The sequence below is a fragment of the Rathayibacter sp. VKM Ac-2754 genome, from assembly GCF_009807095.1.
Lineage (GTDB): Bacteria > Actinomycetota > Actinomycetes > Actinomycetales > Microbacteriaceae > Rathayibacter.
Genome location: NZ_WUCC01000006.1, coordinates 1 through 57,671, shown reverse-complemented (window position 1 = coordinate 57,671; position 57,671 = coordinate 1). Strand labels below are relative to the sequence as shown.

Below are 57,671 nucleotides of genomic sequence, written 5' to 3'. Positions count from 1 at the left end.
GTAGAACTCGAGGTCCGCCGTCTGCGCCCCCGCGCGGATCGCCGCAGCGAGTCCGTCCCCGGTCGCGACGGCCGGGTTGGTGGTGTGGCGGTAGAGCCGCCCCGCCCCGCCCGTGGCGAGGACCACGGCGTCCGCGTCGATGCGCTCGACCCGTCCGTCGCGCAGCAGGTCGACTCCGGTGACCGCATCGCCCGGCCGCACGAGGTCGACGAGCGCGGTGTGCTCCCGCACCGTGACACCGGAGGCGGCGCGCACCGCCGCGACGAGGGCAGCCTCGATCGCGGCGCCGGTCGCGTCGCCTCCGGCGTGCAGGACCCGCGGCCGCGAGTGCGCCGCCTCGAGCCCGCGAGCGAGCTCGTCGCCGTCGCGGTCGAAGCCGACGCCCCACTCCCGGAGGGCGGCGACGGCCGCCGGCCCCTCACCGCAGAGCACCTCGACGGCCGAGCGCGAGCAGAGCCCGGCTCCCGCAGCGAGGGTGTCCTGGATGTGCAGAGCGACGGAGTCGGCGGGGGAGGTGACCACCGCGATCCCGCCCTGCGCGTAGCGCGTGTTCGACTCCGCGAGCTCGCCCTTGCTCACAAGCACGACCTCGTGCCGGCGCGAGGCCAGCAGCGCGGTGACGAGTCCGGCGATGCCGCTGCCGACGACGACGACGCGAGACACGTCAGGCCGCCGCGACGGGGCCGGTGGGCGGCACGGCGGCGAGCATCCGCTCGAGGGCGACGCGCGCCTCGGCCTGCACGGAGTCGTCGACGCTGATGCGGTTGAGCACGCGACCCTCGACGAGACCCTCGAGCACCCAGGCGAGGTAGCCCGGGTGGATGCGGTACATCGTCGAGCAGGGGCAGACCACGTCGTCGAGGCAGAAGATCGTGTGCTCGGGGTACTGGGCCGCGAGGCGCTGCACGAGGTTGATCTCGGTGCCGATCGCGAAGGTGGTGCCGGCGGGCGCCGCCTCGATCGCCTTCACGATGTAGTCGGTCGAGCCGTACTCGTCGGCCGCGTCGACGACCGCCATCGGGCACTCCGGGTGCACGATCACGCGGACGCCCGGGTGCTCGAGGCGCGCCTTCTCGATCTGAGCGACCGTGAAGCGCTTGTGCACCGAGCAGAAGCCGTGCCAGAGGATGACCTGCGCGTCGAGCAGGGTCGCGGTGTCGGAGCCGCCCTGCGGCTTCCGCGGATTCCACATCGGCATCCGCTCGAGCGGCACGCCCATCGCCTTCGCCGTGTTGCGGCCGAGGTGCTGGTCGGGGAAGAAGAGGACCCGCTGCCCGCGCGCGAACGCGTCCTCGAGCACCGTGGCGGCGTTCGAGGAGGTGCAGACCACGCCGCCGTTGCGCCCGCAGAACGCCTTCAGAGCGGCGGAGGAGTTCATGTAGGTCACCGGGACGAGCGGCACGCGGCCGTCGGCGTCGGGCTCGGTGCCGTAGAGCTCGGTCAGCTCGGCCCAGGCGTCCTCGACGGAGTCGATGTCGGCCATGTCGGCCATCGAGCAGCCGGCGGCGAGGTTCGGGAGGATGACGGCCTGCTCCGGACGCGACAGGATGTCGGCCGTCTCGGCCATGAAGTGCACGCCGCAGAAGACGATCGCCTCGGCGTCGGGGCGGCCCTTCGCCGCCTTCGCCAGCTGGAACGAGTCGCCCACGAAGTCGGCGTACTGCACGACCTCGTCGCGCTGGTAGAAGTGCCCGAGCACGACGACGCGGTCGCCGAGGGTCTCCTTCGCCGCGAGGATGCGGCGGTGCAGCTCGTCGGCGCTCGCCGCGGTGTACTCGTCGGGCAGACGGCCCTGCACCGGCGCCTCGGCCGGGATCGGGTCGGCCTGGGAGGCGCCGGGGCCGTAGGCGGGGAAGCCGAGGTCGAACGACCAGGGTGCGTCGGCGAGCTCGGGGGCGCAGGTCGCGCCGGGGGCTCCCCGCTCGATGAGCTGGATGGTGCTGTCGACCGATGTCACGGTGTCTCCTCGGATGGTGCGGACTGACGGGGCGCTCAGACGGGGAGCGGACCGTTGTCGACGAGTGCCACTGACCCGTCGTAGCGGTAGAGCCGGGGCGGACGGTGACGGGTGCCCGTCAGGCGCTGCTCGGTCGGTACCACGGTCTTGGAGGCCTCGATCGTGCGGCGGAAGTTCGCCGGATCGAGGGGCTTCTGGAGCACGGCCTCGTGCACCTCGCGCAGCTGGGCGAGCGTGAACGTCTCGCCGAGGAAGGCGTGCGCGATGCGGGAGTACTCCATCTTGTTGCGGAGCCGCCAGAGCGCGTACTCGACGATCACGCCGTGATCGAAGGCGAGCTCGAGGGGCAGGTCGGTGCAGAGCCAGGTGACGTTCTCGCCGACGATCGCCTCGTCCGCCTCCGAGGTGCGCACGAGCGCCCAGTAGACGATCGAGACGACGCGGCGCTCGCCGGGGGAGCGGTCGGTGCCGCCGACGGCGTAGAGCTGCTCGAGGTAGCGGGGGCCGAGGCCGGTGGTCTCGCGGAGGGTGCGGCGGGCCGCCTCCGCCAGGTCCTCGTCGGGGCGCAGGGGTCCGCCGGGCAGAGCCCAGAGCCCCTCGAACGGCTCGCGGATCCGACGCACGACCGGGATCCACACCGTGCTCGCACCCGTCACGGGGTGCGGGCGCAGCGCGAAGATCACGGTCGACACCGCGAGCTGCGGCTGAGCGTCTGTCTCCACGGGGTGTCCCTACTAAAAGTCGTCGTGACCCTAACTGCTGGAATGAGCTTAGTGTCATCCGGACCCGAACACCAAACGCCGTGCGCCCGCGCCGCCGCCCCCGCTAGGCTGACCGCACAACCGAATACCGGGCCGCATACGCGACGCGGGAGAGCCGACTCCGGTCGGCACCGAAGGAGCAAGCCTCCCCGCCAATCTCTCAGGTCTTGTACCGCGTCGAACTGGCCACTCTGGAAAGCGATCCGATCCCGGGATCCGCCGATGGTGAAAGCGCTCAGTCCTCGCGGACGGCGCGAATCTCTCAGGCACCGCGACAGAGGGGGAGTTCCCACGGCACTGCTGTGCCTCGCACCATCGACCTGTGCGGGCGCGTGCGCAGCACTGCGACGAAATGGAGAACTCCCATGTCCCCAGAGAACCCCGAAGAAGCGACCGGCGCCCCTGAGACCGGCGGCATCGCGATCGACTCGCCCGACGCCACCGCGCCGAGCACCGAACCGCGCTACTCGCCCCTCCACGAGGTGCACGTCGCGGCCGGCGCGTCCTTCACCGACTTCGCCGGCTGGCAGATGCCGGTCCGCTACTCCGGCGATCTCGCCGAGCACCACGCCGTCCGCACCGCGGCCGGACTCTTCGACCTCTCGCACATGGGCGAGATCCTGGTCGTGGGCCCGGAGGCGGTGGACGCCCTCGACTACGCCCTCGCGAGCGATCTCTCCGCCGTCGCCGTGGGACGTGCCAAGTACACGCTCCTCCTCGACCGCACGGGAGGCGTGATCGACGACCTCGTCGTGTACCGCACCGGCGAGGACCGCTTCATGGTCGTCGCGAACGCCGCCAACCGCCACGTCGTCGCCGAGCAGCTCCGCGACCGCACCGCGATGTTCGAGTGCGAGCTCTTCGACGAGAGCGACGATGTCGCGCTGATCGCGCTGCAGGGGCCCCGCTCGCTCGAGATCCTGCAGAACGTGCAGGGCCTGGCGATCGAGACCGAGCGCGGAGCGGAGTCGGTGCTCGACACCGACGACGCCGCGCGGCTGCTCGAGGAGCTCCGCTACTACCGGGCCGTCCCCGGCACCTTCGAGGCGCACCCCATCCTGATCGCGCGCACCGGCTACACCGGCGAGGACGGCTTCGAGATCTACGTCGCGCCCGAGACCGCGCCGTCGCTCTGGCAGGCGCTCGCCGAGACGGGAGCGGGCGCAGGCCTTGTCCCCGCCGGCCTCGCCGCGCGCGACACCCTCCGGCTCGAGGCGGGCATGCCGCTCTACGGGCACGAGCTCTCGCGCGAGGTCTTCCCCGCGCAGGCCGGGCTCGGCCGCGTCGTCGCCCTCGGCAAGCCGATCGACTTCGTCGGACGCGCCGCGAGCGAGGAGGGACCCTCCGGCGAGGCCCCCGTGCTCGTCGGCCTGACCGGCGAGGGCCGCCGCGCCGCCCGAGCCGACTACAGCGTGTACGCCTCCGACGAGGCGACCGACCCGATCGGAGTCGTCACGAGCGGCGTGCTCTCGCCCACCCTCGGCGTCCCGATCGCGATGGCCTACGTCGCCCCGACCCAGGCTCAGCCCGGCACGACTCTCTCCGTCGACATCCGCGGCAGCCGCCTCCCGATGACCGTCACCGCCCTCCCCTTCTACTCGAGGAAGAAGATCTGACATGGCCGTTCCGTCCGAACTGCAGTACACCTCCGATCACGAGTGGATCCTCGTCGACGGGGACACCGCGACCGTGGGCATCACCGCCTACGCCGCCGACAAGCTGGGCGACGTCGTCTTCGTCGAGCTGCCTGACTCGGGCTCCCGCGTCGAGGGCGGCAGCGTCGTCGGAGAGATCGAGTCGACGAAGTCCGTCGGCGAGCTCTTCGCGCCCGTCGACGGCGAGGTCCTCGAGACCAACTCGGCCGTCGTCGACAGCCCCGAGCTGGTCAACTCCGACCCGTTCGGCGAGGGCTGGCTGATCAAGGTGCGCTTCGACGCGCTGCCCGACGGCCTCCTCGACGCCGCCGCCTACGACGCACTGGTCGGAGAGTAGATGTCGGCGCTCCGCACCCCGTCCGAGTTCGAGTCCCGCCACATCGGGACCGACGCCGACGCCCAGCGCACCATGCTCGCGGCGCTCGGCTACGACTCCGTCGACGCGCTGGTCACCGCCGCCGTCCCCGAGTCGATCCGGGTCCGCGACCTCGATCCCGTGCTGCCCGCCCCCGCGACCGAGACGGAGGCGCTCGCCGAGCTCCGCGCGCTCGCGTCGCGCAACACGGTGCGCCGCCCCCTGATCGGCCTCGGCTACCACGGCACGCACGTGCCCGCGGTGATCAAGCGCAACGTCCTCGAGAACCCGAGCTGGTACACGGCCTACACGCCCTACCAGCCCGAGATCTCGCAGGGCCGCCTCGAGGCGCTGATCAACTTCCAGACCATGGTCTCCGACCTCACCGGGCTCGACACCGCTGGCGCCTCGATGCTCGACGAGGGCACCGCCGTCGTCGAGGCGATGCTGCTGGCCCGCCGCGCCTCGAAGGCGCGCACCGACGTCTTCGTCGTCGACTCCGACGCCCTGCCGCAGACCCTCGCGCTGCTGCGCGGCCGGGCGGAGGCGGTCGGCATCCGCATCGTCGAGCTCCCGCTCTCCGAGACCCCGGCCGATCAGATCCCGGAGGCGTTCGGCGCACTCGTGCAGTACCCGGGCGCCTCAGGACAGCTGTGGGACCCGTCGGCCGTCCTCGCCGCCGTCAAGGACCACGGCGGTCTCGGGATCGTCGCCGCCGACCTCCTCGCGCTCACCCTCGTCCGCTCGCCGGGCGAGCTCGGCGCCGACGTCGCTGTCGGCACCTCGCAGCGCTTCGGCGTGCCGATGGGCTTCGGCGGACCGCACGCGGGCTACCTCGCCGTCCGCAAGGGACTCGAGCGCCAGCTCCCCGGCCGCCTGGTCGGCGTCAGCCAGGATGCGGCGGGCAACCCCGCCTACCGCCTCTCGCTGCAGGCGCGCGAGCAGCACATCCGCCGCGAGAAGGCGACCTCGAACATCTGCACCGCTCAGGTGCTCCTCGCCGTGATGGCGGCGATGTACGCGGTCTACCACGGCCCCGACGGGCTCGCCCGGATCGCGGAGCGCGTGCACACGCACGCCGCGCTGCTGGCACGCGTGCTGGTCGACGCCGGTCACTCCCTCCGCCACGACGCCTTCTTCGACACCGTCGCGGTCGTCGTGCCGCACGGCGCGGAGGCGGCCGTCGCCCGGGCCCGCGACGCCGGCTTCGACGTGCGCCTGGTCGACGCCGACACCGTCGCCGTCTCGATCGATGAGACCGTCACCGCCCAGGAGGTGATCGCCGTCGCCACCGCGATCGGCGACCTCGACCCCACCGCCGGCTTCCTCGGCGCAGCGGCCCGCCGCATTCCGGAGGCACTCGAGCGCGCGACGCCGTTCCTGGTGCACCCGGTCTTCAACACCCACCGCAGCGAGACCTCGATGATGCGCTACCTCAAGCGACTCGCCGACGCCGACTACGCGCTCGACCGCGGCATGATCCCGCTCGGCTCGTGCACCATGAAGCTCAACGCCGCCAGCGAGATGGAGGCCGTCAGCTGGCCCGAGTTCGCGAACCTGCACCCGTTCGCGCCCGAGTCCGACGTCGAGGGCTCGCTCGCCCTCATCGACCAGCTCGAGCGCTGGCTCGCGCACCTCACCGGCTACGACTCCGTCTCGCTGCAGCCCAACGCGGGATCGCAGGGCGAGCTGGCGGGCCTGCTCGCGATCCGCGGCTACCACCGCGCGAACGGCGACCTCGAGCGCACTGTCTGCCTCATCCCCTCGAGCGCGCACGGCACGAACGCCGCCAGCGCCGTGCTCGCCGGCATGAAGGTCGTCGTCGTCGCCTGCGACGAGCTCGGCAACGTCGACCTCGACGACCTGCGCGCCAAGATCGCCGAGCACGCGGCGGGCCTCGCCGCGCTGATGATCACCTACCCGTCGACGCACGGCGTCTACGAGCACGAGGTCGCCGAGATCTGCCGCCTCGTCCACGAGGCCGGCGGCCAGGTCTACGTCGACGGCGCGAATCTCAACGCCCTGCTCGGCTTCGCCCGCTTCGGCGACTTCGGCGGAGACGTCTCGCACCTCAACCTGCACAAGACGTTCTGCATCCCCCACGGCGGAGGCGGCCCCGGAGTCGGCCCCGTCGCCGCCAAGGCGCACCTGGCGCCGTTCCTGCCCGGGCACCCGCTCGCGCAGCGCCTCGAGCACGCCGTCGGCCAGGAGGGCGGGACCGTCGTTCACGGCGGCGCTCCCGTCTCGGCCGCCCCCTACGGCAGCCCCGGCATCCTCCCGATCTCGTGGGCGTACGCCCGCATGATGGGGGAGGAGGGTCTGCGCGCCGCCACCGGCGCGGCCGTCCTGTCGGCGAACTACGTGGCCGCGCGCCTCCGCGAGCACTACCCGGTGCTCTACACGGGCGACAACGGTCTCGTGGCGCACGAGTGCATCCTCGACATCCGCCCGCTCACCGCGGCCACCGGAGTCACCGTGGACGACGTCGCGAAGCGCCTCGTCGACTACGGCTTCCACGCGCCGACCATGAGCTTCCCCGTCGCCGGGACGCTGATGGTCGAGCCGACCGAGAGCGAGGACCTCGCCGAGATCGACCGCTTCATCGATGCGATGATCGGCATCAAGGCCGAGGCCGACCGCGTGGGCGCGGGGGAGTGGCCGGTCGACGACAACCCGCTCCGCGGCGCCCCGCACACCGCCGAGTGCCTCGTCGCCGAGGAGTGGACGCACCCGTACTCGCGCGAGGAGGCGGTCTACCCCGTCCGCTCCCTCGTCCGCGGCAAGTACTGGCCGCCCGTCCGCCGCGTCGACCAGGCCTACGGCGACCGCAACCTCGTCTGCGCCTGCCCTCCCATCGAGGCCTTCGCCTGATCCGAGGGCTCTGGCCCCGCACAACCAAGGCTGGACGGCCGATTTCGGGAGATTCTCGCGGATTCGGACCATCCAGCCTTCGTTGTGAGGCGGTTCGGCGCTCCTCCCGACGGGCCGGCGCTCGTCAGCTCTCCACCGTCTCCGGATCCTCCGTCCACAGCAGGTCCCAGCGGGGCATCCTCGCCGGATGGACCGCATCCTTCTCGCCCTCGCCGCTCGCGGCGGGGTCGCCTCCGCCCGTCAGCTCGCCTCCGCCGGGTGCACGCGGCACTTCCTGGAGCTGGCCGTGCGGGACGGCCTCGTGCTCCGCCTCCGCCGAGGCTGGTTCGCTCTGCCGTCCGTCTCGATCGACGAGCGACGGGCCGTCGCGGCGGGCGGAGTGCTCACCTGCGCCTCGGCGCTCGCCTCCCGGAAGGTGTGGGTCCTCGCAGAGCGGGAGCTGCACGTCGCCGTCGCGCCGAACGCCGTGCGATCGCCCGCGCGAGGTGTCCGCCTGCACTGGAGCGAGTGGCCGGGCTGCGGTCGGGAGTCGTCCTCGCGCGACGGGATCCGCGCGAGCATCCTGCATGCGGTCGAGTGCCTCCCCGAGGAGGAGGCCGTGATGGCTCTGGACTCGGTGGTCGACAAGGGCCTCCTGCCCTACGACGACCTGATCGGACTGAGCTCTCTCGCCTCCGCTGGGCGGCGGCGAGTCTTCGACTTGGTCGTGAGGGGCTGCCAGTCCGGCCTCGAGACGAGGATCCGTCTGGCGGGAATGCGTCTCCGGGCACGGGTTCGCGCACAGGTTCCGGTGGAGGGGGTCGGCTCGGTCGACAACGTGATCGGCGACTGCCTCGCGGTGGAGACGGACGGCCGGGCCTTCCACACCGGTTCGGTCCAGCTGGAGGAGGACTACCGCCGCACGCTCGCGTTGCAGGCGCGCGGCTTCGTCGTCGTCCGCCTGTCCTCCCGTCAAGTCCTGCACGAGTGGCCGGCCACCGAGGCGACCCTCGCCAGACTCGTCCGCCGCCGCGTGCACCTCTGGACTCCGGGTCAGCGGCAACGTCTGCACAACGAAGGCTGGGAGCCCGGAACCCTCAAGTATTCCGCGGGATCGGCGAACCAGCCTTAGTTGTGCGGCGCTCGCTCCGCCGACAGCTCACATCAGGGAGTCGGCGTCGGAGTCGCGGCCGGCGCCGCGAACAGCTCCGGCCACAGAGCGACCGCCAGCGGGTACCCGACGAACGACACGATGTCGATGATCGAGTGCGCGATCACGAGCGGCAGCGTCCGCCCGAAGCGCTGGTAGAACAGCCCGAACACGACGCCCATCACCACGTTGCCGATGAACGGCCCGATGCCCTGGTAGAGGTGGTAGCTGCCGCGCAGCAGCGCGCTCGCGAACAGGATCCGCCACCGGCCCCAGCCGAGGTCCTCCAGGCGCGCGAAGAGGTAGCCGACGACGATCACCTCCTCCTGGATCCCGGCGCGGATCGCCGACAGCACCAGCACGGGGACCGTCCACCAGAAGGTGTCGAGCGGCGAGGCGACGACCGCGACCGTGATCCCGAGCGCCCGGCCGAGGGCGTACAGCCCGATGCCCGGGGCGCCGATCGCGATCGCGAGGATCACGCCGGTCCCGAGGTCGAAGCCCGGGCGCCGCAGATCCAGACCGAGGCGGCCGAGCGGTCGCCCGACGCTCTGCCAGAGCAGGAAGGCGCACAGGGCGACCGGCACCAGGTCGAAGAACAGCGCGAGCAGCTGGTAGATCAGGTCGAACGTCGGGCGGTCGCTGAGCGAGCCGTTGATAGTCGTCGCCTGGTCGCCGAGCGCGACCGACCGGGTCAGCTTGTTGGTGATCGAGACGACGGAGTAGACGGCCGACGCGCCGAGCGAGAGCCCCAGGACCAGGAGGATCTCCACCCTGATCCGGCGCCGCGACGCGGTGTTCGCTGGAAGATCGTTGGACACCGTCCGAATCCTTTCGCAACTTCGATGACGTGCGTGAACATGCTCGTGCACGCAGGATTCGTGCGGCTCGACGCAAGGATTCCACCTCCCGGTTACCGCTGTGTAACGGTTCCCACATGCTTTTGCAGAGATAGCGAGTCAATACATAGTCTCGTCCAAGGCATTCGCGCGGTGGCCACCAGTCTCCCGTGCGCCGACGCCGTCGCCACGCGCACGGCCCTCTTCGCGTCAGGGAAACCACTTCTCGCGCGCCCTCACACCATCGGAGGAATAGTGAAAATCAGACGATTCGGCCTCGGGGCTCTGGCGCTCGTCGCCGCGAGCACCCTGGTCCTCGCCGGCTGCAGCAGCTCGGACGACAACGGCGGGGGTGACGCGGGAGGCGACTCCAGCGCGATCATCACCACCAACGGATCCGAGCCGCAGAACCCGCTCATCCCGACCAACACCAACGAGGTCGGCGGCGGGAAGATCCTCGACGAGATCTTCGCCGGACTCGTCTACTACGACGCCGAGGGTGCGCCGCAGAACGACGTGGCCGAGTCCATCGAGTCGGACGACGCGCAGAACTACACCATCACCATCAAGCCCGACCTCACCTTCACGAACGGCGACCCGGTCACGGCGAACTCGTTCGTCGACGCCTGGAACTACGGCGCGAAGCTCTCGAACGAGCAGCTGAACAGCTACTTCTTCGAGGACATCGAGGGCTTCAGCTACGACGAGGACAGCGAGCTCACCGGTCTGAAGGTCGTCGACGACACCACCTTCACCGTCGCGCTCAAGGAGCCGAAGTCGGACTTCCCGCTCCGCCTCGGCTACTCGGCCTACTACCCGCTGCCCGCCGCCGCGTTCGAGGACATGGACGCCTTCGGTCAGAACCCGATCGGCAACGGCCCGTACATGCTCGCGAGCGATGACGCGTGGCAGCACAACGTGCAGATCGACCTCGTCGTGAACCCCGACTACGCCGGTGGCCGCACGCCCGTCAACGGCGGACTCACCATCACGTTCTACGCGACGCAGGACGCGGCCTACTCCGACCTCCAGGGCGGCAACCTCGACGTGCTCGACGCCATCCCGGACTCGGCCTACGGCACCTACGAGAGCGACCTGGGCGACCGTGCGGTCAACCAGCCCGCCGCCGTCTTCCAGTCCTTCACCATCCCGGAGCGCCTCGCGCACTTCGGTGGCGAGGAGGGCCAGCTGCGCCGTCAGGCCATCTCGATGTCGATCGACCGCGCTCAGATCACCGACGTCATCTTCGAGGGCACCCGCACCCCCGCCTCCGACTTCACCTCCCCGGTGATCGACGGCTGGAGCGACTCCCTCGAGGGCGCCGAGGTGCTCGAGTTCAACGCCGACGAGGCGAAGGACCTGTGGGCCCAGGCCGACGCCATCAGCCCCTGGGAGGGCACCTTCAAGATCGCGTACAACGCCGACGGCGGCCACCAGGGCTGGGTCGACGCCGTGTCCAACTCGATCAAGAACACGCTCGGGATCGACGCGGAGGGCGAGGCCTACCCGACCTTCGCCGAGGCGCGCACCAAGATCACCGACCGCTCGATCGAGACCGCGTTCCGCACCGGATGGCAGGCCGACTACCCGGGTCTGTACAACTTCCTGGGCCCGCTGTACGCGACCAACGCCTCCTCGAACGACGGAGACTACTCGAGCGCCGAGTTCGACCAGCTGCTCGGCGAGGGCGCTGTCGACACCGACCTCGACTCGGCGAACGAGAAGTTCCAGCAGGCGCAGGAGGTCCTCCTGAAGGACCTCCCGGCGATCCCGCTGTGGTACTCCAACGTGACCGGCGGATACGGCGAGACCGTGTCGAACGTGCAGTTCGGCTGGAACTCGGTGCCGCTCTACTACGAGATCACCAAGAACTAAGCTGCTAGAACTGGGGCGCTTCGCCCGCGTGGCCGACCACCGTCGGCCCGCGGGCGGAGCGCCCTGTTTCGGTCCGAATCGAATGAGGTCTCCCACCATGCGACACCGGAATCGGCGGGGCTGAGATGCTCGCCTACATCGTCCGACGCATCCTGCAAGCCGTCCCCGTGCTGATCGGCACGACGTTCCTCATCTACTTCATGGTCTTCGCCATGCCGGGGAACCCCCTGCTCTCGCTGTTCGGCGACAAGACGCCGAACCCCGCGCTCCTCGCACGGCTCGAGGAGCAGTACCACCTGAACGACCCCTTCATCGTGCAGTACCTCTACTACCTCGGCGGCGTCGTCCGCGGTGACTTCGGCATCTCGTTCTCGGGGCAGTCGGTCAACGACATCCTGGCCCGCACGTTCCCGGTCACCCTCACGCTCGCCATGATGGCGATCATCATCGAGATCGTCATCGCTCTCACCGTGGGTCTCATCAGCGGCCTCCGGAAGGGCTCGTTCTTCGACGCGAGCGCCCTGGTGGTCAGCCTCCTCCTGGTCTCCGTGCCGATCTTCGTGCTGTGCTTCATCGCGCAGACCTTCTTCGCGGTCCAGCTCGGCTGGTTCCCACCGACGGTGGGCGGCCAGGCGACCTTCGAGCGGCTGCTGCTGCCCGCGATCGTGCTGGCGCTGTTCGTGGTCGCGTCCGCGATCCGCCTCACCCGCGGCTCGGTCATCGAGACGGCCGGCTCCGACTTCGTCCGCACCGCCTACGGCAAGGGGCTCTCGCGCCGTCGCGTCGTCCCGGTCCACATCCTGCGCAACTCGCTGATCCCCGTCACGACCCAGTTCGGCGCCGACTTCGGCCTGCTGATCGTGGGTGCGACGGTGACGGAGGGCATCTTCAACGTTCCCGGAGTCGGGAACACGCTCTACCAGGCGATCATCCGAGGAGAGCGGCCGACCGTCGTCTCCTTCGTCACGGTGATGGTGCTGTTCTACCTCGTGGTGAACATCCTCGTCGACCTGCTCTACGCCGTACTCGACCCGAGGATCCGCTATGCCAAATGAGACGCCCGGCGCCGCGCGCCGCATCGATCACTTCGTCGCTCCTCTCGAAGAGACCCCGATCGCCTCGATCGACGCCGTCTCGCTCGACGAGAAGCCCAGCAACCTCTGGACCGACGCCTGGCAGGACCTCCGCAAGCGCCCGATGTTCTGGATCTCGGGGGTGCTGATCGTCGTGATCATCGCGGTGGCCCTGCTGCCGAACCTGTTCACCTCGGCCGACCCGCGCGCCTGCGACCTCGGCCGCAGCCTCGACGGACCCGGCAACGGCAGCGTGCTCGGCTTCACGAAGCAGGGCTGCGACATCTACGCGCGGATCATCTTCGGGACCTCGACGTCGCTGTCCGTCGGCCTCATCGTCATCGCGATCACGACGATCACGGGAGTCATCGGAGGCGCCCTCGCCGGCTTCTTCGGCGGCTGGGTCGACACCGTGATCATGCGTGCCGGCGACATCTTCTTCTCGATCCCCTACATCCTCGCCGCGGTCGTCATCATGTCGGTCTTCTCGGCGTACCGGAACGTGTTCGTGATCGCCCTGGCGATCGGCGCGTTCGCGTGGCCCACCACGGCGCGCGTGCTCCGCTCCGAGGTGCTCCGGGTCAAGCAGTCCGACTTCGTCGGCGCTGCGACGGCGACGGGCCTCTCGCGGATGGCGATCCTGTTCCGTCACGTGATGCCCAACTCCATCGCCCCCGTGATCGTCGTCACGACGATCTCGCTCGGCGCGGCCATCACGGCGGAGGCGACCCTGTCGTTCCTCGGCGTCGGCCTCCCCGGTGCGGTGATGTCGTGGGGCAACGACATCAGCCAGGCGCAGCGCGACCTGCGGACCGACCCGCAGACGCTGATCTACCCGTCCGCCGCGCTGACCATCACAGTGCTGAGCTTCATCCTCATGGGTGAGGCCCTGCGCGACGCGCTCGACCCGAAGGCGAGGGCCCTCCGATGACGACGACGAACACCCCCACCCCGACCGGCCCGCTCCTCGAGGTCCGCGACCTCGAGGTCGGCTTCCAGACCGGCAGCGGTCTCGTGCAGGCCCTGCGCGGTGTCAGCCTCACGATCGAGCACGGCCAGACCGTCGCCATCGTGGGCGAGTCCGGCTCGGGCAAGTCGACGACCGCCGCGGCGATCATCGGCCTGCTGCCCGGCAGCGGCAAGGTCACCGGCGGCTCCGTGCTGTTCGACGGCAAGGATCTCGCCAAGGCGACGCGCACCGAGCTCGAGGACCTCCGCGGTCGTCGGATCGGGTACGTCCCGCAGGACCCGATGTCGAACCTGAACCCGGTCTGGTCGATCGGCTTCCAGGTCGAGGAGACGATCAAGGCCAACGGCCTCGCCACCGGTCGCAAGGAGATCCGCGCGAAGGCGATCGAGGTGCTGCAGAACGCCGGCCTGGCCGACGCCGAGAAGCGCCTCAAGCAGTTCCCGCACCAGTTCTCCGGAGGCATGCGCCAGCGCGTGCTCATCGGCATCGGCCTGGCCGCCGCGCCGCAGCTGCTCATCGCCGACGAGCCCACCTCGGCGCTCGACGTCACGGTGCAGCGCCGGATCCTCGACCACCTCGAGACCCTGACCAAGACCGACGGCACGGCGCTGCTCTTCATCACGCACGACCTCGGCCTCGCCGCCGAGCGCGCCGAGAAGCTCATCGTCATGTACAAGGGCCGCATCGTCGAGTCGGGCGCCTCGGTCGAGGTGCTGCAGAACCCGCAGCACCCCTACACGCAGCGCCTGATCGCGGCGGCGCCGAGCCTCGCCTCGCGCCGCATCCAGTCGACCGCGGGTGCGGCGACGGAGGCGGTGCCCGGCGAGTCCGCCGACGTCCGAGAGGTCGACCTGGTCCGCGCCGCGGGCGTGCACACCGGCGCTCCCGTGGCCGCGTCGAAGCCGATGATCGAGGTCGAGAACCTCACCAAGGTCTTCAAGATCCGCCGAGGCGGACTGAAGGCCGAGGACTTCACGGCCGTCGACGAGGTGTCGTTCTCGATCCCCAAGGGCACCACCACGGCGCTCGTGGGGGAGTCGGGCTCGGGCAAGTCGACCATCGCGCGCCTCGTGCTCGGCCTCGAGACCGCGACGAGCGGAGCGATCTCGATCGACGGACGCCGCACCGAGAAGCTGCGCGGCAAGGAGATGCTGGCCCTCCGGCGCTCGATGCAGCCGGTCTTCCAGGACCCGTACGGCTCCCTCGACCCGCTGTACAACATCGGCAACACCATCTCGGAGCCGCTGAAGGTGCACGGCGTGGGAGACCGCACCTCGCAGCGCGAGCGCGTGTTCGAGCTGCTCGACCAGGTGTCGCTGCCGCGCGTCATCGCCGGCCGCTACCCGAACGAGCTCTCGGGCGGACAGCGCCAGCGCGTCGCCATCGCGCGGGCGCTCGCGCTCAAGCCCGAGATCGTCGTGCTCGACGAGGCGGTCTCGGCGCTGGACGTCCTCGTCCAGGCGCAGATCCTCCGCCTCCTGGCCGATCTGCAGGCCGAGCTCGGTCTGACCTACCTGTTCATCACGCACGACCTCGCCGTGGTCCGCGTGATCGCGGACGACGTCTGCGTGATGCAGTCGGGGAGGATCGTCGAGCACGCGTCGACCGACACCGTGTTCGACTCGCCGCAGAAGGAGTACACCCGCGAGCTGCTCGCCGCCATCCCGGGCGCCGGGATCGAGTTCGCGGTCTGATCCGCCCGATCGAGGGCCCCGTCCCGTGCCGTCCACCCCGTGTTCATCGGGGCGGGCGGCCGGGATCGGGGCCCTCCGTCGTGCCGCCGCGCGCCTGCGCTACGATTGAGGGTCCCCCTTTATGCACGAGAACACGAGACGAGTCCGTTAATGGCAAGTGCCACCCGCTCCGACCTGCGCAACGTCGCGATCGTCGCCCACGTCGACCATGGCAAGACCACGCTGGTCGACGCCATGCTCAAGCAGACGAACTCCTTCGACGCGCACGCCCACGTGGACGAGCGCGCGATGGACTCGAACGAGCTCGAGCGCGAGAAGGGCATCACGATCCTCGCGAAGAACACCGCTGTCTCGTACAGCGGCAAGCACGCGACCGACGGCCCCATCACGATCAACGTGATCGACACCCCCGGCCACGCCGACTTCGGTGGAGAGGTCGAGCGCGGCCTGTCCATGGTCGACGGCGTCTGCCTCCTCGTCGACGCCTCGGAGGGCCCCCTCCCGCAGACCCGCTTCGTGCTCCGCAAGGCGCTCGAGGCGAAGCTGCCCGTCATCCTGCTCGTCAACAAGACCGACCGCCCCGATGCGCGCATCGACGAGGTCGTCGCCGAGAGCCAGGACCTCCTGCTCGGCCTCGCCTCCGACATGGCGGACGACGTCCCCGACCTCGACCTCGACGCGATCCTCGACGTCCCCGTCGTCTACGCCTCGGGCAAGGCCGGCCGCGCCTCCTCGAACAAGCCCGAGAACGGCACCCTGCCCGATGCCGAGGATCTCGAGCCGCTCTTCGAGGCGATCCTCAAGCACATCCCCGCGCCGACCTACGAGGACGACGCGCCCCTCCAGGCGCACGTCACCAACCTCGACGCGTCGCCGTTCCTCGGCCGTCTCGCCCTCCTCCGCGTCTTCAACGGCACGATCAAGAAGGGCCAGACCGTCGCCTGGGTGCACCACGACGGCTCGCACACCAACGCGCGCATCACCGAGCTGCTGATCACGAAGGCGCTCGACCGCTACCCGGCCGAGTCCGCCGGCCCCGGCGACATCGTCGCGATCGCGGGCTTCCCCGAGATCACGATCGGCGAGACCATCGCCGACCCCGAGGACATCCGCCCCCTGCCGGCCATCACGGTCGACGACCCGGCGATCTCGATGACGATCGGCACCAACACCTCGCCGCTCGTCGGCAAGGTCAAGGGCCACAAGCTCACCGCGCGCATGGTCAAGGACCGCCTCGATCGCGAGCTGATCGGAAACGTGTCGCTCAAGGTCCTCGACATCGGCCGCCCCGACTCGTGGGAGGTCCAGGGCCGTGGCGAGCTCGCGCTGGCGATCCTGGTCGAGCAGATGCGCCGCGAGGGCTTCGAGCTCACGGTCGGCAAGCCCCAGGTGGTCACCCGCCAGGTCGACGGCAAGGTGCACGAGCCCTTCGAGCACCTCACCATCGACGCTCCGGAGGAGTACCTCGGCGCGATCACGCAGCTCCTCGCCGCCCGCAAGGGACGCATGGAGAACATGGCGAACCACGGCACCGGCTGGGTGCGCATGGAGTTCATCGTCCCGTCGCGCGGCCTGATCGGCTTCCGCACCGAGTTTCTCACCACCACCCGCGGCACCGGCATCGCGAACGCGATCCTGCACGGCTACGAGCCGTGGGCGGGCGCCATCGTCACCCGCAACAACGGCTCGATCGTCGCCGACCGCACCGGCGTCGTGACTCCGTTCGCCATCATCGCGCTCCAGGAGCGGATGACCTTCTTCGTGAACCCCACCGAGGAGGTCTACGAGGGCATGGTCATCGGCGAGAACTCGCGCAACGACGACATGGACGTGAACATCACCAAGGAGAAGAAGCTGACCAACATGCGTCAGTCCACCTCCGACACCTTCGAGTCGATGACGCCGTCGCGTCAGCTGACCCTTGAGGAGTGCCTCGAGTTCGCCCGCGAGGACGAGTGCGTCGAGGTCACCCCCGAGATCGTGCGCATCCGCAAGGTCGAGCTCGACGCGAACGCTCGCGCCCGCGCGACGAGCCGCCTCAAGAAGCAGAACTGATCCCCGCGGAAGGCCGGCCGGACTCCCTCCGGCCGGCCTTCCGCATGTCCGCGGTCAGCCGTGCGGCGACGGCATCCCTCGTCACCCTCCCGTCGGTCGACGCCCGCTGCCCCCCATGTGGGTCCAGCCCGCAGCCCCCGAACGGCGCCTCCCCATGCTGGTCGAGTAGCCCCGTAGGGGCGTATCGAGACCCACCAGCGTCAGCAGGTCAGGCCTCAGCCCTTGTCTTCTGACGGACGTGGATCTCGATACGCCCGCTGCGCGGGCTACTCGATCAGCGAGAAGGGGGGCGACACCTCCCGCCGGAGCCGGCCCTCCGCTCCGCTCACCCCGCCGGAATCGGCCCGCCGCTCCGCTCACCCCGCCGGAGCCGGTGTCGGCGTCCCCGTCTCCGTCGCCCCCGACGACTCCGCCTCGAGCGTCGAGCTGATGAACGACACGAACGCGTCGGCGTCGTCCGGCGCTCCCGTGTACTGCTGCCCGTCGACGAGCACGGTCGGAGTCGAGACCAGCTTCTCGAGCGACGAGTTCGCCAGGGGCTGCGTGGTCGCCCGCTCGGTCGCCGCGGCGACCCACGGCCGGAACTCACCGCTCGTGATGCAGGCGAGCACGTCCTCGTCGGTGACGCCCGCATCGGTGACCAGCGTCCGGATCGCGTCGTCGTCGAGCCCGGTAGTCCCCTCCGCGGGCTGCTGGGCGAACAGCGCCTTGTGCACCGCCAGGAACCGGTCGGGGTCCTCGTCCGCGACGCACGCCGCGGCGTTGGCCGCCCGGCTCGAGTACTGCGACCCCGCCGACGAGGAGTCGAGGATCGCGATCGGATGGATCTCGAGGGTGATCGCGCCCTGCGTCAGCCACGACTCCAGATTCGCCGTGTTGGTCGACTCGAACTGCCCGCAGTAGGGGCAGAGGTAGTCGACGTAGAGGTCGACGGTCACCACGCCGCCGGCGCGCACGGTGTCCTCGTCGGTCGCGACCGGCTCCGCGCCGGCCTCGATCGGCGCCGTCGTGACGGCGGTGACGGTCGAGTCGGAGCCCGACAGCACGATGCCGTCGCTGAGCATGTTCGCCGGACCGATGCTCGCCACTGCCTGCTGCGACCACACGTTCCAGGCGACGAGGGCGACGACCGCGAGCACTCCGAGCGCCGCACCGCTCTGCCCGAGGATGCGGTTGCGCCGTCGGCGTCGCCGCTCGGCCTCGCGCCGCTCCCTCGCCTCCTCGCGCGCCAGCTCCTGCCGCTCGCGCTTGGTCAGCCCGCTCTTCGCACCGTGTCCAGACATCGGCCCGACGCTAGGCAGCCGATCTCTGCGGAGGATAAGAGCGACCGGCACAGCGGCTGGGACCGCATGCGCGTCTCCTCAGGCCGATCGGGCGTCAGGCGAAGAGCCCCGACCCGACGAAGTCGCTCTCGTCGCGCGCCCCGGGCGGGACCGCGAACACCGCAGACCCGACGTGCTTGATGTACTCGTTGAGCGCGTCGTTCGCGAGGTTCTGCTGCACCGTGACGAACTGCTGCGGCGACCGCTGGAACGAGAGGAAGAACAGCCCCGCATTGAGCCGCCCGAGCTCGTCGTTCCCGTCGACGAAGTTGTAACCGCGCCGCAGCAGCCGCACCCCGCCGTTCACGGTCGGGTGCGCGAGCCGCACGTGCGACTCCTTGTCGATGAGCGGAGTCCCGGTCGCACCGGCGGTGTCGAAGTCGGGTTCGGTGAACTCGTCACCGCCCGACAGCGGGGCGCCCGATCCCTTGCTCCGGCCGATCACGCGCTCCTGCTCGCCGAGCTGGCTGCGGTCCCAGGTCTCGATGATCATCCGGACCTTGCGCGCGACCAGGAAGCTGCCGCCGACCAGCCAGTCGGGGCCGTCGGATCCCTGCACCCAGACGTGCTCCTCGACGGCGTCCGCCTCCTCGGACTTCACGTTCGCGGTGCCGTCCTTGAACCCGAAGAGGTTGCGAGGGGTCGCCTGCGCGGTCGAGGTCGACGAGGTGCGTCCGAAGCCGAGCTGCGACCAGCGGATCGACGCGCGGCCGAAGGCGATGCGGCTGAGGTTGCGGATCGCGTGCACGGCGACCTGCGGATCGTCGGCGCAGGCCTGGATGCAGAGGTCGCCTCCGCTGCCCGCAGGCAGCAGCGCGTCGCCGCGGAAGCGGGGGAGCGCCTCGAGCTCCGGCGGTCGGCGATCGGCGAGGCCGAAGCGGTCGGTGCCGTCGGCGTCCGTGAAGAGGGTCGGCCCGAAGCCGAACGTCACGGTGAGCGACGCGGCGTCCAGGCCGAGTGCCTCGCCCGTGTCCTGGGGAGGAGCCGTGTCGGGGCCGCCGACCGCGCCCTCCTCGCTCATCTCGAGGCCCCGGGTGAGGCGGGAGGCCGCGAGCGTCCAATCCTGGAGCAGCTCGATCAGATCCTCGCGCGTGGTCCCGGAGGCGACGTCGAAGGCGGCGAAGTGCAGGCGGTCCTGCGCGGCGGTGGTGATGCCGGCCTGGTTCGCGCCGAAGAACGGCACCGTGTTCGCGGCACCGGAGTCGCTCGCGCTGGCGGCCGAGGTCACCGCGAACGTGCCGCCGACCCCCGCGGCGATGCCGGCGGTCCCGGCCGAGACGAGGCCGAGCAGCCCGCGCCGCGAGAGGCGGCGGGGCTGCTCGGCCGGGGCGGTCGACTCGACGTCGGCCGCGGTCTGGTCCTCGCCCACTACTCCGCGGGCTCCTCGACGCCGAGCACGGTGTGGGTGAGCTGCGAGAGCGGCTCCGAGAGGGCGTTCACCTGGTCCGAGAGCTCCTTCTTCTGGTCGGCCGTCAGGGTCGAGTAGGCGACGAAGCCGGAGTCGATCGAGCCGTACTGCGCGAGCATCGCGTCGAGCTCGGTGAAGCGCTCGGAGATCTGCGCGGTGAGGTCGGCGCCGTCGTCGCCTGTCGCGGTGGCGATGGGCTCGACGTTGCCGAAGGCGACCTCGGCGCCCTGCACGTTGGCGGCGAAGTCCATCAGGTCGGTGCTCGACCACCAGTCCTCCTCGCCGGTGATCTTGCCGGCGGCGACCTCGTCCAGCAGCCCGATGGCTCCGTTCGAGATGTCGCCGACCGAGACGGTGAAGTCGGAGGCGTACACGAGGTCGTAGAGGCTCTGCACGTCGTCGACGAGGCCCTGCCCGAACTCGGCGCGCTGCTCGGGCGTCGACGGTGCCCAGTCGAGGTAGGCGCTGGTGCCGTCCGAGTTGAGCGCGTCCGGCGCCGGCACCCAGAGGTCCTTCTCGATGCGGTGGAAGCCGGTCCAGTCCAGGCCCTCGGCGACGGCGTCGACCTCGCGGTAGTCGATCTTCGGGTCGAGGTCGCCGAACGCCTCGGCGGTCGGCTCGATGCGCTCGTAGAACACGCGCGTCGAGGCGAAGAGGCTGCGCGCGGTCTCGTCGTCGCCGGCGACGTAGGCGTCGGTGAAGGCCTTGATGGCGGGGAGGAGCTCGCCGGCCTGCGACTTCACGTAGGCGATGTAGTTGGTGACGGCGGCCTCGGTGGCGGCCTTCTCATCGGCCGACTGCTCGGTCGCCTCGCCGGTCACGGTGAAAGCGGTGAGTCCGATCGGGGCGCCGACCTGCTGGAACTTGCAGGCCGTGTAGTAGGTGCCCGGCTCGAGCTGCGCGACGTACGAGACGCTCTGGCCCGGAGTGACGTTCTCCTTCTCGCCGACGATGCGCAGCTTGTCCTCGGCGAGGATCTCGAACTCGTTGACGTCCGTTCCCGTGTTCTCGAGCGCGAACGTGACGGCCCCGGCCTCGGCCGTGGCCGTCGACACCTCGCACGCGTCGTCGCTGATGGCGACGTCGAGCGCGGCGGAGGAGGAGGCGGTCGCGTTCGGCACGCAGCCGGTGAGGATCAGCGCGAGCGCGCCGGCGCCGGCGAGGCCGGTGAGGACGCGGGGGAGCGGGGGTCGAGTGCGCGAGGGCATTGTTCTCCTGGTGTCGAGGGAGGTCGGTCCGGCGATGCCGGAGCGGGAAGAGTCAGACCGAGGCGGTCGTGGGTGCCGCGGTCGGGGCCGCACTGCCCCGACGGGGCCTGCGGAGGCGGACCTGGCGGACGAAGAGCACCCCGACGACGACGAGGTAGAGCAGCCACGCGGCGAACTGCAGCGCGGTCGGCTCGGGCGTGTAGTTGAAGAGGCCGCCGAGGACGGCCGTGATCGGCGCCGGGAGGATCGAGCCGAGGCTGAACAGCGGCGCGCTCCCGCCGGGCAGAAGCGACGCCTCCTGCAGATCGCCGACGCCGTACGACAGCACGCCGGCCGCGACCAGGATCAGGAATCCGCCTGTCCAGGTGAAGAACCGGCCGAGGTCGATGCGGACGAAGCCGCGGAAGATCAGGTACGCGATGACCACCGCGCTGAGGATCCCGAGGAACGCGCCGATCGTGCCGACCCACGCGTCCGATCCGGAGTCGGCGCTGCTCGCGGAGACGCTCGCCCACACGAAGAGCGCCGTCTCGATGCCCTCGCGGCCGACGCTGATGAAGCCGAGCACCACGATCCCGATCGCCGAGCCCGCCACCGCGCCGTCGAGCTTCGACTCGAGCTCGCCCTTCAGGCTCCGGGCGTTGGCACCCATCCAGAAGATCATCCAGGTGACCAGGCCGACGGCGAGGATCGAGAGACCGCCGCCGAGCAGCTCCTGCGCCTGGAAGGACAGGCCGTACGGGCCCCAGGTGAGGATCGCGCCCGTGGTGAGCGAGAGCACGATCGCGGCCGCGATCCCGACCCACAGCCGGGGCAGGACGTCTCTGCGGCCGAGCTTGGTGAGGTACGCCACGAGGATGCCGACGACGAGGCCGGCTTCGAGGCCTTCGCGAAGGCCGATGAGGTAGTTTGCGAGCACGCGTGTTCTCTTGGTCGTGGGCGGGGAGGACGGGGCGGCACCCGCCCCGGGCCGCTTTCCTTCGGTAAGCCTTGCCTTACCGAGGTCGACTGTAGCTCGACGCCCGCGCGCCTGTCCAGAAGTGGCGCGGGCCGGAGGAACACGCCGGACGAGAGGCGGAGAGTGGACGCGACCATTGCCGGCGTGACCGAGAGGGTCGTGGCGGTCCACGCCCACCCCGACGACGAGAGCATCACCATGGGCGGCACTCTGGCGCGGCTCGTGGCCCAGGGCGCGGCCGTCACCGTCGTCACCGCGACGCGGGGCGAGCGCGGCGAGGTGATCCCCGACGACCTCGCGTCCCTCGAGGGCTCCGACCAGCTCGCCTCCCACCGCACCAGTGAGCTCGTCGTCGCCCTCACCGCACTCGGAGTCGCCGATCACCGCTTCCTCGGCGACGCGGGGGCTCGCGCGCCCGGGCTCGCTCCGCGGGTCTACCGCGACTCCGGCATGCAGTGGGGCCCCGGGCGCGTGCCCGTCCCACTCGAGCCGGCCGATCCCGCCTCCCTCACCAGCGCCGACGAGGAGGAGGAGATCGCCGATCTCGTCGCGGTCCTCGTGCAGACCGGTGCCTCGACCGTGCTCTCCTATGACGACGGAGGCGGCTACGGCCACCCCGACCACATCCGCATCGCGAGCGTCGCCCGGCGGGCGGCCGAGCACCTCGGCCTGCGCTTCCTCGCGGTCCTCCCGGTCGACGCCGAGCCGCTCCCCGGCGATGTCGTGATCGAGCTGAGCTCCGACGACCACGACCGCAAGCGCGCCGCCCTGCAGGCGCACGCGACGCAGCTCGTCGTCGAGGGGGACGACGCCCGGCTCTCCAGCGGGCCGCCCTTCCCGATCGGCCGCATCGAGCGCTTCCGCCCGGCGGCGCGACCGGCCGCCGTCGAGCCGGATGTCGAGGAGCGCCCCGACCTGCGCTCGCGCATACTCTCGGGTGTCGCTGCGGTCGCGGTCGGAGCCGTGGTGGGCACCATCACCACGGTCGCGCACCAGAGCACCGTGACCATCGGCGACGCCGTCCTCCCGCTCGGTCTCGCCGCCTCGCTCGCCGCGGTGCTCCTCCTCCTCCTGGGTCTGCGCCTCGTGATGGTCGACCGCCTCGTGGCCTTCTGCACTGCGATGGGGCTCCTCGGAGTCATCGGCCTGCTCGCCCTGCGCAGCGCCGGCGGCTCGGTGCTGGTACCGGCCAACGGCCTGGGGATCGCCTGGACGTTCCTGCCCGCGCTGATCGCCCTCGTGGTGATCGCGTGGCCACGCCTGCGCCCCCCTCGGCGCAGCGACGCCGCGGCCCCGCCGCTCCCCGTACGATAGAGACCTCTGTTCGAAGGGACGTCCACGACCGTGACCTACGTGATCGCACTTCCGTGCGTCGATGTCAAAGACCGCGCCTGCATCGACGAATGCCCGGTCGACTGCATCTACGAAGGCGAGCGCTCGCTCTACATCCACCCCGACGAGTGCGTCGACTGCGGTGCCTGCGAGCCGGTCTGCCCCGTGGAGGCCATCTACTACGAGGACGACCTGCCCGAGGAGTGGTCCGACTACTACAAGGCCAACGTCGAGTTCTTCGACGAGATCGGCTCGCCCGGCGGTGCCGCGAAGGTCGGAGTGATCGCGAAGGACCACCCGGTCGTCGCCGTCCTGCCTCCCCAGAGCCACTGAGCGGTCCCTCCGTGGCACTCGGAGCCCTGCCCGACTACCCGTGGGACCTCATGGGTCCCTACGCCCGCACCGCGGCCGCGCACCCGGGCGGGATCGTCGATCTCTCGATCGGATCGCCCGTCGACCCGACTCCGGGCGCGATCCGCGAGGCGCTCGCCCGCGCGACCGACGCGCACTCCTACCCGACGACCGTCGGCACCCCCGCTCTGCGGGAGGCGATCACGGCCTGGTACGCCCGTCGTCGCGGGGTGACCGGACTCGGTCTCGACGAGGTGCTGCCCACCATCGGCTCGAAGGAGCTCGTGGCCTGGCTGCCGTTCCTCCTCGGGCTCGGCGAGGGCGACGTCGTGGTGCACCCCCGGGCGGCCTACCCGACCTACGCGATGGGCGCGGCGATCGCGGGGGCCGAGGTCCTCGCCTCCGACGATCCCGACGAGTGGCCCGAGGCGACGCGCCTGGTCTGGCTGAACTCGCCCGGCAACCCCGATGGAGCGGTGCTCGACGTGCAGGCGCTGCAGCGCGCCGTCGCTCGGGCCCGCGAGCTCGGAGCCGTGATCGCGGGAGACGAGTGCTACGCCGAGCTCGGCTGGGACGGCCGCTGGGCCGCAGAGCCGATCCCGAGCGTCCTCGACCCCCGCGTCGTGGGCGAGAGCCGCGACGGCGTCCTCGGCGTGTACTCGCTGAGCAAGCAGTCGAACCTCGCCGGCTACCGCGCCGCCTTCGTCGCCGGAGACGCGGCCCTCATCGCGCGCCTGGTCACGGTCCGCAAGCACGCCGGCATGATCGTGCCCGCCCCGCTCCAGGAGGCGATGATCGTCGCCCTCGCCGACGACGAGCACGTCGCCGAGCAGAAGGAGCGCTACCGAGCCCGCCGCGACCTGCTGCGCCCCGCTCTCGAGGCCGCCGGCTTCCGGATCGACCGCAGCGAGGCGGGCCTCTACCTGTGGGCGACCGAGGGGCGACCGGCCTGGGAGTCGATCGAGCGGCTGGCCCGCATCGGGGTCCTCGCGGGCCCCGGCGTCTTCTACGGCGACCACTTCACCGAGCACGTGCGGCTCTCGCTGACCGCCACCGACGAGCGGATCTCGGCCGCCGCCGACCGCCTCGCCGCCGGACTCTGACGCGCCTCCGCAGCCGATCCTGGAGGGATCCCACAGAGCGAGGCCGGCAGCGCTGGGGGGTGCAACAGTGCCCCCGCTTTGCCCATAGGCTGTATGTGGTTCGGTCGATGTCGCCTCACAACGGCGCAGGCTGCGCCACCATCCAGACCCGGCGCCGCCCGCTCCGTGCGAGCGTGCGCAGGGGTGCGACGTGACGACCTGGGAGGCGTTGTGACCGAATCCGGTACGCAGAGCGACGGACCCGCGACGGTGGAGACGCCCGAGCCCGCCACGGAGAGCGCGCCGGCAGCGGCCGAGGCCCAGCCCGAGAAGGTCACGCTGACCTTCGGCGATCGGACGGCGGAGTTCCCCGTCCTCCGCAGCGTCGACGGCTCCTCGAGCATCGACTTCTCGACGCTGTCGAAGCAGACCGGCTTCATGTCGCTCGACTACGGCTTCGTGAACACCGCGGCGACCAAGTCGCACATCACCTACATCGACGGCGACCAGGGCATCCTCCGCTACCGCGGCTACCCGATCGAAGAGGTCGCCACGAACGCGACCTACCTCGAGGTGGCCTGGCTCCTGATCTACGGCGAGCTGCCCACCGCCGACGAGCTCGCGGGCTTCGACGAGCGCATCCGCCGTCACACGCTCCTGCACGAAGACCTGAAGCGCTTCTTCGACGCCCTCCCGCACAACGCGCACCCCATGTCGGTGCTCTCGGCGGGCGTCTCGGCCCTCTCGACCTACTACGAGGAGACGTCGAACCCGAAGGATCCGGAGGCGGTCGAGCTGACCACCATCCGCCTCCTCGCGAAGCTGCCCGTGATGGCGGCCTACGCGCACAAGAAGGCGATCGGCCAGGCCTTCCTCTACCCCGACAACTCGCTGAGCTTCGTCGACAACTTCCTGCGGCTCAACTTCGGCACCATGGCCGAGCCGTACGAGATCGACCCCGTGCTCTCGAAGGCGCTCGACCGCCTCCTCATCCTCCACGAGGACCACGAGCAGAACGCGTCGACGTCGACCGTCCGCCTCGTTGGCTCCACCGAGGCCAACCTCTACGCCTCCGTCTCGGCCGGCATCAACGCACTGTTCGGGCCGCTGCACGGCGGAGCGAACGAAGCCGTGCTGACCATGCTCGGCCGCATCCGCGAATCGGGCGAGAGCGTCTCCACCTTCGTCGAGCGGGTGAAGAACAAGGAGGAGGGCGTGCGCCTGATGGGCTTCGGCCACCGGGTGTACAAGAACTACGACCCGCGCGCGAAGCTCGTCAAGGAGAGCGCGGGCGAGGTGCTGCAGGCGCTCGGAGTGAAGGATCCGCTCCTCGACATCGCGATGGAGCTCGAGGCCCTCGCGCTCGAGGACGACTACTTCAAGGAGCGTCGCCTCTACCCGAACGTCGACTTCTACACCGGCGTCATCTACAAGGCGATGGGCTTCCCGACGCGGATGTTCACCGTGCTGTTCGCCATCGGCAGGCTCCCCGGCTGGATCGCGCACTGGCGCGAGATGAACCTCGACCCGCAGACCAAGATCGGCCGCCCCCAGCAGCTCTACATGGGCGCCCCCGAGCGCCACTGGCCCGAGGGCCGCTGAGGCGCCTGCGGCTCCCGCTCTCGGGCCTACCCTTCGCTGGGCGGGCCCCGCGGCTCCCGCTCTCTGGCCCACCCCTCGCTGGGTGGGCCTCGCGGAGAGCCGGCCCGACGCTGGCGGGCCATTCCTTGCTGATCGAGTAGCCCGCGCAGCGGGCGTATCGAGATCCACGTCCGTCAGAAGGATGGGCCAGGGGCCTCGTCCGCTGACGCTGGTGGGTCTCGATACGCCCCTCCGGGGCTACTCGACCAGCATGGACTGCGCCCCTTCCATACTGATCGAGTAGCCCGCGCAGCGGGCGTATCGAGATCCACGTCCGTCAGAAGGATGGGGCAGGGGCCTCGTCCGCTGACGCTGGTGGGTCTCGATACGCCCCTCCGGGGCTACTCGACCAGCATGGATTACGCCCCTTCCATGCTGATCGAGTAGCCCGCGCAGCGGGCGTATCGAGATCCACGTCCGTCAGAAGGATGGGGCAGAGGCCTCGTCTGCTGACGATGGTGGGTCTCGATACGCCCCTCCGGGGCTACTCGACCAGCATGGACTGCGCCCCTGCGGGGCTGTGGGCTCGACCAGCGTGCTCGCGGGGGCTGAGCGAGCGTGCCGCCGGCCGTCAGGCGTGCAGCGCCGCGTTCAGCTCGATGCCGGCGCCGGTGCGGGCCAGCACCTCGACGGCGCCGCTGAGCGAGTTGCGGCGGAAGAGCAGGTTCGGCACGCCCGAGAGCTCCACGGCCTTGACCGTCTGCGGTCGCCCGTCGGGTCGCGGCGCTCCGCCCACGATGACGACCTTCGTGCCCGCCGTCACGTAGAGCCCGGCCTCCACGACGGAGTCGTCGCCGATCGAGATCCCGATCCCGGAGTTGGCGCCGAGCAGAGCCCGTGCCCCGATCGACACGCGCTGCACGCCTCCGCCCGAGAGCGTGCCCATGATCGAGGCGCCGCCGCCGATGTCGGAGCCGTCTCCCACGACGACGCCCTGCGAGATCCGCCCCTCGACCATCGAGCTGCCGAGCGTTCCGGCGTTGAAGTTCACGAAGCCCTCGTGCATCACCGTGGTCCCCGGAGCGAGGTGGGCGCCGAGACGCACGCGCGACGTGTCCGCGATGCGCACCTTCGCCGGAGTCACGTAGTCGGTCAGGCGCGGGAACTTGTCGATCCCGGCCGCCTGGATCCCGTGGCGGCGCAGCGACGGGCGGAGCCGGGTGAACGACTCCGGTGCCACGGGCCCGGCGTTCGTCCACACCACGTTCGGGAGGTGTGCGAAGACGCCGTCGAGGTTGATCGTGTTCGGCCGCACGAGCAGGTGCGAGAGCAGGTGCAGGCGCAGGTACGCGTCGGAGGTCGAGGCCGGCGGCGCCTGGGTGTCGATCTGCAGGGTGACCACGTCGATGCGGACCTCCCGGCGGGGGTCCTCCTCCGCGAGCGCCTCGAACTCGGCCGGCACGATCCACGGGTCTCGGCCGGCGGGGATGACGCCCAGGCGCGGCTCGGGGAACCAGGTGTCGAGGACGGTGCCGTCCGAGGCGATCGTGGCGAGCCCGTAGCCCCAGGCCGAGGCGGGCACGGCGGAGGCGGGCGCGGCGGAGTCTGCGGAGTGCTCGGGGGTCATGCGCCCAGGGTAGCGCGGGCGCCGCGGCCGGTACCCTGGGCTCCATGCCCGCTCCGACCCCCGTCGTCCCCGCTGTCGCGGCGCTGGATCTCCGCTCCGATCCGATCGCGCTGACCCGGGCGCTCTGCGACATCCCGTCGGTCTCGGGCGACGAGTCGGCCCTGGCCGATGCCGTCGAGAGGGCCCTCGCGCCGTTCGACCACCTCGAGGTGATCCGAGACGGCGACACGATCGTCGCCCGGACCGCCCTCGGTCGTGCCCAGCGCGTCGTGATCGCGGGGCACCTCGACACGGTCCCGATCAACGACAACCTCCCCGTGCGCGACGAGACGATCGACGGGGTCGAGCACCTCGTCGGGCGCGGCACCGTCGACATGAAGGCCGGAGTCGCGGTGCAGCTCGTGCTCGCCGCCGAGCTCGTTGATCCGGTCGTCGACATCACCTGGATGTGGTACGACAACGAGGAGGTCGCCTCCGATCTCAACGGGCTCGGCCGTCTAGCGCGTAGTCGCCCCGAACTCTTCGCCGCCGATTTCGCCGTCCTCGGCGAGCCGACCGCCGCCGAGGTCGAGGGCGGCTGCAACGGCACCCTCCGAATCGACGTCACCACCCGCGGTCGCCGGGCGCACTCGGCGCGCAGCTGGGTCGGCGAGAACGCGATCCACGCCGCCGCCCCGATCCTCGACCGACTCGCCGCCTACGAGCCGCGCAGCGTCGAGGTCGACGGGCTGGTCTACCGCGAGGGCGTCAACGCCGTCCGCATCTCGGGCGGAGTCGCGGGCAACGTCATCCCCGACCTCTGCACCGTGCACGTCAACTACCGCTTCGCACCGGATCGCAGCGGCGGAGAGGCGGTCGCGCACCTCCGCGAGCTCTTCGACGGCTTCGAGGTCGAGGTCGCCGATCTCGCCGAGGGTGCACGGCCCGGCCTGGACGCCCCGCTCGCCGCGGCCTTCATCGCCGCCGTGGGCGCCGAGGCGAAGCCGAAGTACGGCTGGACCGACGTCGCCCGCTTCTCGGCGCTGGGCGTCCCCGCCGTCAACTACGGTCCCGGCGATCCGCTCCTCGCCCACGCCGACGACGAGCGCGTGGCCGTCCACGAGATCACCGACTGCGCAGCCGGCCTCCGCCGCTGGCTCGGGGGCACGGCATGAGCGCCGTGACGGCACAGCCCTCCGTGCGGAGGAGGGCTCGGCTGCGACTCGTCCCGTGGTGGGTGCGGGTCCTCGCCGTCTTCCTCCTGACGCGCGTGGTCACGACGGTGATCCTGCTGCAGTTCGCCGCGAACCAGGCGCAGAACTCCTGGACCGGCCCGTCCCCCTCCTACGTCGGCTTCGCCTCGATGTGGGACGGCCGCTGGTACGAGATCATCGCGACGGCCGGCTACCCGTCGGTGCTGCCGGTGACGGACACGGGCGAGATCGGCGAGAACGCGTGGGCGTTCATGCCGCTGTACCCGGCCGTGGTGCGACTCCTGATGGCGGTCACCGGCCTCGGCTGGGCCACGGCCGCCGTCGCGGTCTCGGTGGTCTGCGGAGCGGTCACCTGCCTCGTCCTCTACCGCCTCTTCCGGCACTCGCTCAGCGAGGCGCAGTCGCTGATCGCGGTGCTGCTCTTCTGCGTCGCGCCGACCTCGCCGATGATGCAGCTCGCCTACGCCGAGTCGGCCGCGATGATGCTGACGGCGATCACGCTGCTCCTGCTCGTGCGGCGGCAGTACGCCTGGGTGTTCCCGGTCGTGCTCCTGCTCGGACTGACGCGTCCGAGCGGTCTCGCCTTCGCCGCGGCGATGGGCCTCTACGTCGTCGTGCGCTACGTCCGGCGAGCGCGCGAGCCGTTCCCGCGCAGCGACTGGCTGCCCGCGGTCGCGCTCACCGGCTGGGGCCTCGTCGTCGGCTTCTCCTGGCCCGCCGCCGCCTGGGCGGTGACCGGATCGCCGACCGCCTACACCGACACCGAGCTGGCGTGGCGGTCGGCCTACATCGGCTACCAGGAGCTGTTCCCCTTCACCTCGTGGTTCCAGAGCGGGGCGTGGTGGGGCGACTGGTGGTTCGGCGCTCCGCTGGTCGGCATCGCGATCGTGGTGCTGCTGGTCGCGGTCTTCGTGGGCATCCTCGCCGCCCCGTGGACCAGGCGGCTCGACCTCTTCAGCCGGGCCTGGGTCGCGGGCTACGGCGTCTACCTGTTCGCCTTCTTCTTCCCGCAGTCGAGCACCTTCCGGCTGCTGGGGCCGATGTTCCCGCTGGTCGGCGCTCTCGCCGTGCCGCGGTCGCCGCTGTTCCGCTGCACCCTCGTGGCACTCGGGATCGTCGGTCAGATCGTCTGGATCTCGATCTGCTGGGCCGTCGACGGCTACGACTGGACTCCGCCGTGATCGGCAACCCCTGAGCGCCCTCCCAGGGGCGGATTTCGTGAGGGACGCGGATGCACGATAATAGAGGGATACGTCACGAAAGGGGAACTCTATGGCGGCCATGAAGCCGAGGACCGGAGACGGACCGATGGAGGCTGTTAAGGAGGGGCGACTCATCGTCGTGCGCGTTCCGCTCGAAGGAGGCGGACGCCTCGTCGTCTCAGTCAACGATGCAGAGGCGAAAGAACTCCACGACGCTCTCGCGTCGGTGGTGGCTCCCGCCTGACCTGCTCCATCGAGAACGCCCGTCGCACCCCGTGCGGCGGGCGTTCCCTCGTTGACGGGACAGTTCGAGCGGCTCAGGCGCGGCGCTTGTTGGCCTGCAGCAGTCCGTCGCCGATGGGGGAGAGCACGCTGACGACGGCGGGCGAGGCGCAGACCTCGGCGACGAGCGTGCGGAAGGCCGACGCGATCTCGTCGCGCTGGGCCGGGTTCGAGACGCGGCCGCGCCAGAGGGCGTGCGGCACCAGGACGGTCCCACCCGGACGCACCAGCCGCAGGGCGTGCTCGACGTTCTCGATGACCTGCAGCGGGTCGCCGTCGACGAAGACGATGTCGTACGAGTTCTCGTTCATCCGGGGGAGCACCTCGAGCGCGCGGCCCGGGATGAGCCGGAGGCGGTTGGGCGAGACGCCGGCCTCGTGGAACTGGGCGCGCGCGTGCTGCTGGTGCACCGCCTCCGAGTCGATGGAGGTGAGCATCGCCTCGGGGGCGCCGTCGAGGAGCCAGAGGCCGCTCACGCCGGTGCCCGTGCCGATCTCGATGATCGACGTGGCCCGCGCGGCGGCCGCGACCAGGGCCGACTGTGCGCCGATCGACGGCGCGACGGCGTCGATGCCCAGCTCGATCGAGAGCCGGCGGGCGGAGGCGATCGCCTCCGGTTCGACGATGGCGTCCTCGGCGTACTTCCAGTTGGCATCCTTGTCGGACACGGAGGGACTCCCTTTCGTCGATGCGGCGGGCGGATCGCGCCTGCTGCACGGTCAGGCTACGGTGGCGCGCGAGGTCGGTGACGCAGGCGCGGCGGGTTACTCTTGTCTCGTGTTCGGTTTGACGTTCGACAAGCTCCTGATCATCGGGATCATCGCGGTCTTCGTGCTGGGCCCCGATCGTCTGCCGCACTACGCCGCTCAGCTCGGCCAGCTCGTGCGCAAGGTCCGCGGATACGCCACTCAGGCGCGCGAGCGGGTCAAGGACGAGATGGGCGAGGAGTTCAACGAGGTCGACTGGAAGAAGCTCGACCCGCGCCAGTACGACCCGCGCCGCATCATCCGCGACGCCCTGCTGGAAGACGACACGCCTGCTCCCACGGTGAAGCCGCCGACCGCCGTCGCCGCGCCCGTCACCACTACTGCCGCCTCGCAGGACAGCTACTACACGACCATGAAGCGCTCCGCCGGTGCCGGCGAGCTCGCGACGGTGGCCCCGCCGCCCGTCGACTCCGAAGCCACCTGAGCTCCTCCGCCGGCTGAGGTCGGTACCGCTGCCGTGCCCGTGCCGGCCGCTCTCGTGGCGTCGTCTTCCTCGTGGGTGCTCGACGCGGCTCCGGTCAGTTGACCGACATCGGGAGGCGACGGCCCGTCAGTCCGCGCGGCCTCGCCCCGAGCTTCTGCGCCAGATCCGTGATCGCTCGTGCCGCGGGATCGGCGGCATCGCCGACGACGACCGGCACGCCTTCGTCGCCGCCCGCGCGAAGCGCCACGCTGATCGGCAGCGACGCGAGCACCGGCACCCGGTCACCGCTCGCGGTGAGCCGACGGGCGACCTCGGCACCGCCTCCGCTGCCGAAGAGCTCGAGCACGGTGCCGTCGGCCTGGGGGAGCCCCGCCATGTTCTCGACGACGCCGATGATCCGCTGTCCCGACTGGCGCGCGAGCGCACCGCTCCGCTCCGCGACGTCGGCCGCCGCGGGCTGCGGAGTCGTCACGATCAGCACCTCGGCGTGGGGGAGCAGCTGGCCGATCGAGATCGCCACGTCACCGGTCCCCGGCGGCAGGTCGAGCAGCAGCACGTCGAGGTCGCCGAAGTAGACGTCGGTCAGGAACTGCGAGATCGTGCGGTGCAGCATCGGTCCGCGCCACGAGACGGCGGCGCCCCGGGTGTCGCCCTCGAGGAACATCCCGATCGAGATCACCTTCACCCCGTGGGCGACGGGAGGCAGCATCAGCTCGCCCACCCGTGTGGGGCCGGCGACGCGGCCGTCGTGCATGAGCCCCAGCAGCCCCGGGATCGAGAAGCCGTGCACATCCGCGTCGACCAGGCCGACCGAGAGCCCCTGCTGGGCGAGGGCGACCGCGAGGTTGGCGGTGACGGTCGACTTGCCGACGCCTCCCTTGCCGCTGGTGACCGCGATGACCCGCGTGAGGGAGTCGGGGCCGAACTGCATGGTCCGCCGTGCACCGCGGAGGCGCTCGGTGAGGGCGGTGCGCTGCGCCGGCGTCATCACCCCGACCTCGAGGCGGGTGCTGGTCACTCCGGGAGTGCGCTCGACCGCCTCGCGGACGTCGCGCTCGATCGCCGAAGCGGCAGGGCAGCCGACGATGGTCAGCCGGATCTCGACGTCGACCGCTCCGTCGCCGGCGGCCACGACCGACTCGACCATGTCGAGCTCGGTGATCGGCTTGCGGATCTCGGGGTCGACGACGCGGGCGAGGGACTCGCGCACGGCGCGCTCGAGCCCGGCCGGATCGACCGCCGTGGCGTCAGGCATCGCCGCGCTCGGGCGCGCCCGACTCCGCACGGTCCTTCTCGAGCTCCTCGACCAGGGTGCGCAGCTCGGAGCGGATGAAGTCCTTGCTGGCCATGTCGCGGATCGCGAGACGGAGCGCGACGACCTCGCGGGCGAGGTACTCGGTGTCGGCGAGGTTGCGCTCGGCGCGCTGGCGGTCCTGCTCGATCTGCACGCGGTCGCGGTCGTCCTGGCGGTTCTGCGCGAGCAGGAGGAGCGGGGCGGCGTAGGAGGCCTGCAGCGACAGGATCAGGGTGAGGACCGTGAAGCCGAGGGCCTGCGAGTCGAAGCGCGCGTCCTCGGGCCCGTAGGTGTTGAAGATCAGCCAGAAGACGCAGAAGACCGTCATGCCGAACAGGAACCACGGGGTTCCCATGCCGCGGGCGAACGACTCGGTCAGGCGGCCGAAGCGGTCGCTCCGCTGCCGGTTGCGCATCGGGAGGACCCGGCTGCGGAGTCCCTTCGGGGCGTCGAGCCGCCGGTCCTGCTTAGTCTCCCGTGCCACGGGCGCCCCTCCATCCTCGTCGTCGTGCTCTGACCGCTTGCTGCGGCGCCACAGGGATGCCCTGGGTCGCCGTCGTCACGGGTTTCCGCGGTTCGTCGTCGTCGCCGTGGCTGCGCCAGTCGTCCGGAAGCAGGTAGTCGAGGACGTCGTCGATGGTGACCACTCCGACGAGCCGGTGCGACTCGTCGACCACGGGGACCGAGACGAGGTTGTAGCTCGCCAGGATCCGGGCGACCTCGGCGGCCGAGGTGTCGGGGGTGATCGGATCGAAGCTCTGGTCGAGCAGCGTGCCGAGGCGCTCGTGCGGCGGGTAGCGCAGCATCCGCTGGAAGTGCACCATGCCGAGGAAGCGCCCGGTCGGCGGCTCGTACGGAGGGAGCGTGACGCAGACCGCGGCGCCGAGTGCGGGCGCCAGCTCGTGACGGCGGATGAGGGCGAGACCCTCGGCGACGGTGGCCTCGGACGAGACGATGATCGGCTCGGTCGTCATGAGACCACCCGCCGACTCGGGGGCGTAGGTGAGGAGCATGCGGACGTCGTCCGCCTCCTCGGGCTCCATCAGCTCGAGCAGGGCCTCGCCGCGCTCCTCCGTCAGCTGGGCGATCAGGTCGGCGGCGTCGTCGGGCTGCATCTGGTCGAGGACGTCGGCTGCGCGGTCGTCGTCGAGCTGGCCGAGGATCTCGACCTGCTCGCTCTCGGGCATCTCCTCGAGCGCGTCGGCGAGCCGGTCGTCGGACAGCTGGCCGGCGACCTCGAGCATCCGCTGCTTCGGCAGATCGAGCAGCGTGCTCGCGAGATCGGCGGGCTTGAGCTCCGAGAGGCTGGCGACGTACTGCTCGGCCGACTGGGCCTCGCGCGAGATGCTCTCGCGGACCTCGTGCCAGCCGGCGAAGGTGGTGGCGCCCTTGGCGAAGGGCGATGGGCTCGTCTTGGGGCGGCGGACGAAGAGCTGCGCGAGCTGCCACTCGCCGGGGCCGACCTCCTCGATCGCGACGTCCTCGACGATCGCGTCGCCCGAGCCGTCGACGAAGCTCATGCGCCGGCCGAGGAGCTCGGCGATCACGCGCACCTCGCCGCCGCGCTGCTCGAAGCGGCGGACGTTGATGAGTCCCGTGGTGATGATCTGCCCGCTGCCGATGCTGGTCACGCGGCCGATCGAGACGAAGACGCGGCGTCGGCCGGGGATCTCGACGACCAGCCCCACGACGCGCGGAGGGTCGTTCTGCCGATAGACCAGCAGCACGTCGCGGACCTTGCCGACGCGATCGCCGGCGGGGTCGAAGACCGTGCATCCGGCCAAGCGCGCGACGAAGACTCTGGCAGAACTCACGGCTACAAACCTAGTGCCGCGCGACCGAGCGGGAGCCGAGGGCTCTCGGCTCACCTTCGGGATGCTCTCGAGCACTGTTCAGAAGGCTCCAAGAGTGCTGTGGGAGCCTGAACGGGTGACTCAGCAGATGCCGTTCAACGGCCGCGGGCCGGCCTTCCCGACCATCCCTCGCGGCGAGATCCTCGCCACCTTCGACACCTACCAGGAGGCGCAGGCCGCGGTCGACGTGCTCGCCCGCGCCGACTTCCCCGTGCGTCAGCTCGCGATCATCGGCAACGAGCTCAAGAGCGTCGAGCGCGTGACCGGCAAGCTCACCTGGGGCCGCGTCGCCCTCGCGGGAGCCGCCTCCGGCGCCTGGCTCGGTGTGTTCCTCGGCCTGCTGCTCATCATCTTCTCGCCGACCACCGACTTCTCGTTCCTGATCGCCGCGGTCCTCCTCGGTGCCGGCTTCGGGATGCTGTTCGGCCTCGCCTCCTACGCCGTGAACCGCCGTCGCCGCGACTTCACCTCGACCATGCAGGTCATCGCGTCCAGCTACTCCGTGCTCGTCGACCCCGAGGTCGTCAACCGGGCCCGCAACCTCCTCGACGGCCAGAGCGCCACCACCGAGACCACGCAGGCCGTCTGGGCGCCCCCGCCCGTGACCGGCGACCCCCAGCCCGTCCGCCCCGAGGACGACCCCCGCTAGTCGACGTCACCGCCCGCCACCGGCGCTGAGTCTCTGCTGCTCGAGGAGTCGAGGCTGAAGGCCGCATCGGCGCAGAGCATGCTGGTCGAGTAGCCCCGCAGGGGCGTATCGAGACCCGCCCGCGCGCATGCTGGTCGAGTAGCCCCGCAGGGGCGTATCGAGACCCACCCGCGCCCATGCTGGTCGAGTAGCCCCGCAGGGGCGTATCGAGACCCACCCGCGCCCATGCTGGTCGAGTAGCCCCGCAGGGGCGTATCGAGACCCACCAGCTTCAGCAGATGCGGCATCTGTCCCGACCTTCTGGCGGACGTGGATCTCGATACGCCCGCTGTGCGGGCTACTCGATCAACAAGCGGGGCGTGCTCCTCCGTGGGAACGCCCCCACCCCCGTCACCGCCCCGCCGACCCCACCGGCGGCAGCACGATCTCCACCGCGAGCCCGCGCGGCTCCCGATTCGAGAGCGTCACCGTCCCGCCGGCCGACAGCACCGTCGTGTGCACCAGCGCCAGCCCGAGCCCGCTCCCGCCCGACGCGAGCGTCCGCGAGTCGTCGGGCCGCGAGAACCGGTCGAAGGCCACCGGGATGAACGCGTCGGGCATGCCCGGCCCGTCGTCCGACACCGTGAGCAGCAGGCGTCCGTCCTGCTGGCTGAGCGCCGCGACGATCATCCCGCCTCCGTCGATCGCCTGGATCGCGTTGCGGACGAGGTTGTCTATGACCCGCCCGAAGTCCTGGGCCGCGACGCCGTAGAGCCGCAGCGGTTCGCGCTCGTCGATGTCGTAGTCGATCTCGACGCCCGACTCGCTCGCGAGGAGCCGCGTGCGGTCCACCGCGCCCACGAGCTCGTCGACCAGCTCGTCGAACGGAGCCGTCGGCCGGATCGAGCGGCTCTCGATCCGCGAGATGTCGAGGAGCGCGGACGCCAGCCGCACCAGCCGGTCGACGCTCTTGCGCGCGTCGAGGATGACGCGGTCGACCGCCACCGGATCCTCGACGCGGTGGTGGGCGATCTCGAGCTGCGCCGACAGGGCGGCGAGCGGAGTCCGCAGCTCGTGGCTCGCATCCGACACCATCTGCTTCTCGCGGGCGAGAGAAGCGGTCTGCTTGGTCAGGAAGGCGTTGAGGGTCTCGGCCAGCTCGTCGATCTCGTCGTGGGTGCCGACCACCGGCAGCTGGTCGCCGTGGCCGGGTTCGGCGGCGATCTGGTCGGCTCGGGCGCGCATCCGCCTGACCGGCGCGAGGGCCGCCCCCGTGAGGATCCACGACGCGAGACCGAAGGTGACGACGAGGAAGATCGCGGCGTAGACCAGGACGTGCGCGAAGTCGTCGAGCACCAGCTGCGAGGCGGCCTGGTCGCGCGCGGTCGCGACCGACCAGGTGCCGTCGTCGGCCTCCACCGCGGTGATTCGCACCAGGTACCGGGTCGAGCCCGTCGTGATCTCGGTGTAGCGCGGAGTCGAGTCGGCGGCGGTCGCCTGGAGGTCGCCGAGCACCGCGCTCGAGAGGCGGGCCGGCATCGTCGTCGCGGTGCCGTCTCCCTCGGGGCTGAGGGCGAGGTAGAGCTGACCGGTCGTCGAGCCCTCGGCGCGCGGCACGTTGCCGGCCGAGATGTCGCGGCGGATCTCGTCCTCGATCGACACGAGGATGGTGCGCTCGCTCCGCTCGACGATCCCCGAGACCACCTGGTAGAAGAGCATCGCGGCCAGCGCGAAGAGCACGGTCGCGACCGCGACGCTGCCGACGGTGATGCGCGCCCGGATCGAGAGTGCAGTCGAGCGGCGGCGCTCAGGCTCCGGTGTCGTCACAGCCCTACTCGACGGGGCGGAGGAAGTATCCCTTGCCGCGCACCGTGACGATGCTGACGCCGGTGTCCTCGGTCGGGAGCTTCTTACGGAGGTAGCTGACGTACTGGTCGACGATGTTGTTGTCGACGATCTCGCCGCCGCCCCAGATCTCCGAGAGGATCCGCTGCCGGGTCACGACCGAGCCGACCGGAGTGATCAGGAGCTTCAGCAGCTCGAGCTCCTTGGGGCTGACGTGGATGCGGCTGCCGTCGGCCGTGCGGCGGATGCTCGACCCGTCGACCGTGATGCGACCGACCTCGATCGAGGTCGACATCAGCGACGGGCTGCGTCGCAGCAGGGCGCGGAGCCGCGCGTTCAGCTCGGTGAAGGCGAACGGCTTCGTGAGGTAGTCGTCCGCACCGGCGTCCAGCCCGAAGACGCGGTCCTCGATCGCATCGCGCGCCGTGAGCAGCATGATCGGAGTCGACCGGCCGAGCTCGCGGATGCGCCTGCAGATCTCGAACCCCGACATCGCCGGCAGCATCACATCGACGATCGCCGCCGAGAACTCGGCGTTGTTGAACGCCACGAGGGCGTCGACGCCGTTCGTCGTCAGCACCGCCTCGTAACCGGCGTCTTCGAGGCCGCCCACGAGGGCCTCACCCATGGCTGGATCGTCTTCGACGACAAGGATGTTCACGCGCTCACCCTACGACTCGGCTCTCAGGAACAGGCCGTTCCTGAGAGCGTTTCGAGGGAGGTTCGGGGTGCGCCGCGAGGAATCCGGTCTCAGTCGTAGTACATGAAGGTCTCGGCGCACTCCTGCGAGCAGAAGGGGGAGTGGCGCCGGGCGCGCTTGCGTCCGCACGCTTCGCACAGGCGGTGGCCGAGGTGAAGGGTGAGAGACGGCTTCGAGTGGGTCTGTCGTTCGGTGAGCATCGGTGCTCCAGGGTTGCGGCCGCCGGGGTTCCATCGGGTGAACGAGTGAGTTTTCGGGTCTGCACTCGGGGTGGCGGGTGCGCCCACGATAATCCACTTCGCGCCATCTCGACACCCATAGGGGTGGCAATACAGCAGAAACTCATCCGATTTCTCCTCTTAAGGCCTGATCAGGCGCCAGCGGGCGGAACTGGGTGAAACCACGTCGCTATCCTGAGCGGACGCCTGGTGGTCGCGAGCCCGGGGCCGTCGCGTCCATGAATTCGAGAGCGCGGCAAGCCGGACAAGAGCCTGGTGGGGGACGTCGCGCCGCCGATCCCCCTCCGGACAACGAACGCTCCCTTGTTTGAGGAGAGCGTCCGTGTCGGCGGTCGCTTGCAGCGTGCCGAGCCGGCCTCCAACAGGAAGCGAGACCTTGCCGAAGACTCCTGCTCCATACTCGTCTGTCGAGACCCCTGTTCGATCGGACTTCCGTCGGGATATCTAGGGGCTTCGGGCCGTCGCTGTGGGCGGGGTCGTCCTCTACCACGCGGGAGTGTCGTTCCTCCCCGGCGGTTACGCGGGCGTCGATGTCTTCTTCGTGATCTCCGGCTTCCTGATCACCACGCACCTCCTCGGTTCGCTCCGCGCCCGAGGACGGATCGATTTCGCGGAGTTTTACGCGAAGCGCGCTCGCAGGATCCTCCCCGCTTCATTCGTGGTGCTCGCGTTGTCCATCGTCACAGCGCTATTCGTGTATCCACCACTGCTCATGCAGGAGGTCTGGCGCGGCGCGGTTGCGACCGCCTTCTACGTTCCCAACCTGCTTTTCGCGGCGCAGGGGACGGACTACCTCGCGGAAAGCACTCCGTCGCTCTTCCAGCACTTCTGGTCGCTCGGCGTGGAGGAGCAGTTCTACTTGCTGTGGCCAGCGTTGATCGCTGTCGCTTACGGCGTCTCGAGGCGCAGACGCACTCTCCTGGTCGTGGTGGCTGCCGTCGCGGTCGCCTCGTTCGTGGCCTGCGTGGTCCTCACCTACGAATCTCAGCCGTGGGCGTTCTTCTCGTTGCCCACGCGCGCCTGGGAACTCGCGTTGGGGGGATTGACTGCGTTCCTTCTCGAGGGGAGGCGCCTGCCGTTACACAGTCACCTCAGCGCACTCCTCGGATGGCTGGGGCTGTCAGGTATTGTGCTCTCCCTTCTTCTCTTCACGAGTGCCACTCCATTCCCGAGCTTCTGGGCGCTCATCCCTTCGGCCTCTACGGCAATGGTCATAGCCGGCGGACTGGGTTCACCGGCTTTCGGTCCGACTAGGCTGCTCTCGGTACGGGGCATGACCTTTATCGGTACTATTTCCTACTCGCTCTACCTCATCCATTGGCCAGTTCTCGTGATACCGCAGACCGTGGTCGGTTCGAGGGAGCCGCTACCGATCGCGCTCACGCTCGTGCTCGCTCTCGCCTGTGTTCCGCTCGCGTGGTTGTCCTACCGGTATGTCGAGACTCCGATGATCAGATGGCCGAAGCTTAAGAACGCTCCTCCTCGAGCGACGTTGTTCGGTGCGCTCGCGGCCTCGGTTGTCATCTCGTTGGGTGCGACCGCGTCGTTCGCCTATTCGAACAGCCGACATCTTTCCGTCGAGGTAGAAGTCGCGAGCGCGATCACCGCCCCGCCGAAGCCCACTGACGTCGTTCCGCGGAACTTGGAACCGTCGCTGCGGCAGGCCTCGTCAGATCAACCGGAACTCTATGAGGACGGGTGTCATCGTGATTTCGCTAGTTCGAATAGCGAACCGTGCCTCTTCGGGGACCCAGGCCTACCTCAAATTGCTCTTTTCGGCGATTCCCATGCCGCACAATGGTTTCCCGCCGTGATCGGCGCGGCATCCGAACTTGGATACTCCGTCGAGACATTCACCAAGAGTTCCTGTCCCTCCGTCGACATTGAGGTCAGACTGGATGGCGTGCCGTACTCCGAGTGCTCAGCCTGGAGGGATGGAGTTCTCCAGGAGCTCCAGGAGGCACCGCCAGCTCTGGTCATCGTCGCGAACTACGGAAGGGCGGACACGGGTACTTCGGGATCCGACTACATCGAGGGTTGGGAGGCGGGTCTTGAGAGGACGATCCGTGCGATCCCCTCGCCGGTTGCTGTGATGGCCGATACGCCTGATCTGATCGATACGCCGGCCGTGTGCTTGTCCGCGCATCTCGCCGAGGCCGAAGTGTGTGGTCTCGAGCGCGAGAAAGCGGTCGATCAGCAGATCCGTGGGAGCGAGGCTGACGCCGCTGCGCAGAACGACGCGGTCTCGATCGACCTCACTGACTACCTCTGCTCCGTGGATTGGTGTCCCCCGATAGTGGGCAATACGTTGATCTACCGCGATGCGCACCACATCACGGCGACTTTCTCGGCGCACCTAGCAACCCCTCTGGGCGATGCGCTCGAGCCGATGTTGCGTGCCCGTTGACCGGCCGGCGGCGAAGCCTCGGTGCGGGTAGGCGAGGCGGGGTGCGCACGCACGCACTGCGCGGCGACGCCGTGAGGCGTATCCTCGGCACCGCGACGATTTTCCGCGCCCACCACGATGTCCCGATCAGATGACCAGAGGAGTCGCGTTGCAGAAAGCGCAGAAGTTTCAGGGGATACAAGCGCTCCGTTTCGTGGCGGCGATCCTCGTGGTCATCACCCACAGCACATTTTACGCCAATGAGCGGCTTGATCAGTCCATCTTCGTCTGGAAGGGCGGCACCGTCGGTGTCGACATATTCTTCGTCATCTCGGGCTTTGTGATGATGGTCACTGCTCGGCCTTTCGAGGTGCCCGGAGGCTGGAAGAATTTCGCGGTACGTCGGCTGATTCGTATCGTTCCGATGTACTGGATCGCCACCACTGTGAAGATACTGACAATGATCGCGCTCCCGGGTGCGGTCCTTCACGCAGCGCTGACGCCCTGGTCGGGCATCGCGTCGTTCCTCTTCCTCCCGACGCGGAACCCAGGAGGAAGCGTTGAGCCGCTTCTCGGCGTGGGATGGACGCTCACCTTCGAGATGGCGTTTTACGCGATCTTCACCGCGGCGCTCTTGTTCCGTCGAAACGTTCTTCTCTTCTCGAGCGTTGCTCTCCTCGTTCTTGCTGGCCTTCACGCTGTGCGTGGCGACGAAGACTGGCCGACATGGGCCTTCTACTTCGATCAGATCGTCTTGTATTTCATCATCGGGATGGTGATCGGGCGAGTCGTTCTCTCGTCGAACCCTCGGCGGAACCTGATGTTCCTCCTGACTCTTGCTCTCGCAGCGACGCTGATATTCGCGTTGCTTCCCGACGGTCTGGACTGGGCGCGTAACGCACCGTTCAGGAAGGGGGTCGTCACGGCCGTGTTCCTGATCGTCGTCTTGGCTGAGCCCATTCTCGCGCGGATTCTTCCGAAGCCCGTATTGTTCATGGGTGATGCGTCTTACAGTCTTTATCTGTTTCACCCGATGCTCGCTCCCATTGCTCCAGTCGCTCTCGGCATCATCGGCGTGCAATCAGGAGTTCTCTCAGTGACGGCTTCGATAGTCGGTTCCGTTATCGCAGCCGCCGCGATCTACTGGTTCGTCGAGCGTCCGCTCACTCGGAAGCTGAGAAAAGTTCCCTACGCGGGAGTTCCCCGCCCGGCAGTCGTGTCGACTCCTCCCGCCCCTGCAACTCGTCCGTGACCAAGGGCCTCGAGGTCGGGGCGACTGCAGATGAACGCTTGCTCTGCGACACGTTCGGGGCTGAGGGCTGAGGTCGTCAGGCGGAACTGGCGAGGGGCGTGCGCGCAGGCTGGTCTGGTCGTTGCGGCGTGGGCCGTACCCAAGCGCGACGAATCGGCATGAGCGTTTTGAGCGAGCCAAGCGCGAAAAATGTTCGGACCGGCTGGACGCCCGTTCCGGCGGGATGTGCCCCCAGTAGGATTCGAACCTACGCCCCTGCCTCCGGAGGGCAGTGCTCTATCCCCTGAGCTATGGGGGCCAGGAGTACCGGACAACATTAGCACTCGGGCGGGGGCCTCCCCGACGCCGATCCGGGCTCCGCGGCGTGCCACGATGGTGCCATGCTGCGCACCGTCTCCGCCTCGCTGGGCCTGCGTCTGTCCGGGCCGACCGACCTGATCTTCCTGATGTCCGCGACCCCGACCGGCGCCGCGTTCGAGGACTCGTTCACGGTCCTGCTCGACGGCGAACCGGTGCCGGTCCGCGAGTTCGACGCGCGGCACGGCGCGCGCATCCATCGCGTGGAGGCGAACCGGGGCGAGATGACCGTCGAGTACCGCGCCCGGGTCGAGGGCCACGGTGCTCCCGACGAGCCCAGTGAGCTCGAGCTCGTCGAGTACCTGCGGCCGAGTCGGTACGCCGAGGCGGACGCACTGGGCGGCATCGCCCGGCGCGAGTTCGGACGCGCCCGCGGCTTCGACGCGCTCGTCGCGGTCGAGGAGTGGGTGCACGGGCGCCTCTCCTACGTCTACGGGTCGACGGTCGCCACCGGGGGAGCGGCGCAGGTGATCGAGAGCGGGCAGGGCGTGTGCCGTGACTTCGCGCACACCGTGGCCGGTCTGCTCCGTGCGCTCGATATCCCCGCTCGGGTCACCGCGGTCTACGCGCCGGCGCTCCAGCCGAAGGACTTCCATGCGGTGACGGAGGCCTGGGTCGGCGGCGCCTGGCACGTGGTCGACGCGACGCGGCTCGCTCCGCGCGGGTCGATGCTCCGCATCTCGTCGGGGCGGGACACGGCCGACACCGCCTTCCTCAGCAGCTACCTCTCGGACCTCCGGCTCGAGACCATGAGCGTGGACGCGGAGTGCGACGAGCTGCCCGACGACGATCACGTCTCACCGATGCGGTTGGGCTGACGCTCAGCCCGTCAGGGCGTCCAGCGCCGCGCGGACCAGCGGCTCGGGATCGCCGGGCTCGACGAACGACTCGCTGGACGTTTCGAGCCAGTACTGCTCGACGAACGCATCGGCGACGCCGCGGCCGCTCGCGACCTCGTAGTACCCCTCGACCGCCGGCGGTTTGCCGTAGGTGGGCACTGCGTTGCTCGTCGTGTAGTACTCGTTCTTCAGAGCCTCGATGATGGCGGGGTCCAGCTGCGCGACCGCGAGCTGGAATGTCGCGCCCGACTCGTCCGCCCAGCCGCAGACGACTCCGTCGTAGCCGGCTATCTCGGTCGAGACCGCGGTGGGGTCGACGTCGCTCGGCGAGTAGCCCGCCCAGAGCCCGGTCAGCGCCGACGCGGGGACGAGCTGCTCGCAGGACAGTGGGACGGGGGTGCCCGTGACCGCGGCGTCCGCGCTCGCCGACGGCTCCTGCGCCTGCGTGCACCCGGAGAGCGCGAAGGCGACCGCGACGGCGGCGAGGAGGGCGGCGGGACGGCGCATGCGAGGCACCCTAGCAACCGCCCCGGGGGCGAGCGGACGGCAGGGGAGCCGCGGCGGCCCCGGCCGGTAGAATCGTGCCCCGTGACTCCCGAACAGCTCGCCGCCTCCTTGCACGCCCTCGTCCTCGACGCCGTGCAGCGACGAGGCGGCGACGTCGAGGTCGCGCTCGCCGAGGTGGTGCTCGAGCGCCCCAAGAACCGCGACCACGGCGACTGGGCGTCGAACATCGCGATGAAGCTCGCGAAGAAGGTCGGCGCCAACCCGCGCGAGCTGGCGGCCGAGCTCGCCGAGGGCCTGACCGCCGTCGACGGCGTCGCCACGGTCGAGGTCGCCGGCCCCGGGTTCCTCAACGTGCGCCTCGAGGCCGCGGCCGCAGGGGCGCTCGCCGGCGTGATCGTCGAGGCGGGGGAGGCGTACGGCACCGGCTCCGTCTACTCCGGCGTCCGGATGAACCTCGAGTTCGTCTCGGCGAACCCCACCGGCCCCATCCACATCGGCGGCACCCGCTGGGCTGCCGTCGGCGACAGCCTCGCCCGCGTGCTGATCGCGCAGGGTGCCGAGGTGACCCGCGAGTACTACTTCAACGACCACGGCGCGCAGATCGACCGCTTCACCCGCAGCCTGGTGGCCGCCTACAGCGGGCAGCCGACCCCCGACGACGGCTACGGCGGCGCCTACATCGCCGACATCGCCGACCGCGTGGTCGCCGCCTACCCCGGCGATCTGTCGGTCCTGCCCGAGCAGGAGCGCGACGAGACCTTCCGCTCGATCGGCGTCGACCTGATGTTCGGCGAGATCAAGCAGAGCCTGCACGAGTTCGGGGTCGACTTCGACGTCTACTTCCACGAGAACTCCCTGCACGAGTCACGGGCCGTCGAGCGCGCGATCGAGCGCCTGCGCGAGCTCGGCCACATCTTCGAGGCCGACGGAGCGACGTGGCTGCGCACCACGGACTTCGGCGACGACCGCGACCGGGTCATCATCAAGAGCGACGGAGAAGCCGCCTACATCGCAGGTGACCTCGCCTACTACCTCGACAAGCGCGAGCGCGGCTTCGACCGCGCGATCATCATGCTCGGCGCCGACCACCACGGCTACATCGGCCGGATGATGGCGATGTGCGCGGCCTTCGGTGACACCCCGGGCGTGAACCTCGAGATCCTCATCGGCCAGCTGGTCAACCTGCTGAAGGACGGCGAGGCGGTGCGGATGTCCAAGCGCGCCGGCACCGTGGTGACGATGGAGGACCTGGTCGAGGCCGTGGGCGTCGATGCCGCGCGGTACTCGCTGGTGCGCTCCTCCGCCGACTCGACCCTCGACATCGACCTCGATCTGCTGACCAAGCGCAGCAATGACAACCCGGTCTACTACGTGCAGTACGCCCACGCCCGCACCCGTCAGGTCGTGGCGAAGGCCGAGGCTTCTGGAGTGCCGCGCGAGCCGTTCGCGCCCGAGACCCTCGTGCACCCGACCGAGTCGGCGCTGCTCGGCGGGCTCCAGGAGTTCCCGCGCATCGTCGCTCACGCGGCCGAGCTGCGCGAGCCGCACCGCATCGCCCGCTACCTGGAGGAGATCGCCGGTCTCTACCACCGCTGGTACGACAACTGCCGCGTCGTGCCGCAGGGCGACGACCCGATCGAGGCCGTGCACTCGACCCGCCTCCGCCTCAACGAGGCCACCGGGCAGGTCCTCCGCAACGGCCTCTCCATGCTCGGCGTGACCGCTCCGGACCGGATGTGAGCGCCGCGGGGGCGCCGCGGCGGGGGCGCCGTGCTCTGATCGTCACCGCGATCGTCGTCGTCCTGCTCGTCGTCGCGGCCGTCGTCGGCGACGCGGTGGCACGCCGAGCGGTCGCCGATCAGGCGGCGACGAGCATCCGGGAGGCGCTCTCGCTCCCGGCCGACCACCCGGTCGACGTCGAGGTGGCCGGCTGGGCCGTGCTGCCGCAGCTGGTGGCGGGGCGGCTCGACCGCCTCGACATCCGCAGCGACGACGTGGCCTTCGGCGACCTGAACGGCGATGTCGACGCCTCCCTCGTGGGAGTCCCCGCGAGCGGGTCGGGTGCGCTCGACTCCGGCACGGCCACCGTCGCCCTCGACCCCGCCTCGGTGAGCGACCTGGTCGCCGCCCGCAGCGAGGTGCCGATCGACGGGGTCACCCTCGACCCGCCGCTCGTGCGGGTGAACACCTCGGTCGAGGTGCTCGGCCTCAGCCTCGCGGCCGGGGTCGGGATCGAGCTCGCTGCGGCCGACGGGGCGATCGAGCTCACGCCCTCCGAGGTCACGGTCGCCGGGACGACCATCGCCGCCGCCGACGTCGAGGACCGCTTCGGCGGTGTCGCCGACGGACTGCTCGGGCCGCGGTCGGTCTGCATCGCCGACTCGGTGCCGCAGGGGCTCACCCTCACCGACGCGGTCGTCTCGGCGGAGTCGCTGGACGCGACCTTCGCGCTCGCCCCGACCTTCCTCAGCGATCCCGCCCAGCAGGAGACCGGCGTCTGCAGCTGATCCCGGTCGGCCTCCGCGCCGCCGACCGGTAGGATCGGAGCCCTGTGCCCGCGGGAGACCGCGGCCCGACAGTGACGGCACACTGCACTGCGCAGACGCCGTACTGACAGCACACGACGAACTTGCTGGCTTCAGGGGTCAATCCGGACTCGCTCGCCACGCAGTGACGCTCCCACTCTCTCCTGTGAGGTCTCACCCGTGGAAAACGACGACGCGCCCGCCCGCGCCCCGCGTCACCCGCTCGCGCCCGAGTGGCTCGTCGCCCCCGACGATGCGAACGCGCTCGTCGACGGCGTCTGGTCGGACGGCGCCGCGCGCGACGACGACGGAGAGCTGACGATCGCGGGAGTCCCGGCGTCGCAGCTGGCCGAGCAGTTCGGCACCCCGCTCTACGTGGTCGACGAGAGCGACGCCCGCCGCAGGGCGGTGCAGACCCGCGACGCCTTCGCCCGCGAGCTCGCCCGCATCGGCACCGGCGTCACCGTCTACTACGCGGGCAAGGCCTTCCTCTCGACCGAGGTCGCCCGCTGGATGCGCGACGAGGGCCTCAACATCGATCTCTCGAGCGGAGGCGAGCTCGCCGTCGCTCTCGCCGCCGGCGTCGAGCCCGCGCGGCTCGGGCTGCACGGCAACAACAAGTCGCTCGGCGAGATCGACCGCGCGGTCGAGGCCGGGTTGGGCACGATCGTCCTCGACAGCCTGATCGAGATCGACCGGGTCGCCGCGGCGGCCGAGCGCCACGGCCGCGTCCAGGCGGTGCGGCTGCGGGTGAACAGCGGAGTGCACGCGCACACCCACGAGTTCCTCGCGACCGCGCACGAGGACCAGAAGTTCGGCATCACCCTCGTCGACTGCCCGGAGGCGGTCGCCCGCATCCGCTCGCACGCGAGCCTGCGCTTCCTCGGGCTGCACTGCCACATCGGCTCGCAGATCTTCGGCTCCGCCGGGTTCGCGGAGTCGGCGTCCCGCCTCCTCGAGGTGCACGCGGCGCTGCTCGCCGGCGGCGACGTCCCCGAGCTCAACCTCGGCGGCGGCTTCGGCATCGCCTACACGAGCGCCGACGACCCCACCCCGATCGACGAGATCGCGGCGGCCATCGCCGATGCCGTCGCCGAGCAGTGCACCGGCCGCGGGATTCCCGTGCCGCACATCGCGATCGAGCCCGGCCGCTCGCTGATCGGCCCGTCCGGCCTGACCCTCTACGAGGTCGGCACCATCAAGGACGTCGTCGTCGGCGGCGAGCTCTCGACCGCCGTGCGCCGCTACGTGAGCATCGACGGCGGGATGAGCGACAACACCCGGCCCGCCCTCTACGGAGCCGACTACACCGCGCGGATCGCCAACCGCTCCTCCGACGCCGAACCCGCCCTCGTGCGGGTCGCGGGCAAGCACTGCGAGTCGGGCGACATCGTCGTGCACGACGACTACCTCCCCGCCGACGTGCGGCCCGGCGACCTGCTCGCGGTCGCCGCGACCGGCGCCTACTGCTGGTCGCTCTCGAGCAACTACAACTACCTCGGACGTCCCCCGGTCGTCGCCGTGCGCGACGGCCGCGCCCGCGTGATCGTGCGCGGCGAGACCGAGGAGGACCTCCTCCGCCGCGATGCCGGCATCGAACGAAAGGCCATCCTCCGATGATCGAGTACCGCAGCCTCCGCGTCGCCCTGCTGGGCGCCGGGTCCGTCGGTGCCCAGGTCGCGCGCCTCCTGCTCGACCACGGCGACGAGCTGGCCCAGCGCGTGGGGGCGCCGCTGGAGCTCGCCGGTGTGGCCGTCCGCGACCTCGACGCACCCCGCACCGCCGACATCCCCCGCGAGTACCTGACGACCGACGCCGAGGCGCTCATCCTCGGCGCCGACATCGTCGTCGAGCTGATCGGCGGCCTCGAGCCGGCGCGCAGCTACATCCTGAAGGCGATCTCGTCGGGTGCCGACGTGATCACCGCCAACAAGGCGCTGCTCGCCGCGCACGGCAACGAGCTGTTCGAGGCGGCCGACCAGGTCGGTGCGCAGCTGAACTACGAGGCCGCCGTCGCGGGAGCCATCCCGATCATCCGCCCGCTGCGCGACAGCCTCGCAGGCGACCGGGTGCACCGCATCATGGGCATCGTCAACGGCACGACCAACTACATCCTCGACCGCATGGACACCGAGCACTCGACGCTCGAGGAGGCGCTCGCCCGCGCGACCGAGCTCGGCTACGCCGAGGCCGATCCGACGGCCGACATCGAGGGCTACGACGCCGCGCAGAAGGCGGCGATCCTCGCCCGCCTCGCGTTCCACACCGACGTGCCCGTCACCCTCGTGCACCGCGAGGGCATCACCGGCATCACCAAGCAGCAGATCGACCAGGCGCGCGACTCCGGCTACGTGGTCAAGCTGCTCGCGATCTGCGAGCGACTCGTCGACGCCAAGACGGGGGAGGAGGGCGTGTCCGCCCGCGTGTACCCCGCGCTCGTGCACCGCTCGCACCCGCTCGCCGCCGTGCACGGCGCGAACAACGCGGTCTTCGTCGAGGCCGAGGCGGCCGGCAGCCTGATGTTCTACGGAGCGGGCGCCGGCGGCATCGAGACGGCCTCCGCCGTCCTCGGCGACGTCGTGTCGGCCGCGCGCCGTCACGTCGTGGGTGGCCCGGGCCTCGTCACGAGCGCCAGCTCCGGCCTGCCGGTGCTGCCGATCGGCCGCGTGACGACGCGCTACCAGGTCACCCTCGAGGTCCTGGACCGCCCCGGCGTCCTCGCGCAGATCGCCGGCGTCTTCGCCGACCACGGAGTCTCGGTCGAGACTCTCGTGCAGACCCCGCCCGTCGCCGACCCCCTCGACGAGGCCGCCCCCGGTGCGGAGCGCCGCGAGCCGACCGCTACCCTGGTCATCGGCACGCACGCCGCGGCAGAGTCCGATCTGGCGGCCACCGTCACCGCCCTCCAGTCCCACGGATTCGTCGGCGCCGTGACGTCTGTTCTACGAGTTGAAGGAGCCTGAGATGGCCAAGCAGTGGCGCGGAGTCCTGCACGAGTACGCGGATCGCCTCGATGTCACCGAGGCGACCCCGGTCATCACCCTCGGCGAAGGCGGCACCCCCCTCATCCCGGCGCCGGCCCTGTCGGCCCGCACGGGCGCGAAGGTCTGGGTCAAGTACGAGGGCATGAACCCGACCGGCTCCTTCAAGGACCGCGGCATGACCATGGCGATCTCGAAGGCAGTCGAGCACGGCGCGAAGGCCGTCATCTGCGCCTCGACCGGCAACACCTCCGCGTCCGCCGCCGCCTATGCGACCCACGCCGGCATCACCGCCGCCGTGCTGGTGCCCGAGGGCAAGATCGCGCTGGGCAAGCTCAGCCAGGCCATCGCGCACAACGCCCAGCTGCTGCAGGTGCAGGGCAACTTCGACGACTGCCTCGACATCGCCCGCGACCTCGCGAAGAACTACCCGGTGCACCTGGTCAACTCGGTGAACCCCGACCGCATCGCCGGTCAGAAGACGGCGGCCTTCGAGGTCGTCGAGGTCCTCGGCGACGCCCCCGACTTCCACATCGTCCCGGTGGGCAACGCGGGCAACTACACCGCGTACTTCCGCGGCTACTCGGAGGAGCTCGAGCGCGGCGCCACCACGCGCCTCCCGCGGATGTTCGGCTTCCAGGCCGAGGGCTCGGCTCCCATCGTGCACGGCGCGGTCGTCCGGCACCCCGAGACCATCGCCAGCGCGATCCGCATCGGCAACCCGGCCTCGTGGGAGCTCGCCCTCAACGCGCGCTCCGTCAGCGACGGCTACTTCGGCGCGATCAGCGACGACAAGATCCTCGAGGCGTACCGCATCCTCGCGGGCGAGGTCGGCGTGTTCGTCGAGCCCGCCTCCGCGATCAGCGTCGCCGGCCTGCTCGAGCGCGCCGAGGCCGGAGCGATCCCGAAGGACGCCACCGTCGTGCTCACCGTCACCGGTCACGGACTCAAGGATCCGCAGTGGGCCCTCCGCACCGCCGACGGCGCCGACATCACGCCGACCGTCGTCCCCGTCGACACCACCGCGATCGCGGGCGTGCTGGGGCTGGCCGGCGCATGACCTCGGCGGTTCCCGTCGGCCGCACCGTGCACGTCAAGGTCCCCGCGACCTCGGCGAACCTCGGCCCCGGGTTCGACACGCTCGGCCTCGCGCTCTCGTCGTACGACGAGCTCGACGTGACGGCCGTGGCCGCCTCCGGTGCCCGGGTGACCGTGCACGGAGTGGGCGAGGGCGAGGTGCCCACCGACGAGACCAACCTGGTGGTCCAGGCGATCATCTACACCTTCAAGGACCAGCGCCAGGAGATGCCCGGCATCGAGGTGATCGCGCGCAACATCATCCCGCACGGTCGCGGGATGGGATCCTCGGGGGCCGCGATCGTCTCGGGCATCATGGCCGCGAAGGGCCTGCTCGACGGGATCGTCTCGCTCGACTCCGACGATCTGCTCCGCATCGCCACCGAGATGGAGGGGCACCCCGACAACGTCGCGCCCGCCCTCTTCGGCGGCCTGACCATCGCGTGGGTCGAACCCGACGCGGCAGGCGGGGCCGAGAGTCCGCTGCGCCCGCGCTCGAAGCGGCTGATGGTGCACCGGGGCGTGTCGCCGGTGGTGTTCGTGCCCGAGCACACCATGTCGACCAAGCTGGCGCGGTCGCTCCAGCCGCAGAGCGTGCCGCACGAGGACGCAGTGTTCAACGTGTCGCGCTCGTCGCTGCTCATCGCGGCGCTCATCCAGAGCCCCGAGCTGCTCTTCGCGGCGACCGAGGACAAGCTGCACCAGAACTACCGCGCGGCGGCGATGCCGCAGACCTCGGAGCTGATCTCGCTGCTCCGCTCGCACGGCTACGCGGCCGTCGTCTCGGGTGCCGGGCCGAGCGTCCTGGTCCTCTGCAGCGACCCCGCACAGCGCCTCGCAGCGGCCGATCTGGTCGAGAAGGAGGCGGGCACGCCGTGGCGCGCCCACATGCTGGCCGTCGACTTCAAGGGTGCTACAGTGGGGATCGCATCCCAGGGAACCGCGTAACGAGCGGAATCTGTCCCCGGGATCGTCCCGATAACCACGGCCATCGAATCGTGTGAAGGGCGCCCGTCCTGCTCCTCTTGCAGATCGGCGTCCGGCGGTCCATCCTCCTCCGCTGCCTCGTCGCAGCGGGTGCATGGCCTGCCGAGAGCATCGCGTGGATCAGAACACGCGATGGAACCGCACAGTCGATGCGCTCTCCCGGTGAGCAGTCGCTCCCGGAGGGAAGGAACCCTCTCCAGTGACAGATGTCAACACCCACGGCTCGGCCGTGGACACCAGCGCCGACCTCTCGGCCCTCCGAGTCGCCGAACTGCAGGCGCTCGCCACGCGCCTCGGCCTCGGCGGAGCGTCCAAGCTCCGCAAGGGCGAGCTCGTCCAGGCGATCACGGCGCTCCGCGACGGTGCGGCAGCCGAGGCGGCCGCCGTCGTCGACGCCGCTCTCGTCGAGGCCGAGCCGGCCGACGTGGTCGAGCAGACCACCCCGGAGCCCGAGGCCCCGGCAGAGCCCGTCATCGAGAGCGCCGAGGCCGACACCGCCGACGCGGTCGAGCAGGCTGCTCCCGTCGTCGACGAGGCTCCGTCGCCCGCCGCCGAGGCCGCTCCGGTCGAGTTCGAGTCGCCCGCGGCGACCGAGCCGGCCCCCGAGGCCGTCGAGGCCCCCGCGATCGAGGTCGCTCAGCCCGAGGCTGCTCAGCCCGAGGTCGCCGAGCCCGTCGCGGCCGAGGCGCCCGCGGAGCGCACCCCGCGCCGTCGCGCCTCGCGTCGCGCCTCCAGCGGCACCGTCGCCGCCGGCGAGCACCTCAACATCGAGGGCGGGACCGGCGTCGAGTCGCTCATCCCCGACCTCCCGGTCATCGAGCCCTCGGCCGAGGCCGACCAGGCTCCCAAGACCGTCATCGACATCGAGCTGCCCAACGGCCCCGAGTCCTCCGACGCTCCGCGCGACGGCGGACCGCGCGAGCGACGCGGTCGTCGCCGCAGCCGCGGCGGCAATGCCGACCAGAACGACGCCGCCGAGAGCACCGCGGACGACGCGGTCGAGTCGCAGGACTCCGACAGCGACCAGCAGGGCTCGGGCGACGAGCAGGGCTCGAACGACCAGCAGGGCGACCAGCAGAACTCCGGCGACCAGCAGGGCTCGAGCCGCGGCCGCAACCGCCGCAACCGCAACCGCAACCGCAACGACGACCGCCAGGGCGCCGACGGCGGCCAGCAGAACGGCCAGGGCAACCAGGGCCAGAACGGCCAGGGCTCGAACGGCCAGGGTCAGAACGCTCAGGGCCCCAACGGCCAGGGTCAGAACGGCCAGAACGCGAACGGTCAGGGCGGCAACCAGCCGCAGGCCGCCGCGAACGGCCAGAACTCCGGTGGCCAGAACGGCAACCAGCCGCAGAACGGCCAGCAGGCCGACGGTGAGGACGGCCGCCGCAGCCGCTACCGCGACCGCAAGCGTCGCGGCGGCGCCGTCGGCGACGACTTCGAGCCCGAGATCAGCGAGGACGACGTCCTTATCCCGGTCGCCGGCATCCTCGACGTCCTCGACAACTACGCCTTCGTGCGCACCACGGGCTACCTGCCCGGCGTCAACGACGTCTACGTCTCCCTCGGCCAGGTCAAGAAGTACAACCTGCGCAAGGGCGACGCCGTCGTCGGTGCGATCCGCCAGCCCCGCGAGGGCGAGGGCAGCGGCCGCCAGAAGTACAACGCGATCGTCCGGGTCGACTCGATCAACGGCCAGACCGTCGAGGAGGCCGCTGCGCGAGTCGAGTTCCAGAAGCTCACGCCGCTGTACCCGACCGAGCGCCTGCGCCTCGAGACCGAGCCGGGCAAGCTGACCCAGCGGATCATCGACCTCGTCGCCCCGATCGGCAAGGGCCAGCGCGGCCTCATCGTCGCGCCGCCGAAGGCCGGAAAGACCATCGTTCTGCAGCAGATCGCGAACGCGATCGTCCAGAACAACCCCGAGGTCCACCTGATGGTCGTGCTGGTCGACGAGCGCCCCGAAGAGGTGACCGACATGCAGCGCACCGTGCGCGGCGAGGTCGTCGCCTCGACGTTCGACCGCCCGGCCGAAGACCACACGACGGTCGCCGAGCTCGCCATCGAGCGCGCGAAGCGCCTCGTCGAGCTGGGCCACGACGTCGTCGTGCTGCTCGACTCGATCACCCGCCTCGGCCGCGCCTACAACGTGACCGCCCCCGCCTCGGGCCGTGTGCTCTCGGGCGGAGTGGACGCCTCGGCGCTGTACCCGCCCAAGAAGTTCTTCGGCGCCGCGCGCAACATCGAGAACGGCGGCTCGCTCACCATCCTCGCCACCGCGCTCATCGAGACCGGTTCGAAGATGGACGAGGTGATCTTCGAGGAGTTCAAGGGCACCGGCAACATGGAGCTGCGCCTCTCGCGTCACCTGGCCGACAAGCGCATCTTCCCGGCGGTCGACGTCAACGCGTCGGGCACCCGCCGCGAGGAGATGCTGCTCAGCGCCGACGAGGTCAAGATCACCTGGAAGCTGCGTCGCGCCCTCGCCGGCCTCGACCAGCAGCAGGCGCTCGAGATCATCCTGTCGCGCCTGAAGGAGACGACGTCGAACGTCGAGTTCCTGATGCAGGTCTCGAAGTCCGCCGTCGGCCCGACCACCGCCGGTCACGGCAACGGCCACCACTAGCGCCCCGACGTCCGCGGTCGCCCCCACCCGGGGCGACCGCGGACGTTTTCGCGTCCCCACCGCTTGTCGCCCGCCCAACGGGCGCACCCCCTCGCTGGTCGAGTAGCCCGCGCAGCGGGCGTATCGAGACCCACCTCCCTACGAACGACATGCTTGTCGAATAGCCCGAGCGGCGAACGCACCGTCCCGCTGCATGCTGGTCGAGTAGCCCGCGCAGCGGCAGCACCGTCCCGCTGCATGCTGGTCGGGAAGCCCGAGCGGTGAAAGCACCGTTCCGTTGCATGCTGGTCGAGTAGCCCGCGCAGCGGGCGTATCGAGACCCACCTCCCTACGAACACCCGGAAGCCAGGCCCCCCTCATGTTCGAATCCGTCAGCGTCCTCTTCGCCGAGTACGAGGATCTCCAGACGCAGCTGTCAGACCCCGCGCTGCACGCGGACCCCGCGCGCTCGAAGAAGGTCAACCGCCGCTACGCCGAGCTGAGCCAGATCAAGGCCGCGCACGCCGCGTGGATCGAGGCGGGGGAGGACCTCGACGCCGCCCGCGAACTCGCGCGTGAGGACGACGCCTTCGCCGAGGAGGTGCCGGCGCTCGAGGAGTCGCTGCGCGTCGCCCAGGAGAAGCTGCGCCGCCTCCTCATCCCGCGCGATCCCGACGACGGACGCGACGTGATCATGGAGATCAAGGGCGGCGAGGGCGGAGCCGAAAGCGCGCTGTTCGCCGCCGATCTCCTCCGCATGTACCTGCACTACGCCGAGGCGAAGGGCTGGAAGACCGAGATCCTCGATCGCGACGAGTCCGACCTCGGCGGCTACAAGAACGTCCAGGTGGCCATCAAGAGCAACGCGACCGACCCGTCGCAGGGCGTCTGGGCGCACCTGAAGTACGAGGGCGGCGTGCACCGCGTGCAGCGCGTGCCCGTGACGGAGTCGCAGGGACGCATCCACACGTCGACCACCGGAGTCCTGGTGTTCCCCGAGGTGGACGCACCCGAGGAGGTCGCGATCAGCCAGAACGACCTCAAGATCGACGTCTACCGCTCGTCGGGCCCCGGCGGCCAGTCGGTCAACACCACCGACTCCGCCGTGCGCATCACCCACCTCCCGACCGGGATCGTCGTATCGATGCAGAACGAGAAGAGCCAGCTGCAGAACCGCGAGGCCGGCATGCGCGTCCTGCGCGCCCGCATCCTCGCCCGTCAGCAGGAGGAGATCGCCGCCGCCGCGTCGGACGCCCGCAAGACGCAGATCCGCACGATGGACCGCTCCGAGCGCATCCGCACCTACAACTTCCCCGAGAATCGGATCGCCGACCACCGGACGGGCTACAAGGCCTACAACCTCGACGGCGTCATGAACGGAGCCCTCGACCCGGTCGTCGAGAGCGCGATCCAGTTCGACGAAGAGGCCCGTCTCGCCGACATCGGCAGCGACGAGTCGTGATCGCCGTGACCACCTGGGTCGACGGGCGGACGCTGCTCGCCGATGCCACGGCGCGCCTCACCGCCGCCCTCGTGCCGACCCCCGCGGTCGACGCTGAGCTCCTGCTGGGGCACGTCCTCGGCCTCCGCAGGGGCGAGCTCCAGGCCCGCCTCATCACCGGCCTCCAGGTCGAGGAGTCGGTCATCGCCGCCATCGACCGGATGATCGAGCGCCGCGCGGCCCGAGAGCCCCTCCAGCACATCACCGGCGTCGCGCCGTTCCGCTCCCTGGAGCTCGCGGTCGGCCCCGGCGTGTTCGTGCCGCGGCCCGAGACCGAGGGAGTCGCGCAGATCGCGATCGACGCCCTGCGCGCCGTCGTCGACCCATCGCCGATCGCCGTCGACCTCGGAACAGGGAGCGGCGCCATCGCCCTGTCGCTCGCCCATGAGGTCCCGCATGCTCGCGTGATCGGGGTCGAGAACGCCGTCGAGGCCTTCATCTGGGCTCGCGGCAACCGCGACCGGCTGGAGCTCGAGAACGCGCGCATCGTCTTCGACGACATCGCGCGTGCACTTCCGGCGCTCAACGGGACCGTCTCGGTCGTCGTGTCGAACCCGCCGTACATCCCTTCGGCCGCAGTCCCGCGCGATCCGGAGGTGCGACTCTACGACCCGCCCTCGGCACTCTACGGCGGAGAGGACGGACTCGACGTCGTGCGCCAGCTGGCGCACACGGCGCGCCGGCTCCTGCGCGCCGGGGGAGTGCTCGTGATCGAGCACGGAGAGCTGCAGGGGGCGGAGATCCGGGAGCTGCTGACGGCAGACGGATGGCGCGGGGCGACGACGCAGCGGGATCTGACGGGGCGCGACCGGGCGACGGTGGCGGTGCGCTGACGGGCCGCTGCTTGAAGCAGCTCGTTATCGCCCATCTGCTCCCTCGTCCGATGGGTCGAGGCTCGGTTCTTTTTCGACGCGCTCCCGCTTCGTCCCATGTTCGCGCTTCGAGGACGAGGTGAGTCGAGGTACCCCCATCAGGATCGGTGACAGCGCGGTGAAGCGCAGAGCAGACCCGATCAGCCACGGCACGGTCACGGCGAGCCCGAAGATGAGTGCGTCACCGTCTCCTCGAACCGAGAAGAGCGCGAGGACAGCAGAGTGCCCGAGAACCACGAAAAGGCCGCAACTCGACAGAAACACGATCGAGCGGCCCAGGCGGGACGATTCCGCAGGCACCAGCACCTCGGCGATAATCGTGGCGCCCAGGCACAAGAGACAGGAGACCAGCGCACTGAGAACCGGCGTGCCGAAGTCGGAGTGCTTGAGGTCGAGCGGCTGAGCGAGCCCAAGAGCCACGGCAGCGGCCCCAACGGTGATCAGCGTGATCCCGAGGAGTAACGGCTTTCGGCTCAAGCGAGATCGGTAGAGCCTGAAAGCATCGCCCGCCACGATGAAGACGAGGCTCGCCAGGCCGGTACCGATTCCGAGCGGGAGGGCGGCGAACGCCTCTGGTGTCATCGTTGCCAAGCCGGTGATCATTACGGCGATGATCGCTCGAGTGCGAAAGGCAAACCGCTGGAGTGCTCGGTACGAGATTGCGACAAAGAAAAGGGCGCTGACGAACCAGAATGCGGAGAAAGGTTGCCCGATGTAAGCGCCCCCGAGCAGTGGCCGTACAAGCGAGGCGAGAGAGAGGCTCCCAGAGAGAGCCTCTCCCGCTAAAAATGATGGAAGTAGAATACAGAGCCAGCTCACATACGGGACGACGAGTGTAGTGAATCTTTTCTGCAGCTCTACCTGCATCGGCCTCTTCTCAGTCCAGAGGTATCCGCTTAGGAAGAAGAAGATCGGAACGTTCCAGGTCAGGAAGAGTTGCTTCGCGATCGGATCATTCCATACGTGCGAGCCGACCACGGCGATGATTGCGAGGACTCGAATGGCGTCGAGGGCCGCCGACCTTGATTTCACTGGTTGCACGGTCCGATCTTACCTAGGCCCTTCGAACCCGCTCCAGATGGTCGACCGCCCGAGCGCCATGACAGACGCGCTTTGCACGATCCTTGGACTGACCACACTTCTTTGCCTCGATCTCGCAGCCTGTCGATCCCAACGCAGCATCACACGTGTCGCTGTCAGTCGCGTTGGACGGAGGAGAGGCCGCTCCTTTGGCGTCGCGACCCCTCTCAGG

Annotated in this window: 48 protein-coding genes, 1 tRNA gene, 1 pseudogene and 2 riboswitches (1 of these 52 running past the window's edge); of the genes and pseudogenes, 31 read left to right on the top strand and 19 right to left on the bottom strand. The window is 70.2% G+C overall.

From position 1 onward, the window contains the following. The 3 genes in view from nadB to GRS92_RS11555 are tightly spaced (at most 35 nt apart) and all read right to left on the bottom strand, a layout consistent with a single transcriptional unit that may run on beyond the window. Positions 1–663 carry the beginning of an L-aspartate oxidase gene (gene nadB, locus GRS92_RS11565; protein ID WP_159856451.1) on the bottom strand. 828 nt of this gene lie to the left of the window's left edge, so only the first 663 of its 1,491 coding nucleotides appear in the window; the start codon lies at positions 661–663; its stop codon lies beyond the left edge, outside the window. Between the two features lies 1 nt (position 664). Then, on the bottom strand, positions 665–1,957 hold the full coding sequence (gene nadA / locus GRS92_RS11560; protein WP_159856449.1) for a quinolinate synthase NadA: 1,293 nt from the start codon (positions 1,955–1,957) through the stop codon (positions 665–667). 35 nt (positions 1,958–1,992) lie between these two features. Then, positions 1,993–2,679: an NUDIX hydrolase gene (locus GRS92_RS11555; RefSeq protein WP_159856447.1), complete on the bottom strand. Its 687-nt coding sequence runs from the start codon at positions 2,677–2,679 to the stop codon at positions 1,993–1,995. A gap of 136 nt (positions 2,680–2,815) precedes the next feature. Then, positions 2,816–2,903: riboswitch (glycine riboswitch) on the top strand. A gap of 1 nt (position 2,904) precedes the next feature. Further along, positions 2,905–3,003, top strand: a riboswitch (glycine riboswitch). 80 nt (positions 3,004–3,083) lie between these two features. On the opposite strand from GRS92_RS11555, the gene gcvT reads away from it, so the two are divergent. From gcvT to GRS92_RS11535, 4 genes are all read left to right on the top strand, one after another. After that, positions 3,084–4,334, top strand: coding sequence for a glycine cleavage system aminomethyltransferase GcvT (gene gcvT / locus GRS92_RS11550; protein ID WP_159856445.1), 1,251 nt, complete (start codon positions 3,084–3,086; stop codon positions 4,332–4,334). 1 nt (position 4,335) lies between these two features. Then, positions 4,336–4,710 (top strand): glycine cleavage system protein GcvH, encoded by a 375-nt coding sequence (gene gcvH, locus GRS92_RS11545; protein WP_159856443.1) that lies wholly within the window; start codon positions 4,336–4,338, stop codon positions 4,708–4,710. Beyond that, complete coding sequence (gene gcvP / locus GRS92_RS11540; RefSeq protein ID WP_159856441.1) at positions 4,711–7,599, top strand: aminomethyl-transferring glycine dehydrogenase; 2,889 nt, start codon at positions 4,711–4,713, stop codon at positions 7,597–7,599. Between the two features lie 187 nt (positions 7,600–7,786). Beyond that, positions 7,787–8,710, top strand: coding sequence for an endonuclease domain-containing protein (locus GRS92_RS11535; protein WP_159856439.1), 924 nt, complete (start codon positions 7,787–7,789; stop codon positions 8,708–8,710). A gap of 32 nt (positions 8,711–8,742) precedes the next feature. Here GRS92_RS11535 and GRS92_RS11530 read toward each other — a convergent pair whose 3' ends face one another. Beyond that, on the bottom strand, positions 8,743–9,549 hold the full coding sequence (locus tag GRS92_RS11530) for a CPBP family intramembrane glutamic endopeptidase (protein ID WP_235021971.1): 807 nt from the start codon (positions 9,547–9,549) through the stop codon (positions 8,743–8,745). Positions 9,550–9,822: 273 nt separating this feature from the next. On the opposite strand from GRS92_RS11530, the gene GRS92_RS11525 reads away from it, so the two are divergent. The 5 genes from GRS92_RS11525 (at position 9,823) to typA (ending at position 17,234) form a co-directional block, all read left to right on the top strand. Next, positions 9,823–11,442, top strand: coding sequence for a peptide ABC transporter substrate-binding protein (locus GRS92_RS11525; protein WP_235021970.1), 1,620 nt, complete (start codon positions 9,823–9,825; stop codon positions 11,440–11,442). A 125-nt stretch (positions 11,443–11,567) separates the two neighbouring features. Continuing rightward, the gene (locus GRS92_RS11520; RefSeq protein ID WP_159856437.1) at positions 11,568–12,497 is read left to right on the top strand and encodes an ABC transporter permease; all 930 of its coding nucleotides are present in this window, start codon (positions 11,568–11,570) and stop codon (positions 12,495–12,497) included. Beyond that, the gene (locus GRS92_RS11515; RefSeq protein ID WP_159856435.1) at positions 12,487–13,446 is read left to right on the top strand and encodes an ABC transporter permease; all 960 of its coding nucleotides are present in this window, start codon (positions 12,487–12,489) and stop codon (positions 13,444–13,446) included. Before GRS92_RS11520 ends, GRS92_RS11515 begins: the two co-directional genes overlap by 11 nt. Continuing rightward, a complete protein-coding gene (locus GRS92_RS11510) occupies positions 13,443–15,179 on the top strand; it encodes a dipeptide ABC transporter ATP-binding protein (RefSeq protein WP_159856433.1) in 1,737 nt (578 codons plus the stop codon). Before GRS92_RS11515 ends, GRS92_RS11510 begins: the two co-directional genes overlap by 4 nt. 150 nt (positions 15,180–15,329) lie before the next feature. Next, on the top strand, positions 15,330–17,234 hold the full coding sequence (typA, locus tag GRS92_RS11505) for a translational GTPase TypA (protein ID WP_159856431.1): 1,905 nt from the start codon (positions 15,330–15,332) through the stop codon (positions 17,232–17,234). Positions 17,235–17,590: 356 nt separating this feature from the next. Here the strand turns inward: typA and GRS92_RS11500 are convergent, their stop codons facing one another. The 4 genes from GRS92_RS11500 to efeU all read right to left on the bottom strand — a co-directional run bounded on the left by GRS92_RS11500 (position 17,591) and on the right by efeU (position 22,091). Then, a complete protein-coding gene (locus tag GRS92_RS11500; RefSeq protein ID WP_159856429.1) occupies positions 17,591–18,517 on the bottom strand; it encodes a DsbA family protein in 927 nt (308 codons plus the stop codon). Between the two features lie 94 nt (positions 18,518–18,611). Continuing rightward, on the bottom strand, positions 18,612–19,925 hold the full coding sequence (gene efeB, locus GRS92_RS11495) for an iron uptake transporter deferrochelatase/peroxidase subunit (RefSeq protein ID WP_159856427.1): 1,314 nt from the start codon (positions 19,923–19,925) through the stop codon (positions 18,612–18,614). Further along, positions 19,925–21,172 (bottom strand): iron uptake system protein EfeO, encoded by a 1,248-nt coding sequence (gene efeO, locus GRS92_RS11490; RefSeq protein ID WP_159856425.1) that lies wholly within the window; start codon positions 21,170–21,172, stop codon positions 19,925–19,927. Before efeO ends, efeB begins: the two co-directional genes overlap by 1 nt. A 52-nt stretch (positions 21,173–21,224) precedes the next feature. Continuing rightward, complete coding sequence (efeU, locus tag GRS92_RS11485; protein WP_159856423.1) at positions 21,225–22,091, bottom strand: iron uptake transporter permease EfeU; 867 nt, start codon at positions 22,089–22,091, stop codon at positions 21,225–21,227. Between the two features lie 183 nt (positions 22,092–22,274). Here efeU and GRS92_RS11480 point away from each other — a divergent pair, with 183 nt between their 5' ends. The 4 genes from GRS92_RS11480 to GRS92_RS11465 all read left to right on the top strand — a co-directional run bounded on the left by GRS92_RS11480 (position 22,275) and on the right by GRS92_RS11465 (position 26,497). Beyond that, positions 22,275–23,444 carry a PIG-L family deacetylase gene (locus GRS92_RS11480; protein ID WP_159856421.1) on the top strand — a complete coding sequence of 390 codons (1,170 nt, stop codon included), beginning with the start codon at positions 22,275–22,277 and terminating at the stop codon, positions 23,442–23,444. A 30-nt stretch (positions 23,445–23,474) separates the two neighbouring features. Beyond that, positions 23,475–23,795: a ferredoxin gene (gene fdxA, locus GRS92_RS11475; protein ID WP_159856419.1), complete on the top strand. Its 321-nt coding sequence runs from the start codon at positions 23,475–23,477 to the stop codon at positions 23,793–23,795. Positions 23,796–23,806: 11 nt separating this feature from the next. After that, positions 23,807–24,916, top strand: a complete 1,110-nt coding sequence (dapC, locus tag GRS92_RS11470) for a succinyldiaminopimelate transaminase (RefSeq protein WP_159856417.1) — start codon at positions 23,807–23,809, stop codon at positions 24,914–24,916. A 318-nt stretch (positions 24,917–25,234) separates the two neighbouring features. Further along, positions 25,235–26,497 (top strand): citrate synthase, encoded by a 1,263-nt coding sequence (locus tag GRS92_RS11465; RefSeq protein ID WP_235022001.1) that lies wholly within the window; start codon positions 25,235–25,237, stop codon positions 26,495–26,497. Positions 26,498–27,107: 610 nt separating this feature from the next. On the opposite strand, the gene dapD is transcribed toward GRS92_RS11465, so the two are convergent. Beyond that, positions 27,108–28,103, bottom strand: coding sequence for a 2,3,4,5-tetrahydropyridine-2,6-dicarboxylate N-succinyltransferase (gene dapD, locus GRS92_RS11460; RefSeq protein WP_159856415.1), 996 nt, complete (start codon positions 28,101–28,103; stop codon positions 27,108–27,110). Between the two features lie 44 nt (positions 28,104–28,147). On the opposite strand from dapD, the gene dapE reads away from it, so the two are divergent. From dapE to GRS92_RS11445, 3 genes are all read left to right on the top strand, one after another. After that, positions 28,148–29,257 (top strand): succinyl-diaminopimelate desuccinylase, encoded by a 1,110-nt coding sequence (dapE, locus tag GRS92_RS11455; RefSeq protein WP_159856413.1) that lies wholly within the window; start codon positions 28,148–28,150, stop codon positions 29,255–29,257. Then, the gene (locus tag GRS92_RS11450) at positions 29,254–30,477 is read left to right on the top strand and encodes a hypothetical protein (protein WP_235021968.1); all 1,224 of its coding nucleotides are present in this window, start codon (positions 29,254–29,256) and stop codon (positions 30,475–30,477) included. The genes dapE and GRS92_RS11450 overlap by 4 nt, the downstream gene beginning before the upstream one ends. 91 nt (positions 30,478–30,568) lie before the next feature. Next, positions 30,569–30,742, top strand: a complete 174-nt coding sequence (locus GRS92_RS11445; RefSeq protein ID WP_159856411.1) for a DUF3117 domain-containing protein — start codon at positions 30,569–30,571, stop codon at positions 30,740–30,742. Between the two features lie 73 nt (positions 30,743–30,815). Here GRS92_RS11445 and GRS92_RS11440 read toward each other — a convergent pair whose 3' ends face one another. Beyond that, entirely contained in the window at positions 30,816–31,448 is a 633-nt protein-coding gene (locus tag GRS92_RS11440) for an O-methyltransferase (RefSeq protein ID WP_159856409.1), read from the bottom strand. A 109-nt stretch (positions 31,449–31,557) separates the two neighbouring features. Between GRS92_RS11440 and GRS92_RS11435 the strand changes: the two genes are divergently transcribed. After that, positions 31,558–31,971: a twin-arginine translocase TatA/TatE family subunit gene (locus GRS92_RS11435; protein ID WP_159856407.1), complete on the top strand. Its 414-nt coding sequence runs from the start codon at positions 31,558–31,560 to the stop codon at positions 31,969–31,971. Between the two features lie 94 nt (positions 31,972–32,065). Here the strand turns inward: GRS92_RS11435 and GRS92_RS11430 are convergent, their stop codons facing one another. The 3 genes from GRS92_RS11430 to GRS92_RS11420 are packed head-to-tail and all read right to left on the bottom strand — an operon-like array spanning position 32,066 to position 35,079. Beyond that, entirely contained in the window at positions 32,066–33,226 is a 1,161-nt protein-coding gene (locus tag GRS92_RS11430) for an Mrp/NBP35 family ATP-binding protein (protein ID WP_159856405.1), read from the bottom strand. Then, a complete protein-coding gene (locus GRS92_RS11425; RefSeq protein ID WP_235021963.1) occupies positions 33,219–33,749 on the bottom strand; it encodes a DUF1003 domain-containing protein in 531 nt (176 codons plus the stop codon). Before GRS92_RS11425 ends, GRS92_RS11430 begins: the two co-directional genes overlap by 8 nt. Continuing rightward, the gene (locus tag GRS92_RS11420; RefSeq protein ID WP_159856403.1) at positions 33,733–35,079 is read right to left on the bottom strand and encodes a magnesium transporter MgtE N-terminal domain-containing protein; all 1,347 of its coding nucleotides are present in this window, start codon (positions 35,077–35,079) and stop codon (positions 33,733–33,735) included. The genes GRS92_RS11425 and GRS92_RS11420 overlap by 17 nt, the downstream gene beginning before the upstream one ends. A 115-nt stretch (positions 35,080–35,194) precedes the next feature. On the opposite strand from GRS92_RS11420, the gene GRS92_RS11415 reads away from it, so the two are divergent. Further along, entirely contained in the window at positions 35,195–35,767 is a 573-nt protein-coding gene (locus tag GRS92_RS11415; protein ID WP_235021961.1) for a general stress protein, read from the top strand. A gap of 390 nt (positions 35,768–36,157) precedes the next feature. Here GRS92_RS11415 and GRS92_RS11410 read toward each other — a convergent pair whose 3' ends face one another. The 3 genes from GRS92_RS11410 to GRS92_RS11400 form a co-directional block, all read right to left on the bottom strand. Further along, entirely contained in the window at positions 36,158–37,573 is a 1,416-nt protein-coding gene (locus tag GRS92_RS11410; RefSeq protein WP_159856393.1) for a sensor histidine kinase, read from the bottom strand. Positions 37,574–37,577: 4 nt separating this feature from the next. Next, complete coding sequence (locus tag GRS92_RS11405) at positions 37,578–38,252, bottom strand: response regulator transcription factor (protein WP_268817144.1); 675 nt, start codon at positions 38,250–38,252, stop codon at positions 37,578–37,580. A gap of 89 nt (positions 38,253–38,341) precedes the next feature. After that, positions 38,342–38,491 carry a hypothetical protein gene (locus GRS92_RS11400; RefSeq protein WP_159856389.1) on the bottom strand — a complete coding sequence of 50 codons (150 nt, stop codon included), beginning with the start codon at positions 38,489–38,491 and terminating at the stop codon, positions 38,342–38,344. Between the two features lie 499 nt (positions 38,492–38,990). Between GRS92_RS11400 and GRS92_RS19125 the strand changes: the two are divergent. The 3 genes and pseudogenes from GRS92_RS19125 to GRS92_RS11390 form a co-directional block, all read left to right on the top strand. Beyond that, positions 38,991–39,947 (top strand): annotated as a pseudogene (locus GRS92_RS19125) (acyltransferase family protein); the annotation flags it as partial. Between the two features lie 30 nt (positions 39,948–39,977). Next, positions 39,978–40,937: an SGNH hydrolase domain-containing protein gene (locus tag GRS92_RS19120; protein WP_268817145.1), complete on the top strand. Its 960-nt coding sequence runs from the start codon at positions 39,978–39,980 to the stop codon at positions 40,935–40,937. Between the two features lie 148 nt (positions 40,938–41,085). Beyond that, entirely contained in the window at positions 41,086–42,168 is a 1,083-nt protein-coding gene (locus GRS92_RS11390) for an acyltransferase family protein (protein WP_159856387.1), read from the top strand. A 226-nt stretch (positions 42,169–42,394) separates the two neighbouring features. Here the strand turns inward: GRS92_RS11390 and GRS92_RS11385 are convergent. Next, positions 42,395–42,466: transfer RNA gene (locus tag GRS92_RS11385), tRNA-Arg, on the bottom strand. A gap of 82 nt (positions 42,467–42,548) precedes the next feature. Here GRS92_RS11385 and GRS92_RS11380 point away from each other — a divergent pair. Further along, a complete protein-coding gene (locus GRS92_RS11380) occupies positions 42,549–43,343 on the top strand; it encodes a transglutaminase-like domain-containing protein (RefSeq protein ID WP_159856385.1) in 795 nt (264 codons plus the stop codon). Between the two features lie 3 nt (positions 43,344–43,346). Here GRS92_RS11380 and GRS92_RS11375 read toward each other — a convergent pair whose 3' ends face one another. Beyond that, complete coding sequence (locus GRS92_RS11375; protein WP_159856383.1) at positions 43,347–43,871, bottom strand: hypothetical protein; 525 nt, start codon at positions 43,869–43,871, stop codon at positions 43,347–43,349. Positions 43,872–43,952: 81 nt separating this feature from the next. Here GRS92_RS11375 and argS point away from each other — a divergent pair, with 81 nt between their 5' ends. From argS to prmC, 9 genes are all read left to right on the top strand, one after another. Beyond that, positions 43,953–45,611: an arginine--tRNA ligase gene (argS, locus tag GRS92_RS11370; protein ID WP_159856381.1), complete on the top strand. Its 1,659-nt coding sequence runs from the start codon at positions 43,953–43,955 to the stop codon at positions 45,609–45,611. After that, positions 45,608–46,378 (top strand): LmeA family phospholipid-binding protein, encoded by a 771-nt coding sequence (locus GRS92_RS11365; protein ID WP_159856379.1) that lies wholly within the window; start codon positions 45,608–45,610, stop codon positions 46,376–46,378. Before argS ends, GRS92_RS11365 begins: the two co-directional genes overlap by 4 nt. Positions 46,379–46,576: 198 nt before the next feature. Next, complete coding sequence (gene lysA, locus GRS92_RS11360) at positions 46,577–48,016, top strand: diaminopimelate decarboxylase (RefSeq protein WP_159856377.1); 1,440 nt, start codon at positions 46,577–46,579, stop codon at positions 48,014–48,016. Then, positions 48,013–49,359, top strand: a complete 1,347-nt coding sequence (locus GRS92_RS11355; protein ID WP_159856375.1) for a homoserine dehydrogenase — start codon at positions 48,013–48,015, stop codon at positions 49,357–49,359. The genes lysA and GRS92_RS11355 overlap by 4 nt, the downstream gene beginning before the upstream one ends. A gap of 1 nt (position 49,360) precedes the next feature. After that, a complete protein-coding gene (gene thrC / locus GRS92_RS11350; RefSeq protein WP_159856373.1) occupies positions 49,361–50,437 on the top strand; it encodes a threonine synthase in 1,077 nt (358 codons plus the stop codon). Continuing rightward, the gene (gene thrB, locus GRS92_RS11345) at positions 50,434–51,402 is read left to right on the top strand and encodes a homoserine kinase (protein WP_159856371.1); all 969 of its coding nucleotides are present in this window, start codon (positions 50,434–50,436) and stop codon (positions 51,400–51,402) included. Before thrC ends, thrB begins: the two co-directional genes overlap by 4 nt. A 238-nt stretch (positions 51,403–51,640) precedes the next feature. Continuing rightward, positions 51,641–54,067 carry a transcription termination factor Rho gene (gene rho, locus GRS92_RS11340; protein ID WP_159856369.1) on the top strand — a complete coding sequence of 809 codons (2,427 nt, stop codon included), beginning with the start codon at positions 51,641–51,643 and terminating at the stop codon, positions 54,065–54,067. Between the two features lie 358 nt (positions 54,068–54,425). Next, positions 54,426–55,508 (top strand): peptide chain release factor 1, encoded by a 1,083-nt coding sequence (prfA, locus tag GRS92_RS11335; RefSeq protein WP_159856367.1) that lies wholly within the window; start codon positions 54,426–54,428, stop codon positions 55,506–55,508. Beyond that, positions 55,505–56,380 carry a peptide chain release factor N(5)-glutamine methyltransferase gene (prmC, locus tag GRS92_RS11330; RefSeq protein WP_159856365.1) on the top strand — a complete coding sequence of 292 codons (876 nt, stop codon included), beginning with the start codon at positions 55,505–55,507 and terminating at the stop codon, positions 56,378–56,380. Before prfA ends, prmC begins: the two co-directional genes overlap by 4 nt. 24 nt (positions 56,381–56,404) lie before the next feature. Here prmC and GRS92_RS11325 read toward each other — a convergent pair whose 3' ends face one another. Beyond that, the gene (locus GRS92_RS11325; RefSeq protein ID WP_159856363.1) at positions 56,405–57,460 is read right to left on the bottom strand and encodes an acyltransferase family protein; all 1,056 of its coding nucleotides are present in this window, start codon (positions 57,458–57,460) and stop codon (positions 56,405–56,407) included. Positions 57,461–57,671: the final 211 nt, after the last annotated feature.

Coding starts and splice junctions, on each gene's coding strand:
- gcvT (WP_159856445.1), top strand. CDS start 3,084: ATGTCCCCAGAGAACCCCGAAGAAGCGACCGGCGCCCCTGAGACCGGC.
- gcvH (WP_159856443.1), top strand. CDS start 4,336: ATGGCCGTTCCGTCCGAACTGCAGTACACCTCCGATCACGAGTGGATC.
- gcvP (WP_159856441.1), top strand. CDS start 4,711: ATGTCGGCGCTCCGCACCCCGTCCGAGTTCGAGTCCCGCCACATCGGG.
- GRS92_RS11535 (WP_159856439.1), top strand. CDS start 7,787: ATGGACCGCATCCTTCTCGCCCTCGCCGCTCGCGGCGGGGTCGCCTCC.
- GRS92_RS11520 (WP_159856437.1), top strand. CDS start 11,568: ATGCTCGCCTACATCGTCCGACGCATCCTGCAAGCCGTCCCCGTGCTG.
- GRS92_RS11515 (WP_159856435.1), top strand. CDS start 12,487: ATGCCAAATGAGACGCCCGGCGCCGCGCGCCGCATCGATCACTTCGTC.
- GRS92_RS11510 (WP_159856433.1), top strand. CDS start 13,443: ATGACGACGACGAACACCCCCACCCCGACCGGCCCGCTCCTCGAGGTC.
- typA (WP_159856431.1), top strand. CDS start 15,330: ATGGCAAGTGCCACCCGCTCCGACCTGCGCAACGTCGCGATCGTCGCC.
- GRS92_RS11500 (WP_159856429.1), bottom strand. CDS start 18,517: ATGTCTGGACACGGTGCGAAGAGCGGGCTGACCAAGCGCGAGCGGCAG.
- efeO (WP_159856425.1), bottom strand. CDS start 21,172: ATGCCCTCGCGCACTCGACCCCCGCTCCCCCGCGTCCTCACCGGCCTC.
- dapD (WP_159856415.1), bottom strand. CDS start 28,103: ATGACCCCCGAGCACTCCGCAGACTCCGCCGCGCCCGCCTCCGCCGTG.
- dapE (WP_159856413.1), top strand. CDS start 28,148: ATGCCCGCTCCGACCCCCGTCGTCCCCGCTGTCGCGGCGCTGGATCTC.
- GRS92_RS11450 (WP_235021968.1), top strand. CDS start 29,254: ATGAGCGCCGTGACGGCACAGCCCTCCGTGCGGAGGAGGGCTCGGCTG.
- GRS92_RS11445 (WP_159856411.1), top strand. CDS start 30,569: ATGGCGGCCATGAAGCCGAGGACCGGAGACGGACCGATGGAGGCTGTT.
- GRS92_RS11430 (WP_159856405.1), bottom strand. CDS start 33,226: ATGCCTGACGCCACGGCGGTCGATCCGGCCGGGCTCGAGCGCGCCGTG.
- GRS92_RS11400 (WP_159856389.1), bottom strand. CDS start 38,491: ATGCTCACCGAACGACAGACCCACTCGAAGCCGTCTCTCACCCTTCAC.
- GRS92_RS19120 (WP_268817145.1), top strand. CDS start 39,978: ATGATCAGATGGCCGAAGCTTAAGAACGCTCCTCCTCGAGCGACGTTG.
- GRS92_RS11380 (WP_159856385.1), top strand. CDS start 42,549: ATGCTGCGCACCGTCTCCGCCTCGCTGGGCCTGCGTCTGTCCGGGCCG.
- GRS92_RS11375 (WP_159856383.1), bottom strand. CDS start 43,871: ATGCGCCGTCCCGCCGCCCTCCTCGCCGCCGTCGCGGTCGCCTTCGCG.
- GRS92_RS11355 (WP_159856375.1), top strand. CDS start 48,013: ATGATCGAGTACCGCAGCCTCCGCGTCGCCCTGCTGGGCGCCGGGTCC.
- thrC (WP_159856373.1), top strand. CDS start 49,361: ATGGCCAAGCAGTGGCGCGGAGTCCTGCACGAGTACGCGGATCGCCTC.
- thrB (WP_159856371.1), top strand. CDS start 50,434: ATGACCTCGGCGGTTCCCGTCGGCCGCACCGTGCACGTCAAGGTCCCC.
- prfA (WP_159856367.1), top strand. CDS start 54,426: ATGTTCGAATCCGTCAGCGTCCTCTTCGCCGAGTACGAGGATCTCCAG.